49 protein-coding genes are annotated in these 57,671 nt (G+C 45.8%); 24 read left to right on the forward strand and 25 right to left on the reverse strand.

Annotated elements, in window-relative coordinates:
* Positions 1 to 1,160 precede the first annotated feature (1,160 nt).
* Entirely contained in the window at positions 1,161 to 2,819 is a 1,659-nt protein-coding gene (locus QUB16_RS10820) for an NB-ARC domain-containing protein (RefSeq protein WP_333315943.1), read from the reverse strand.
* 342 nt (positions 2,820 to 3,161) lie between these two features.
* Between QUB16_RS10820 and QUB16_RS10825 the strand changes: the two genes are divergently transcribed.
* Entirely contained in the window at positions 3,162 to 7,250 is a 4,089-nt protein-coding gene (locus QUB16_RS10825; RefSeq protein ID WP_333315944.1) for a hypothetical protein, read from the forward strand.
* A gap of 56 nt (positions 7,251 to 7,306) precedes the next feature.
* Here QUB16_RS10825 and QUB16_RS10830 read toward each other — a convergent pair whose 3' ends face one another.
* Positions 7,307 to 7,642 carry a DUF5615 family PIN-like protein gene (locus QUB16_RS10830; RefSeq protein ID WP_333315945.1) on the reverse strand — a complete coding sequence of 112 codons (336 nt, stop codon included), beginning with the start codon at positions 7,640 to 7,642 and terminating at the stop codon, positions 7,307 to 7,309.
* Positions 7,626 to 7,949: a DUF433 domain-containing protein gene (locus tag QUB16_RS10835; protein ID WP_333155411.1), complete on the reverse strand. Its 324-nt coding sequence runs from the start codon at positions 7,947 to 7,949 to the stop codon at positions 7,626 to 7,628. The genes QUB16_RS10830 and QUB16_RS10835 overlap by 17 nt, the downstream gene beginning before the upstream one ends.
* A 275-nt stretch (positions 7,950 to 8,224) precedes the next feature.
* On the opposite strand from QUB16_RS10835, the gene QUB16_RS10840 reads away from it, so the two are divergent.
* The 6 genes from QUB16_RS10840 to QUB16_RS10865 all read left to right on the forward strand — a co-directional run bounded on the left by QUB16_RS10840 (position 8,225) and on the right by QUB16_RS10865 (position 10,162).
* Positions 8,225 to 8,530 (forward strand): hypothetical protein, encoded by a 306-nt coding sequence (locus QUB16_RS10840; protein ID WP_333315946.1) that lies wholly within the window; start codon positions 8,225 to 8,227, stop codon positions 8,528 to 8,530.
* 16 nt (positions 8,531 to 8,546) lie between these two features.
* Complete coding sequence (locus tag QUB16_RS10845) at positions 8,547 to 8,957, forward strand: hypothetical protein (RefSeq protein ID WP_333315947.1); 411 nt, start codon at positions 8,547 to 8,549, stop codon at positions 8,955 to 8,957.
* A complete protein-coding gene (locus tag QUB16_RS10850; RefSeq protein WP_333057507.1) occupies positions 8,957 to 9,253 on the forward strand; it encodes a hypothetical protein in 297 nt (98 codons plus the stop codon). Before QUB16_RS10845 ends, QUB16_RS10850 begins: the two co-directional genes overlap by 1 nt.
* A 213-nt stretch (positions 9,254 to 9,466) precedes the next feature.
* Positions 9,467 to 9,649 carry a hypothetical protein gene (locus QUB16_RS10855; protein WP_333138223.1) on the forward strand — a complete coding sequence of 61 codons (183 nt, stop codon included), beginning with the start codon at positions 9,467 to 9,469 and terminating at the stop codon, positions 9,647 to 9,649.
* A gap of 40 nt (positions 9,650 to 9,689) precedes the next feature.
* Positions 9,690 to 9,893, forward strand: a complete 204-nt coding sequence (locus tag QUB16_RS10860) for a hypothetical protein (RefSeq protein ID WP_333155416.1) — start codon at positions 9,690 to 9,692, stop codon at positions 9,891 to 9,893.
* 23 nt (positions 9,894 to 9,916) lie between these two features.
* Positions 9,917 to 10,162 (forward strand): type II toxin-antitoxin system RelE/ParE family toxin, encoded by a 246-nt coding sequence (locus tag QUB16_RS10865; protein WP_333315948.1) that lies wholly within the window; start codon positions 9,917 to 9,919, stop codon positions 10,160 to 10,162.
* Between the two features lie 89 nt (positions 10,163 to 10,251).
* On the opposite strand, the gene QUB16_RS10870 is transcribed toward QUB16_RS10865, so the two are convergent.
* The gene (locus QUB16_RS10870) at positions 10,252 to 10,503 is read right to left on the reverse strand and encodes a DUF2281 domain-containing protein (protein WP_333315949.1); all 252 of its coding nucleotides are present in this window, start codon (positions 10,501 to 10,503) and stop codon (positions 10,252 to 10,254) included.
* 188 nt (positions 10,504 to 10,691) lie between these two features.
* Here QUB16_RS10870 and QUB16_RS10875 point away from each other — a divergent pair, with 188 nt between their 5' ends.
* The gene (locus QUB16_RS10875) at positions 10,692 to 11,165 is read left to right on the forward strand and encodes a type II toxin-antitoxin system VapC family toxin (protein WP_333315950.1); all 474 of its coding nucleotides are present in this window, start codon (positions 10,692 to 10,694) and stop codon (positions 11,163 to 11,165) included.
* 4 nt (positions 11,166 to 11,169) lie between these two features.
* Positions 11,170 to 11,349: a hypothetical protein gene (locus tag QUB16_RS10880; RefSeq protein ID WP_333315951.1), complete on the forward strand. Its 180-nt coding sequence runs from the start codon at positions 11,170 to 11,172 to the stop codon at positions 11,347 to 11,349.
* Positions 11,350 to 11,400: 51 nt separating this feature from the next.
* Here the strand turns inward: QUB16_RS10880 and QUB16_RS10885 are convergent, their stop codons facing one another.
* On the reverse strand, positions 11,401 to 12,417 hold the full coding sequence (locus QUB16_RS10885; RefSeq protein WP_333315952.1) for an adenosine kinase: 1,017 nt from the start codon (positions 12,415 to 12,417) through the stop codon (positions 11,401 to 11,403).
* 152 nt (positions 12,418 to 12,569) lie between these two features.
* Here QUB16_RS10885 and QUB16_RS10890 point away from each other — a divergent pair, with 152 nt between their 5' ends.
* The 4 genes from QUB16_RS10890 to QUB16_RS10905 all read left to right on the forward strand — a co-directional run bounded on the left by QUB16_RS10890 (position 12,570) and on the right by QUB16_RS10905 (position 15,995).
* Complete coding sequence (locus tag QUB16_RS10890; protein ID WP_333315953.1) at positions 12,570 to 14,129, forward strand: AAA family ATPase; 1,560 nt, start codon at positions 12,570 to 12,572, stop codon at positions 14,127 to 14,129.
* Between the two features lie 86 nt (positions 14,130 to 14,215).
* Entirely contained in the window at positions 14,216 to 14,542 is a 327-nt protein-coding gene (locus tag QUB16_RS10895) for a hypothetical protein (RefSeq protein ID WP_333315954.1), read from the forward strand.
* 141 nt (positions 14,543 to 14,683) lie between these two features.
* Positions 14,684 to 15,478: a YdcF family protein gene (locus QUB16_RS10900; protein ID WP_333315955.1), complete on the forward strand. Its 795-nt coding sequence runs from the start codon at positions 14,684 to 14,686 to the stop codon at positions 15,476 to 15,478.
* A 283-nt stretch (positions 15,479 to 15,761) separates the two neighbouring features.
* A complete protein-coding gene (locus QUB16_RS10905; RefSeq protein ID WP_333035767.1) occupies positions 15,762 to 15,995 on the forward strand; it encodes a hypothetical protein in 234 nt (77 codons plus the stop codon).
* 291 nt (positions 15,996 to 16,286) lie between these two features.
* On the opposite strand, the gene QUB16_RS10910 is transcribed toward QUB16_RS10905, so the two are convergent.
* From QUB16_RS10910 to QUB16_RS10935, 6 genes are all read right to left on the reverse strand, one after another.
* On the reverse strand, positions 16,287 to 16,520 hold the full coding sequence (locus QUB16_RS10910) for a ferredoxin-thioredoxin reductase variable chain (RefSeq protein WP_333057518.1): 234 nt from the start codon (positions 16,518 to 16,520) through the stop codon (positions 16,287 to 16,289).
* Positions 16,521 to 17,048: 528 nt separating this feature from the next.
* Positions 17,049 to 19,844 carry a DUF3536 domain-containing protein gene (locus QUB16_RS10915; RefSeq protein ID WP_333315956.1) on the reverse strand — a complete coding sequence of 932 codons (2,796 nt, stop codon included), beginning with the start codon at positions 19,842 to 19,844 and terminating at the stop codon, positions 17,049 to 17,051.
* Positions 19,845 to 19,903: 59 nt separating this feature from the next.
* The gene (locus QUB16_RS10920) at positions 19,904 to 20,170 is read right to left on the reverse strand and encodes a hypothetical protein (RefSeq protein WP_333315957.1); all 267 of its coding nucleotides are present in this window, start codon (positions 20,168 to 20,170) and stop codon (positions 19,904 to 19,906) included.
* 227 nt (positions 20,171 to 20,397) lie between these two features.
* Positions 20,398 to 21,597, reverse strand: a complete 1,200-nt coding sequence (locus QUB16_RS10925; protein WP_333315958.1) for an FAD-dependent monooxygenase — start codon at positions 21,595 to 21,597, stop codon at positions 20,398 to 20,400.
* Positions 21,598 to 21,751: 154 nt separating this feature from the next.
* Entirely contained in the window at positions 21,752 to 22,348 is a 597-nt protein-coding gene (locus QUB16_RS10930; RefSeq protein ID WP_333315959.1) for a Uma2 family endonuclease, read from the reverse strand.
* A gap of 419 nt (positions 22,349 to 22,767) precedes the next feature.
* A complete protein-coding gene (locus QUB16_RS10935; RefSeq protein WP_333315960.1) occupies positions 22,768 to 23,184 on the reverse strand; it encodes a VOC family protein in 417 nt (138 codons plus the stop codon).
* Between the two features lie 507 nt (positions 23,185 to 23,691).
* Here QUB16_RS10935 and cax point away from each other — a divergent pair.
* Together cax and QUB16_RS10945 are read left to right on the forward strand one after the other, a co-directional pair.
* On the forward strand, positions 23,692 to 24,813 hold the full coding sequence (gene cax / locus QUB16_RS10940; protein ID WP_333315961.1) for a calcium/proton exchanger: 1,122 nt from the start codon (positions 23,692 to 23,694) through the stop codon (positions 24,811 to 24,813).
* 1,154 nt (positions 24,814 to 25,967) lie between these two features.
* Positions 25,968 to 28,037, forward strand: coding sequence for a serine/threonine-protein kinase (locus tag QUB16_RS10945; RefSeq protein WP_333315962.1), 2,070 nt, complete (start codon positions 25,968 to 25,970; stop codon positions 28,035 to 28,037).
* Positions 28,038 to 28,249: 212 nt separating this feature from the next.
* On the opposite strand, the gene QUB16_RS10950 is transcribed toward QUB16_RS10945, so the two are convergent.
* The 3 genes from QUB16_RS10950 to QUB16_RS10960 all read right to left on the reverse strand — a co-directional run bounded on the left by QUB16_RS10950 (position 28,250) and on the right by QUB16_RS10960 (position 31,545).
* Positions 28,250 to 28,801, reverse strand: coding sequence for a GUN4 domain-containing protein (locus QUB16_RS10950; RefSeq protein ID WP_333315963.1), 552 nt, complete (start codon positions 28,799 to 28,801; stop codon positions 28,250 to 28,252).
* 178 nt (positions 28,802 to 28,979) lie between these two features.
* Positions 28,980 to 30,680 carry a calcium-binding protein gene (locus QUB16_RS10955; protein WP_333315964.1) on the reverse strand — a complete coding sequence of 567 codons (1,701 nt, stop codon included), beginning with the start codon at positions 30,678 to 30,680 and terminating at the stop codon, positions 28,980 to 28,982.
* 226 nt (positions 30,681 to 30,906) lie between these two features.
* Positions 30,907 to 31,545, reverse strand: a complete 639-nt coding sequence (locus QUB16_RS10960) for a transaldolase family protein (RefSeq protein WP_333315965.1) — start codon at positions 31,543 to 31,545, stop codon at positions 30,907 to 30,909.
* Between the two features lie 437 nt (positions 31,546 to 31,982).
* Here QUB16_RS10960 and QUB16_RS10965 point away from each other — a divergent pair, with 437 nt between their 5' ends.
* Positions 31,983 to 32,210, forward strand: a complete 228-nt coding sequence (locus QUB16_RS10965) for a hypothetical protein (protein ID WP_333315966.1) — start codon at positions 31,983 to 31,985, stop codon at positions 32,208 to 32,210.
* A 305-nt stretch (positions 32,211 to 32,515) separates the two neighbouring features.
* Here QUB16_RS10965 and QUB16_RS10970 read toward each other — a convergent pair whose 3' ends face one another.
* Positions 32,516 to 33,184 carry an ElyC/SanA/YdcF family protein gene (locus tag QUB16_RS10970; RefSeq protein WP_333315967.1) on the reverse strand — a complete coding sequence of 223 codons (669 nt, stop codon included), beginning with the start codon at positions 33,182 to 33,184 and terminating at the stop codon, positions 32,516 to 32,518.
* Between the two features lie 99 nt (positions 33,185 to 33,283).
* Here QUB16_RS10970 and QUB16_RS10975 point away from each other — a divergent pair, with 99 nt between their 5' ends.
* From QUB16_RS10975 to QUB16_RS10985, 3 genes are all read left to right on the forward strand, one after another.
* Positions 33,284 to 33,955 (forward strand): aminotransferase class IV, encoded by a 672-nt coding sequence (locus QUB16_RS10975; protein ID WP_333315968.1) that lies wholly within the window; start codon positions 33,284 to 33,286, stop codon positions 33,953 to 33,955.
* Positions 33,956 to 34,059: 104 nt separating this feature from the next.
* A complete protein-coding gene (locus QUB16_RS10980; protein ID WP_333315969.1) occupies positions 34,060 to 35,511 on the forward strand; it encodes an anthranilate synthase component I in 1,452 nt (483 codons plus the stop codon).
* A gap of 133 nt (positions 35,512 to 35,644) precedes the next feature.
* Positions 35,645 to 36,205, forward strand: coding sequence for a hypothetical protein (locus QUB16_RS10985; RefSeq protein WP_333138179.1), 561 nt, complete (start codon positions 35,645 to 35,647; stop codon positions 36,203 to 36,205).
* 144 nt (positions 36,206 to 36,349) lie between these two features.
* Here the strand turns inward: QUB16_RS10985 and QUB16_RS10990 are convergent, their stop codons facing one another.
* On the reverse strand, positions 36,350 to 37,510 hold the full coding sequence (locus QUB16_RS10990) for a quinone-dependent dihydroorotate dehydrogenase (protein ID WP_333316007.1): 1,161 nt from the start codon (positions 37,508 to 37,510) through the stop codon (positions 36,350 to 36,352).
* 230 nt (positions 37,511 to 37,740) lie between these two features.
* Between QUB16_RS10990 and QUB16_RS10995 the strand changes: the two genes are divergently transcribed.
* Positions 37,741 to 40,662: a GAF domain-containing protein gene (locus QUB16_RS10995; RefSeq protein ID WP_333315970.1), complete on the forward strand. Its 2,922-nt coding sequence runs from the start codon at positions 37,741 to 37,743 to the stop codon at positions 40,660 to 40,662.
* A gap of 56 nt (positions 40,663 to 40,718) precedes the next feature.
* Here the strand turns inward: QUB16_RS10995 and QUB16_RS11000 are convergent, their stop codons facing one another.
* The 4 genes from QUB16_RS11000 to QUB16_RS11015 form a co-directional block, all read right to left on the reverse strand.
* Positions 40,719 to 40,937, reverse strand: a complete 219-nt coding sequence (locus QUB16_RS11000) for a hypothetical protein (protein ID WP_333315971.1) — start codon at positions 40,935 to 40,937, stop codon at positions 40,719 to 40,721.
* On the reverse strand, positions 40,934 to 41,905 hold the full coding sequence (locus tag QUB16_RS11005) for an IS110 family transposase (protein ID WP_333315972.1): 972 nt from the start codon (positions 41,903 to 41,905) through the stop codon (positions 40,934 to 40,936). The genes QUB16_RS11000 and QUB16_RS11005 overlap by 4 nt, the downstream gene beginning before the upstream one ends.
* A 266-nt stretch (positions 41,906 to 42,171) precedes the next feature.
* The gene (locus QUB16_RS11010; RefSeq protein ID WP_333315973.1) at positions 42,172 to 42,366 is read right to left on the reverse strand and encodes a hypothetical protein; all 195 of its coding nucleotides are present in this window, start codon (positions 42,364 to 42,366) and stop codon (positions 42,172 to 42,174) included.
* Positions 42,367 to 42,725: 359 nt separating this feature from the next.
* Positions 42,726 to 43,199, reverse strand: a complete 474-nt coding sequence (locus QUB16_RS11015) for an ABA4-like family protein (RefSeq protein WP_333315974.1) — start codon at positions 43,197 to 43,199, stop codon at positions 42,726 to 42,728.
* Between the two features lie 178 nt (positions 43,200 to 43,377).
* Here QUB16_RS11015 and QUB16_RS11020 point away from each other — a divergent pair, with 178 nt between their 5' ends.
* Complete coding sequence (locus QUB16_RS11020) at positions 43,378 to 44,388, forward strand: leucine-rich repeat domain-containing protein (RefSeq protein ID WP_333315975.1); 1,011 nt, start codon at positions 43,378 to 43,380, stop codon at positions 44,386 to 44,388.
* 911 nt (positions 44,389 to 45,299) lie between these two features.
* Here QUB16_RS11020 and QUB16_RS11025 read toward each other — a convergent pair.
* Positions 45,300 to 46,799 (reverse strand): NAD(P)/FAD-dependent oxidoreductase, encoded by a 1,500-nt coding sequence (locus QUB16_RS11025; RefSeq protein ID WP_333315976.1) that lies wholly within the window; start codon positions 46,797 to 46,799, stop codon positions 45,300 to 45,302.
* 70 nt (positions 46,800 to 46,869) lie between these two features.
* On the opposite strand from QUB16_RS11025, the gene QUB16_RS11030 reads away from it, so the two are divergent.
* From QUB16_RS11030 to QUB16_RS11040, 3 genes are all read left to right on the forward strand, one after another.
* A complete protein-coding gene (locus QUB16_RS11030) occupies positions 46,870 to 48,561 on the forward strand; it encodes a hypothetical protein (protein ID WP_333315977.1) in 1,692 nt (563 codons plus the stop codon).
* A gap of 182 nt (positions 48,562 to 48,743) precedes the next feature.
* Entirely contained in the window at positions 48,744 to 49,739 is a 996-nt protein-coding gene (locus QUB16_RS11035) for a pentapeptide repeat-containing protein (protein WP_333315978.1), read from the forward strand.
* A gap of 87 nt (positions 49,740 to 49,826) precedes the next feature.
* Positions 49,827 to 51,161 (forward strand): serine/threonine-protein kinase, encoded by a 1,335-nt coding sequence (locus tag QUB16_RS11040; protein ID WP_333315979.1) that lies wholly within the window; start codon positions 49,827 to 49,829, stop codon positions 51,159 to 51,161.
* A 358-nt stretch (positions 51,162 to 51,519) separates the two neighbouring features.
* Here the strand turns inward: QUB16_RS11040 and QUB16_RS11045 are convergent, their stop codons facing one another.
* The 4 genes from QUB16_RS11045 to trpA all read right to left on the reverse strand — a co-directional run bounded on the left by QUB16_RS11045 (position 51,520) and on the right by trpA (position 57,525).
* Positions 51,520 to 53,937: an ATP-binding protein gene (locus tag QUB16_RS11045; RefSeq protein ID WP_333315980.1), complete on the reverse strand. Its 2,418-nt coding sequence runs from the start codon at positions 53,935 to 53,937 to the stop codon at positions 51,520 to 51,522.
* Positions 53,938 to 54,189: 252 nt separating this feature from the next.
* Complete coding sequence (locus QUB16_RS11050) at positions 54,190 to 54,399, reverse strand: hypothetical protein (protein WP_333315981.1); 210 nt, start codon at positions 54,397 to 54,399, stop codon at positions 54,190 to 54,192.
* 790 nt (positions 54,400 to 55,189) lie between these two features.
* Positions 55,190 to 55,837, reverse strand: a complete 648-nt coding sequence (locus QUB16_RS11055; RefSeq protein ID WP_333315982.1) for a DUF6658 family protein — start codon at positions 55,835 to 55,837, stop codon at positions 55,190 to 55,192.
* Positions 55,838 to 56,727: 890 nt separating this feature from the next.
* Positions 56,728 to 57,525: a tryptophan synthase subunit alpha gene (gene trpA, locus QUB16_RS11060; RefSeq protein ID WP_333104691.1), complete on the reverse strand. Its 798-nt coding sequence runs from the start codon at positions 57,523 to 57,525 to the stop codon at positions 56,728 to 56,730.
* Positions 57,526 to 57,671 lie beyond the last annotated feature (146 nt).

Below are 57,671 nucleotides of genomic sequence, written 5' to 3' on the forward strand. Positions count from 1 at the left end.
TGAAAGTCGGCTCGATCGAATCCATGACGTGGCGATCTACTGACTCCTTTAAGATACAAGGGGCGGGTTCACCAACAGATTTAACGGGTATAGACAGGTTAAATAAACCCGCCCTCCAGGTTTTTCTAGTTATTTTGAAAGAGGTAGATTGGGATTGATGGTGGCGCGGGGGCGGGTTTATGAGATTGTGGGTTTTTGGCAATTATTTTCGGTGAACCCGCCCCTACAGAGTTATTGAAAATGGTGCAATATATCAGTTTAATATTACATTATGCACCATTTTCATACATCCTGTAGGGGCGGGTTCACCAACAGATTTAACGGTGCAGACAGGTTAAATAAACCCGCCCTCCAGGTTTTTATCGTTATTTTGAAAGAGGTAGATTGCGATTGATGGTGGCGCGGGGGCGGGTTTATGAGATTGTGGGTTTTTGGCAATTATTGTCGGTGAACCCGCCCATACAAAGTTATTAAGAATAGTGCAATATATCAGTTTAATATTACATTATGCACCATTTTCATACATCCTGTAGGGGCGGGTTCACCAACAGATTTAACGGTGCAGACAGGTTAAATAAACCCGCCCTCCAGGTTTTTCTAGTTATTTTGAAAGAGGTAGATTGCGATTGATGGTGGCGCGGGGGCGGGTTTATGAGATTGTGGGTTTTTGGCAATTATTGTCGGTGAACCCGCCCATACAAAGTTATTAAGAATAGTGCAATATATCAGTTTAATATTACATTATGCACCATTTTCATACATCCTGTAGGGGCGGGTTCACCAACAGATTTAACGGTGCAGACAGGTTAAATAAACCCGCCCTCCAGGTTTTTCTAGTTATTTTGAAAGAGGTAGATTGGGATTGATGGTGGCGCGGGGGCGGGTTTATAATATTGTCGGTTTTTGGCAATTATTGTCGGTGAACCCGCCCCTACAGAGTTATTGAAAATGGTGCAATATATAGCTCACATTTTGCACCATTTTTCTGCCTCCTGTAGGGGCGGGTTCACCAACAGATTTAACGGTGCAGACAGGTTAAATAAACTCGTCCTCCAGGTTCTTATAGTTATTTTAAAAGAGGTAGATTGGGATTGATGGTGGCGCGGGGGCGGGTTTATGAGATTGTGGGTTTTTAGCAATTATTGTCGGTGAACCCGCCCCTACAGAGTTATGTTTTTTACTTCCGTTAACAATGGCAACGGTAGATTTTCACATACTAACTCTGCACAATTCCACTGACGCAAATACTCATATACTTCAGAAATAATCGCATTTGCTGCATCTAAATCTCCTGCTTGAGAAGCATGATAGTGCGATCCGATTAGGGGCTTAATATCCTCGATATCTTGCCATTCCGATTTTGGTTTGAGGGGAATGCTAATATAATAACTATAGGCTTGGCTGTGGGCGGTACGGAGATTTTCAGGATTTTGATTTAGCAGGTACTCGCCCTTTTCTCGGACTAGGGGATGCAAGTGATAGGATTTGAGGTGGCGATCGTAATATAGCAATTGCCTGCGCTTCAGTGCCTGAATAATATTTTCTTTAAGTTCATACTTGCTAACTTCTGGCATTTGAGCGCTAATCCCGGCCAAAGATAGCGGATATTCTGAGGTTTGATAGACAGAAATTCGGCTGAGACAAGTTTGCTCGCTGTCGCCCAGACGCGCTATCATTTCATCGATCGCGCTTTCAATATCTCGAATCAGCAACCAGTCTCTCTGGTGCAGAAAAATCCCGACATTTCCCTGAAACTCGGTATCATCTCGAATCAAGGCGGCTACGAGTTGTAGGGCTTTGGGATGTCCTGAATAGCGATCGCACATTGCGGCTAATTCTTGTGGATTCGCAGTCAGATTAAAAGATTGCAATAGGGCAACTGCGGCATCTCGATCCAATCCGTTTAGCTGGATTTCGCGGGTGACTGTTGACGGCAATTCGGCTAAGCTTTCGCGACTGGTGAAAATAATTTTGCTTTGATGTTCTGTTTCTAATAGTTGTTTGAATAACCAAGCATATTCTGCACAATCGTCTGCGAAATAACCAGCGGCTTTGGCTTCTCCTGTTTTCAAAAGTGTGTCGGCGCGATCGAAAACGAGCAAGCAAGGTTTTTCTCTGAGGATTTTGAGCAGATTTTCAGTTTTTTTGAAATAGTCATTTTGAGCATTGACGGCTGCGGTAATGTCGCCGTTGGAGAGGGTGAATAGCAGGGAGTCAATTGTGCGATCGAAGGGGGGTGCTTTGCCTGTTGCAGATTGCAAGGATTGCCAAGCGGCGCAGGTGAAGGGGGTTTTTTCTGTGTGGATTTGGCGAATTAGTTGGCTGACGAGGGTGGTTTTGCCGATGCCTGGTAATCCGACAATTGAGATGGCGGTGATATCTGAGTTAACGATCGTAGTTTTTAAGATATCCAGTTCTTTTGTGCGCTGTACCCAATTTCTGACGGGGGGTAAGTTTTCTGGGATGGGGAAAGTGCGATCGTTTTCACTGTCTTGGGGGATATCTGCGATCGCGGCTGCAAAAAGAGGTTCAGTTTTTATATTTTTGTAGCCTTCAGCAATGTATTCCCAGTTTTCTATTTCTACAGCTTTGCAAATATTGATAAAGTTTTCTCGTCTAATTCCTTTTCTGCTCCAAAAACGCTTTAAGGTGGCTTTTGAAACTAAAGCGGCAAGACACCAAGCATCCTCAGTTTTATTCCATTCGAGATTGCGTCGCACCATATCAATAATTTTCAATCCTTCTTCGGATGCTCTGAGCAAACCTGCCATTGTTACTCCCATACCATAACTTTGCCGCAATGGAATTATAGCTTGCATCGGAGAGCCGAAAGATGAGCCAAAAGAGCTGAATGAGCCAAATGAGCCTTTTTTGTTGAGCCAAAAAGTGAGCCGTTAAGCCTATACAGATTCAGGATTGCGAAGTATTGTGAAGGGATGAGTTCGGCTTGTGGCTACAGGATCTATTGAGTTTTAGGGTGCACGGCGATGAGGGCGATCGAGGCTGCGGATTGTCTGAGGGCGATCGTAATGTAAAGTTTTATTACAAAAAGCGGGCAAAACGCATAAAAAAATTGCAACTGCCCTGAGAGATATATAGGAAGGCTTGCAAGGCAGGCTTGGCTGGTTTTGACGCAACTATATTTGTGAGGAGATGGGATTATGACGGAATCTATAATTGCTACGCAAGATGGAAAAGTAGGAACAGTTGATGGAACATCAGGAAATTTTTCACAAATAGCAACAAGTAACCTAAATTTCTCTGACATTGCCTTATCTAATAGCGGTGAGCTTTTCGGAATTACGATTGGCAATTTATATAAAATCGATCAAAATTTAGGCTCTGCTTCACTTGTTGGCAACTTTGGTTTAGGTTTTTCTGCTGGGTTGAATGCTTTAGAATTTGCCAACAATATACTTTATGGTGCTGGTGGTTCTAATTTGTACACCATTAATAGCAGTACCGGCGAAGCAACTGTAGTCGCCAACTTGGGGTCAGACTTTGAGAGTAGTGGTGACTTAGTATTTGATGCTACTAATAATCAATTTTTGGCCACCTCAAACGGCTCAACAAACGATAGCTTGTTTTCCGTATCCCTGACAGGTCAAGCAACGAAAATAGGTGATATTGGCTTTACAAATGTTTTTGGTCTGTCATTTGAAAATGGCAATCTGATCGGTTTCACGGAAGATCGAAAGCGAATTACTATCAATTCCACAACGGGAACAGGTACACTGGATAAAAATTTAACGGGTGTTAGCGATCTAATTGGGGGAGCATCGTCTATTCCATCTGCAACACCGACTCCGACTCCAACACCAACTCCCCCAACTCCGACTCCAACACCAACTCCCCCAACTCCGACTCCACCGACTCCGACTCCAACACCAACTCCCCTAACTCCGACTCCGACTCCAACTCCGACTCCGACTCCAACACCCCCAATTTCAACTCCCCCAACTCCGACTCCGGTAGCAACTCCAACTCCCCTAACTCCGACTCCGACTCCAACTCCAACACCCCCAATTTCAACTCCCCCAACTCCGACTCCGGTACCAACTCCAACTCCGACTTCAACTTTACCTCCGAGTCAAATTCCCAAACCCGATTCTAGTAATGAAGTGGATCTAGATCCGCTAAAACTCAAAGTAATTAACGGTCAATTCACATACAACGAAAAAACCAAGCGCTACGAAGCATCCGGTACTATCCAAATCGGGCGCAAAGATGGGCAATTCCCATTAATCGTAGTCCATCAAGGGAAAGTGGAGTATGACCAGTTTACTGTCAATGTTGATGGCATAACTTCTTCTCTTATTGGCCCCAATAGTATCAAAACAGATCCTCTGTTTAAGGGCAAGTTGGATATCGATGTTAAAACTGCAACTGCTTCTTCAATAGAAGAAGATAATAAGTTCGCTAATCAATTTAAAATGGCGGGACTCGATATTGAATTCAACAGCTTAAGTTTGAACTCAAATGCGATTGCTTTGGGAGCTTTGTTTAAGCTGCCTTCAAATGCGGGGGGAGCTAGTGTGGTTTTGAACAAACCAGATGCCTTATTGATAACTCCCAATGAGGTCAAACTAGGTGCTAGCCGGAAGTTATCTTTGCCGAATATCGGTAATAATTTTTTACTAGCCGATCTGTTTCAGGTTAATGCATCAAATTTATCATTAGAATATGTGGCACCTGAAGATAAGTTAAAGTTACAAGGTAAGTTATCATTGCAACAGTTTGCCAATTTATCTGACACTAAACCGACTGCTCTTACCTTAGATTTGTCAGGAGAAGATAATTTTATTGAAATAAAGAATGGCAATACAGAAGTCAAAGGGGAACTTTCTTTCAAAAACTTAAAGCTCATTCCTTATGTCTTGGAAATAACTAAGGGCAAAATTACCACTAACACAGCTAATCAAGACGTAAGAGGTGAAGCAAATATCTTGTTCCTTCCAGCAAGCAATAAGGAACTGATTGCAGGATTAGGTTTCAAAAGCCAACCACCTCCTACGGTATTGAGCTTTGCGACTATCGGAGTAGACAACCTCAACCAACCCTTTGGGACTACTGGCTTATTTCTTCAGCGAGTATCAGGGAGGTATGAGCTTGCCAAATCCAATCCCAATGTTCAGGAGTTTACAGCAGGAGTTGGGCTGACCGGTGGACCTGAGATACCAGTCACACTACCTCCTGGTTTAGGCGGTAGCTTTGAGGGTTCCCTTGTTAACATTGATGCTGATTTGACATTTAGTCGCGATGGTCTTACAGGAAAAGGCAAGCTAACGCTTATTGATGATGATGATGATAGAGTAGCCTCGATCGAAGGTACTAACACACTTAACTGGAACACAGGATTTTACGAAGTAACAGGAAACCTCTCAGCAATAGATGGTGCGATTAAAGCGCAAACTAATGTCAAACTCACTTCTAACTTGGACTTCACCCTGAATGGAAACGGTAGCCTCTCTGTCCCTAACTTTTTCCCCTTAATTGGGGGTAAGCAATTCAGTTCTGGTGATTTCCTGTTCAAGTTTACGAACAATGGAAATCAGTCTGATGACTTTGCGGCTGGTTGGGTTACAAAGATCGAGAAACCATTTGGTATAGAAACCAAAGTGACAGCGGGATTCAGAGTTTTCTTTGATGGTAAAACAGAATGGCTTACAAGGGAGTTGCCTAAAACTAGCAGTTTTACGATTGCCCCAGGCACAAAGTGGCTAGTTATGGGTGCTGATTGGGAAAATGCCAATAGCAATGTCCCTGTTCAAGTTAAAGCACCAAATGGCACTATCTTCAATGAGTCAGACTTCGCTGCTACTGGCAAGATTGCAATTGCTAATGAGTTTACGGACTCCACAACCAAGTCTGTTATTGTACTTAACCCGGAACCGGGAATTTGGGATCTCAAACTGGCTAATCCTAATGGTTTAGGTAATGTACAGTACAAAGCTTTCCGGGATTCCGAAGCTCCTACGATTCAGGTTGCATCCCCATCTAAAGATGTCAGCGGGCAAAACGTCACCATCAATTACAACGCTATAGACTCTGACTCCACTGCCAAAGTTAGCCTGTTCTACGACACTGACAACCAAGGTTTCGATGGCATCCTAATCAAAGATGGCATTGATGCAAAAGACGGTGCAGGTAACTTCGTCTGGAACACTCAAGGCATTGCCACTGGCGATTACTACGTCTATGCAATGGCGATGGATGAAAATAATGCACCTGTTTTCAGCTACTCACCGACACCGATTAAAGTGACAGAATCAGCAGATTTATCGGTCACTAAAACAGCCGATCGCGATACAGCAATACCCGGAACCAACCTCACCTACACCGTTGCAGTCACCAACAACGGCACTGATAACGCTAAGGGCGCAATCCTCACCGAAACCTTGCCAGAGGGTGCTAAATTCGTCTCCGCTAATATCACCCCCACCAAACAGTCAGGAAATGAACTGACTTTTGACCTCGGCGATGTACCCAAAGGTCAAATTTCAACTGTTAGCATTACCGTCACCGCGCCGACAACTGGAAACATCACCAGTACCTCTAGCATAACGAGTAAAACATTCGACCCCGATATCTCCAATGATGTCGATTTCGCCAGCACTACAGTCACAAATGACGGTACTGAATCGGCGACAGATAATAGTCTACCAACACCAACACCAACACCACCTCGTCCTCCACTGCGTCAAGTTTTAGGAACTCCTGAAAACGACAATCTAGTTGGTATTGATGCAGCAGATAGCATGGCTGGTTTCGCAGGCGATGACACCCTTGCCGGAGTTGGCGGAGATGACATCATCTACGGCAATAAAGGCAATGATATCCTGACGGGTGACAGCGGAAATGACAATATCTTTGGCGGTCGAGGCAATGATTTGATCTTAGGCGGTACAGACAACGATCGCCTCAAAGGGAACGAAGGCGATGACACCCTCAGCGGCGATTTAGGTCGAGATATCTTAATCGGCGGCCCCGGCAGCGATACCTTTGTCCTGCCCAAAAATGCGGCCGTAACTGGCGATTTCCTGCCAGATGCTATCTTAGATTTCCAACTAGGTGCAGATAAAATTGGACTGACAGAAGGATTAACAGAATCTAACTTACTTCTGAACTTGGAACAAGGCAATACCATCATCAAAATTGCAGGTTCCAATCAAATTTTAGGTCTGGTTGTCGGCGTATCTCCGAGTCAGCTAAGCGGTAGTTTTGTCTCCATCAATCTGCCAGTGATTTAGGATAATCGGATTAGTGCGATCGCCCTTACGACAAAAAGTGCGATCGCCCTTCGCCATCACAAATACTCTACCATTCCGACCATATCTTCCGGTGTGTAAATTTCATATAGCAAAATCAACATTTCTATTACTTGTCCGATCGAACGACTCCCCTGTTTAAAATAAGCCACACCAGGATGATCCTTGCTCATACCAGCCATAACTAGAAAATCTCGATCCTGAGTGACAAGCACTCGCTGCTGTTGTCGAATAAACAACCACTGCTGCTCATCCATCTTAGTCCTTAATCCTGCTTCTACCGTTGTCGTCACATCAATACCATAGAGACGTAACGCCCTAGCAATGTCCCGATCGATATGCTCATCTAAATGAAACCTAATTCGCAGACTCACCCTTTAATTCCTTTATTTTTGCTTGTAACCTACCTGGATTTTGACGCATAAATTCATCCACAAAAGCATCATCTTCTGCCATTTCTCTGTCAATTGCTTGGCGATGATCGTAATAATAAGCCATAGCGTCATAAACTGCTGCTACAAGCAGATCGTACTTAGTGGCAATTTCTAAAAGAGAATAACCCATTTTTAGGTGCATCACCATCACGTCTTGTACGGCGATTCTCGTCCCAGCAATCCGGGGTTTCCCGCCTCGTACTCCCGGTGTCATTTCAATGTGTTCTACGCTTACTGTTGTTACCATGATTTTTTATTAGGTATGATTCAAAAATACTATCATTATAGCCCAAATAGATATTTTTACAAGCTCGATCGTTTGGGATTTTGAATAATAGCGATCGTCCTTTATTCCCTCCTCATCCATCCGTGTTCATCTGCGGTAAAAAAAGTGCGATCGCCCTTACGACAAAAAGTGCGATCGCCCTTAAAATCAGAATAGACAAACAACATCTAATTTGTTATAATTGAGTGAAACTCTATCCTACGGAGTTTTACCTAACTTTATAATAGCTGAAAGATATGTTTGGGACTCTGAAAAACTTAATCAGCACAGATTCACAAGGACACCTCAGTTTAAAGCTCGAACCCAAATCAACAGAATATCGCGTTCTTGTCAACGAAGCCGGACAAATTTTATTAGACCCAATAACCAACATACCCGATCGCGAACAGTGGTTGTGGCAAAACCCCCAAGCATTAGCCGCCGTTAAGTGTGGCCTCGCACAAGCAGCTAAAGGTGAAGTACACGATTTGGGTGACTTTTCTGAATATGCCGATCGCGATTTAAGCGTGATAAACGATCATAAAATTAAATCACAGCAGTGAAAGCTAACTCGCATAAATGACCGACGAAACTCGACGAGAAATAGCGAGACGACTAGCTAGAGAACTAGCATCAAGGACAATCATCTCACCCATAACACCCGGACAAGGCTTTCAAACCTTTGGTGAATTTAAAAGAACGATGGGGGTGGCAGGAACGGGCTTAGCGTGGCATCATATAGTTGGGCAAACAACATCAAATTTACAGAGATTCGGGGCAGAAGCAATACAGAATACAGGCAATCTCGTCCGGCTAGAACACGGTACTGGGTCAATTCATCAGGAAATTACCAATTTCTACAACTCCGTCCAACCTGAATTAACAGGTACGAATACTCTAACCGTGAGAGGGTGGCTCAGCACTCAATCTTTTGCAGAACAACAAGACTTTGGCATTAGAGTTATTATAGCTTTCGGAGGAACAGTTTAATGCTGACTCTAGATATCCAATCAATCCTCAATTCTATTCCCAATGAAATTAGCTGGCAAGACATCGTACAGTTTGAAAATCTAGACGCTCGTGTTAGCATTGCTAATGACCTTTGTGCTAACATTATTGGTGTCAATGAAAGTACGATCGAATTGTGTCCTAATGAAAATCCTCCCGCTCGTTTAGAACAACTGGTTTGGTGGTGGGTTGTGCGTCCAGATTTAGGAGCGGCGATTGCCAAAGAAGCTCCTCAAGAACTCAAAAATATTATCAGTCAATACATTCTGCAAAATTGACAAAAACCAGCGCTCGTCTGTGGTTCAAAAAAGTACGCGCGTGCGAAGCTATCCCGAAGGGAATCGCCCTTAACACCAAAAGTACGCGCGTGCGAAGCTATCCCGAAGGGAATCGCCCTTAAAATTAGAATAGACAAACAACATCTAATTTGTTATAATTGAGTAAAACTCTACCCTTGAGAGTTTTACCAAACTTTATAATAGCTGAAAGATATGTTTTGGATTCTGAAAAACTTAATCAGCACAGATCCACAAGGACACCTCAGTTTAAACCTCGAACCCAAGTCAACAGAGTATCGCGTTCTCGTCAACGAAGCCGGACAAATTTTATTAGACCCAATAACCAACATACCCGATCGCACTTCATCTGGTTCTGAGATATCGCTGTTAAAATAGAAGCATCATTCCCTCATAACTCATCTCACCATAAAAGTGTATGAAAATAGAAGACTATCCACTGGCTAAAGAATTGATATTCGATGCCGAAGGCAACATTAGTCAAGTTATTCTAGATTATACCGACTATCAGTATTTCCTAGAAGCGATCGAAGATAAAGGACTTCTCCAGGCTATGCGCGAAGTAAAAAATGAAAACCCGTTAAATTTAGAGCAAGCACTTGCAGAACTGGAAACAGAATGAAAGTCTAATATCTACCCAGTTTTTTGAAAGATTTAAAAGCTCTTAAAAGTACGCCTGTGTTTGAGCAAATCAAGGATTTTGCTTTTGCGGAAATTCCCAATAGTAATGATTTACAAACAAGTGTTAACTTAAAAAGATTGAAAGGTGATGATAATGCGTATCGGCTTCGGGTTGGAGACTATCGAATAGGTTTTTATTTTGATGGCGAAACTGTTACTTTTGCCAAGGTGCTTCACCGGAAAGATATTTATCGCTACTTTCCACCATAAAGCTGTTTTTACTATAGCAGAATGTTTTGGGCAACTTGTCCTTGTCCTTTGAAATAGTAAATTAATGTATTTGTATCCAAAATGTACATCTAAAAGCTCTCCCGCAAGATGTCTTCCCCCGACTCGGCACGAATCTCTTCCAGAGTAGGAAAGTCTTCAGCCCATGTTCCAGCTAGGGAATAAACCAATTCTGTCCAAGGAGTTAAAGAATCTACTGTGTCGGTGGATTGGTTCTCATTCAGGTACTTGGCACGAATAAACTCAGCGAAAGTGAGAATTTCGCTAGCTTGGTTTTCGGGAAGGGTTTTGACGATCGCGTAAATCTGTTCAATGATAGTCATAATCTGGTGAGAAATAAACTGTCGTTAAATTTTATTTAAGCAATAGCGATCGGCTTTTTCGTGTCAGTTTTCATCTGGGGTTCAAAAAGTGCGATCGCCCTTAATTCAAAAAGTGCGATCGCCCTTAAAATCGGAATAGACAAACAACATGGTATGGTTAAAATGAAATTTGCGATCATCCATTAGGTATGAGTGAAACAGTCTACATCGAAACCAGTATTTTGGGCTACCTCACCGCTAGAGCCACCAAAAACCTGATTATAGCTGCAAACATTGAGGTAACACGAGATTGGTGGGAATTTCGGCGAAGCAACTTCAGGCTCTACATCTCACAAGTTGTTTTGGACGAAATAGCAGAAGGTGACTCAGAGATTGCGACTCAACGTTTGGAGATACTTCGCGACTTTCCATTGCTGGAACTCAATCAAGCTGTACGAGACTTAGCAGGACAATTTCTCACACGAAGCAATCTTCCGCCTAAAGCTGCTGCTGATGCGGTTCATATTGCGACAGCTACCGTTTACGATTTAGATTACCTGCTAACATGGAACTGTAAGCATATCGCTAACGCTCAACTTCAGAGAAAACTTGCAGAAATTAGTTTGGATTTTGGATACCAATTACCGATCATTTGTACGCCTTACGAACTACTAGGAGGTTGAATTTATGTGGCAAGATGAGATCGTGGATAAAATTCACCAAATTCGCGAACAACACGCTAAGTCATTCAATTACGACTTGGATGCTATGTTTGCCGATTGGCAGAAAAAGCAGGCTAAAAGTGGAAGACAAATTATCTCAAAATCACTCAATCCACGCACTCAGCCAACCTCTATTTGTGGTTAAAAAAAGAGCGATCGCCCTTACGACAAAAAGTGCGATCGCCCCTTTCAATTCCTAACCAGAAATCACCTCACTCAAAAGATGAGCCTGAGAACCCTCAAGCCGCGGCCCATGAATCTGCACCACCCTAGAAGCCAAGAAATTGCCCCAGCGAGCCGCTTGTGCAGAACTTAAACCGTTAGTAATTCCAAACAAAACACCCCCCGCAAAAGCATCCCCAGCACCCACAGTATCGATCGCCTTTACCGGAAATCCAGCCACATCAACAATCTGTTTGTTCTCCACCACCATGCAGCCTTTATCCCCATTAGTGATAAAAGCCAAATCAGAAATCTCGCTCATTTTCCGAGCGCACTCTTCCAGAGATTCCTCCTTAAAAAAGCTCCGAACTTCATCAGCATTGCAAAAAATTACATCGCAATATTCCGAAACCACCTTGTGAAAATCATCAGCAAATCGATCGACTAAAAAGCCATCCGAAAAAGTAAAAGCCACCTTCACACCCAGACGCTTAGACTGTTCCATCGTCTCAATGCTAGCCTTTCTAGGGTCTGGAGCATCCCAAAGATAACCCTCAACATAACTGTACTTGCAGTGAGCCAGTCGATCGACATCAATATCAGTCGTCGCCAGAGTAGTAGAAACCCCCAGATTAGTACACATCGTGCGTTCCGCATCCGGCGTAGTCAGCACAACACAAGTACCCGTAGGCCCGTTCGACTCAGCAGCAGGATGCACGTTAAAATCAATCCCCGCCGCCAGCAAATCTTGCCGATAAAATTCGCCGTTAGTATCCTTAGCAACCTTCCCCGAATAATACGCTTTACCGCCGCTCTGAGCCAAACCAATCATCGTATTTGCCGCCGAACCGCCCGATCGCATTTGCAGCGAATTGTGCTCTAAATCGTGCAAAATCCCACCCTGCGTTTCTGAATTCATCAGCGTCATCCCGCCGCGATTCAGCCCGTGGCCGAGTACAAATTCATCTTCCACCAATGCTAGGATGTCTACAAGGGCATTGCCTACGCCAAACACATCCACGGAACCAGATTCTTGATTATTTTCTGTCATCGCTGCTTTTTTTTACACTAACTATCAACTCTATAATAAATCGGATTAAAGTCAACATCCCCACTCCCAATCTAAAGTCCCCAACTTAAAATCTAAAATTCACAATCCAAAATCCGCAATCTAAAATCTAAAATCCAAAATCTAAAATCGCTATGACTTGTCTCCCACCTCTGATTCAGCAAATGTTGCAGCCCGGGTTTTACCCGCACGGGGTGACTGAACCAGTGCAGCTAATTCAGACTCATGCTTCCTTCGTCCTGCTGACAGGAGATTATACTTACAAAATCAAGAAACCAGTCAATTTTGGCTTTTTAGACTATTCAACATTGGAGAAAAGGCAGCATTTTTGCACCCAAGAATTGCTGATGAACCGACGCACTGCACCGGAAATTTATCTAGAAGTTTTGCCAATTGTTAAAACGGGCGATTCTTTTCACTTGGGCACCAGCTTACCTGCTATGAATTCAGCCGAAATTGCTGTAGAATACGTGCTGAAAATGCGCGAGTTTCCTCAAGATTCGCTGTTGCTTAGTTTGTTGGAACGCGGACTGTTGACAGAGCAAATTATGGCAGAATTAGGGGGGGAAGTTGCCAACTTTCACAGCACGGCAATTAGTAATAGCTACATTCGCAGATTTGGCGAAGTCAGCCAGATTCGGACAGCAATAGACAACAATTACCTCATTTCCCAAAAATATATCGGCGGGCCGCAGACTCAGGCACAATTTCAGGAAACTAAAGATTATACAGATGGGTTTTTTGAGGAAAATCAAGAGTTATTTAATATCCGAATTGCCAATAATAAAATTCGCGAGTGCCACGGAGATTTGCACTTGCGGAATATAGCATTCTGGCCAGATAAAATATTGCTATTCGACTGCATTGAATTTAACGAGCCTTTTCGCTTTGTTGATGTCATGTACGATGTCGCTTTTACAGTAATGGATTTGGAATCGCGGGGGCGCAGAGACTTGGGTAATGCTTTTCTCAATACTTACATCGAAAAAACCGGGGATTGGGAAGGACTGCAAATGTTGCCTCTGTATTTAAGCCGTCAAGCTTATGTTAGAGCGAAAGTAACTTCGTTAATGTTGGACGATTCCGCTATTTCAACTCCCCAAAAAGCAGAGATTTTACGGACAGCCGCTCATTACTATAAACTGGCTTGGCAATACACAAAACCGCACCGGGGAAAGTTAACTTTGATGTCGGGTTTGTCGGGTTCTGGCAAGAGTACAGCGGCTCGATATTTGGCTCGCCGCACTGGGGCAGTTCACATTCGATCCGATGCTGTTCGCAAACATTTAGGCGGAATTCCTTTAAATGAACGCGGGGGGCAAGATTTGTACTCGGATGAAATGACGGCACAGACTTATGGTAGATTGTTAGAGTTGGGGATAATTTTGGCTGACCGAGGTTGGGATGTGATTTTAGATGCAAAGTTCGATCGCCAAAACTTGAGAAGCGATGCGATTAATCAGGCTCAATCCCACGGCTTGCCCCTGCAAATCATTTACTGCACCGCACCAATTGAAGTATTGCGAGAACGACTGCAACACCGCCGGGGCGATATTGCCGACGCGACGGCAGAAATATTGAGTTCGCAGCAAGCAGCTTTTGAACCTTTGACAGAATTAGAGCAAATTTCTGTAAACATTGTAGATACCCTGCAAGACTTAGAGGTACAATTAAACTTGATTGGTGGGGAGTAGTTCCAGTTCGATCGCCCTTGCCAATTTGATTGTCTGCTAATATTGTAAATATCTTTCTGTTTTATTACAAAAAAAAGTTGCAGCTCATGCCAAAATTTACCGGAGACTCCAAGGGGTTTAACCCCGCGCTGATATGGTTTGTGTTGTTTACCGTTGGGTTTCGCTTAGTAGGATCTACTCTGCCCCTGAGTCTGGGCTTTGGTGTCATCGGTGGCGTGGCAGCAGGTTTAATTGTAGCTTGGTGGCACAACGAATTACTACTCAACCCGAATATGCGTTCCAAGGATAAAACCTCGGATGCTATCCTCAATAAAGAAGTAGTGGAAACGGAGAGCAAACTATATAGCAAAACCTCTAGGCGTGAAGCTCCTACATTGTTAGACTGGTTGTCTGGGCCAGAGGATCGTCGCTAGCTTTAGTCATTAGTCATTAGTCATTAGTCATTAGTCATTAGTCATTAGTCATTAGTTAACATTCACTAATGCCCTTCGTCCCAATACCCAATACTTCGGCTACAAGATCGTAGAAGTTCCCAAGGCCCAATTCCCAATTGAATGTTTGTATTTCTATCGAAACTCCTGCCGCTGTTTATTTATCCTTTGGGGTTGAGTTGCCTCTTAATGATGGCGGCTTTAATCACACTTTGGAAGCGTCCGAAATGGGCGGCGGCGCCAATAGCTGCGGCTCTAATTATTTTACTCCTCGGAAGTAGCGGTTGGGTTTCAAAATCGTTAGTTCGATCGCTCGAATGGCAAAACTTACCAACCGCCGAACTCCCCCAAGCTGAAGCGATTATCGTCTTGGGCGGCGGTGTCAAAGCAGCTTTACCTCCCCGTCCTTGGGTAGAATTCGCGGAAGCGGGCGATCGCATAATCTACGGTTCCCGACTTTACCGGCAAGGCAAAAGTCCCCTGTTAATTCTCAGCGGCGGTAGAGTAGATTGGAAAGGCGGCGGGGCTCCCGAATCGGCAGACATGGCAGAAATTGCCCAAACAATGGGTGTACCGGCATCAGCAATTCTGCAAGACCCCGATTCACACAACACTTATCAAAATGCCGTCAACGTGCGGAAAATTTTAGATGCTAAAGGCATAAAAGGGCCGGTTTTGCTAGTGACATCGGCGATGCACATGACTCGATCGCTCTTAATTTTCCAGCGTCAGGGAATAAAAGCAATTGCCGCACCAACAGACTTTCAGATCACACAGCAGGATATCGCAGCATCCCAAAGCAATTGGCAAGCAGTCGCCTTGGATTTATTGCCGGACACCTATCAGTTAAACCAGTCAACTAAAGCTTTGAAAGAATACATTGGCTTAATCGTTTATCGTCTGCGGGGATGGCTTTAACAGAATTTTATATTTGGGATTTGGGATTTTAGATTGAAGAATTTAAACAAATATCAAATCCGGTTGCATCCCAATTATAGGGGCGGGGCGGGTTTATATAATTTGTCTATACTTATCAAATATCTGGGCGAACCCGCCCCTACAAAACTTCATATGAGAAAATTCTGCATCAAACGGATAGGATCTAAAATTTAAAATCTAAAATCTAAAATCCAAAATTGATTGAGTGTGTTAGCTTAAAGTCATTACAGCCAATATTAGCCACCGTCGCCCCCAAACAATCATGCTGCCCCACGAGTTGCAAAACATTGCCCCAGAACCGACTCCCGCGGCCGAAATTTTTCAGAGACACCAAATTGTCCGCGAGTTTTACGACGAAATTAAGTACCGTCAAGAACTAGAACTTCACTGCCAGTGGTATTACGCTACAGCCAAGCAGCATCAGCAGGAATTGCAGAAAATGCAGGGAGATTGGAATATTTTAGGTTGGTTCAGCCGCAGACGGTCGAAAAATTAAGGAGTGAAAACAAAAAATGGTTTGTAGTAAGGACTTTAGTCCCGTCGATCGACTAAAAGCCACAGAAAAAACTTAACTCCTAACTACAAACTCTACAACAGTTATATGACCCCCGCCCAAAAACGGATAATTGCTTTCCGACAGGAGTCGCGATTATCACAAAATTTTAGATATTAGTTTAAGCTTCCAGATTCATCTGTGGAGTAAATCTAAAATCTAAAATCTAAAATCTAAAATCGACTGACCGGATTTGATATTGTCTTTTGGCTCCGGCTTCAACTTTTGAGACAGCTAGACTTCCGAAGATATCAATTCGACCTCATCCTCTTTGAAGTGAGCTCGAAATTTTTTGTCAAATTGTACTAGAACCGGCCAATTAGCACTGACAGGTCTGCCGTGCCATTCGTGAACGATCGCCACGACTTCTCCTTCCATACCCTTAATATCAAATGGTTGACTGCGATTTTCAGGATGGTGGTAGACAACAACAGAGTTTTTAATGCAAACGCGATCGCCAACTTTCATAGACTTATATTTAGTGTTCTCTCTTCAAAACTCTGCAAAGCCTACGGGTGCTTAACACTGGTACGCTTTGCCGACAGTCTTCTTATCTTCCCACATAAGTAGAGCGAAAACTTAAACAAAATTGGCGGTTCTCTGTCGGTGCTTCGATCGCCCGCCGCGCTACCGGGAAGTCGCAAGACCGATCGATTCTCGGTTGAACCCGTAGGCCCGATCGGCATTTCAAGCTCGATCGGGCGGATTCTCAAGGGCGGGAATTGATGCAGGCTAATCAGGAAACTATTTACGTGAACAAACCTGACGGTCTACTGAGTACAGTTAGACCGCAGGCTTCTTTTTCCTTTTTTTTCTCATGCTTTTTATAGTGAGGTAGTTCCACCCCCACTTGCTAATATAGTATCAGAGTATTTCCCGATCGTATTGGGGTATAAAAGAATAATTGTCGGTTTCGGTACCGAAACCCGACGAGCCTTTCATCCCAAGGAGTAATTCCCAACGGGGTACGGGGCCCAGCGCTCTGATTAATCCCCTCTAAATATACGGAGGGACTTCCCGGCGGGTAGTTAACTGATTTAACCAACACTCAACATCAACAGCCAAGGTTTGACCCAACTCCAGCAACTGCCGGATTGAAGACAAGTCCCAGCCGGCGCCGGAACCTGCAATCCCCAAGGCAACTGCAGCGACCACACTCTCGCCCTCGGAGGCATCTTGCAGTTGCAGCCAGCCCAAACACAGAGGCACAATTTGACTGTACAGAGAATCGAAATACAGTTCCTGCGATCGATCCAGACACAAACCCAAACTCAGCCGATCGCCCACCGCAATCAAACGCTCGATCGTGCGGATATCAGCTTCCAACTTGACAGGCGAGCGATCCTCCGGGCCCGATCCTGCTTGCAGCAGCGCGTCTAGCGATCGCCAAACCATCTTTTCCAAAATTTCCTTGACTTCGGGAACGTTCAACCGACAGCGGAGATGGCCGGCTTCAGTGGCGATCGCCTCAATTTCGGCCAGCAGCGGTTCCACATCCTCCGTTTCCACTTCCAGGGCCTTGGCCGCCGTCAAACAGCGGTGTCCCAAAGCCACCTCAGCAGCCACCTGCAACTCTACCGGCACCGGCAACTCGTCGCGGTGGAAAGCCATCATCACCCCGTAATTTTCGCGGTAAACCTGAGTGTAAAGCTGATCCAACCGAGTCAAATTTTCCTGACTCAGCAACTGCACGATCCGGTGGCGTTCCTCAGCAAATAAATCCCGCAAGCTAAAGGACTGATCCCCAAACAGCCGCACCATTTCCAGAATCGCGTGGGCCGCCGAAGCTTCTTGCATAACTCCAAACAACCGCTCTTTCAGCATAGTGTAAGACCGGCGGCTGCCAAAAGGCTGAATGCAGCAGTGGAAGTCCCAGCCGCCGAGGTGGAACGCAGCAAACACATAAACCTCTGTTTCCCGCGTAATTTCCGAGGTTAACTGCAATTGACCCACAGCCAGAGTCATCGAGCCCATGCGCTGAATTTGGAAATCTTCCTGCAGGGCCTGATAGCAGTAAACTCGCTGTTCGCGGGGATATTTGGCAAACAGAGAACTGATCGCGTAGTGGGCTGCCACTTGTCGGAGACTAATTTGGGCTGTCACCACGAGTTTGCGGTAAACTTCGGCCCCTGTTTTGAAATAGTCAACGTTGCTGGGTACGAAGGCTAGTCGATCGACAAAATCCTTTTCTAGCTGGACGCCGGTAACTTCGCCCGCCAATTCCAGCGCCCGGGCCGCGTAGCGCAGAATTTGCACGCCTTCTGGCCGCGAAATTTCTTCAAAAAACCAGCCGCAGCTAGTGAACATTAACAGGGTGTGGCGCTGCATTTCCAGCAGCCGCAGGGCGTCCACCTGTTCTCCGGCATCGAGGGGGCGCACTTGATGGCGTTGGAGGAAACTGTCAACATTAGTGGGAGATCGATCCCGGATGACCTCAATATATTCATCTCTGGCTTTCCAGGGATCGCACAACAGCTTGCGCCCCGCTTCTTCGTAAATCGGAATCAGTCGATCGCGCAGCCAATTGAGAGTATCCCGCAGAGGGCGGCGCCATTTTTGGTTCCACTCGCCGCCGCCACCGCAGCCGCAATCTTCTTGCCAGCGATCGACCCCGTGAGAGCAACTCCAGGCCGTCACCGGTTTGAGTTCCACTTCCCAAGCGCTGGGATTTTGACTTAAATAATGAGCAAAATTCGTCACCGTCCAGCCGCGGCGGGGAAACTCTTCTGTGAAGGCGTAGGCGAGGCATTTTTCGGTACTGTGTTTGTGGTGGCCGAAAGTTTCGCCGTCCGTCGCCACGCAGATTAATTGAGCCGGTCGGTGGTCTCCCCGCACTGCTTGACCCAAGCGCCCCACCAAGTGGTGGCTGCTGCTGAGAACGTCGTTGAAGCCCATATCCCGCGAGATCGGGCCATCGTAGAAAAAGATATCGATGTAGGGAGTGTTAGCAGGTGGCGCTGCAGAATTTTGGGAGTGCTGGCGGCCAAAATAGTGAGTGCTCAGCGGCGAGAGTTGGTGGTCAGCCATCAACCGCATTTCTGGTTTCAAATAGCAGCGGTACGGGCGAGTCGGATCGATTTGACCCCCGCCGACTTCGTGCCATTCGGAATTTTCCGCTGGTTCCCCTTCGTGGTTTTGCCCGATTAGCGGGCGGCAGCGTTCGGCTTGGGAGGGGGCTAAGACAATGAAGCGGATGCCTTCAGCGACTAAAACTTCGAGGGTGGCGTAGTCTACGGCGGTTTCGGCGAGCCACATTCCTTCGGGATCGCGATTGAATCGGGATCGGAAATCTGCGATCCCCCAGCGAATTTGGGTGTATTTGTCTCGCTCGTTAGCCAGCGGCATGATGATGTGATTGTATACTTGGGCGATCGCGTTGCCGTGACCGTTGAGCCGCTGACAGCTTTTGCGATCGGCTTCCAGAATCCGCTGGTAGACTTCCGCGTCGTAGCGTTCCAGCCAGCTCATCAGGGTCGGCCCGATGTTGAAGCTCATATACTCGTAGTTGTTGACGATCCCCGCGACTTCGCCGCGATCGTTGAGTATGCGGGCAAAGGCGTTGGGGCGGTAGCACTCGATGTCAATGCGTTCGTTCCAGTCGTGGGCTGGAGAGGCGCTGGCTTGGCGTTCGATCGCGTCCAGGTAAGGGTTTTCCCGGGGTGGCTGGTAAAAGTGACCGTGAACCGTCACGCACACCCCAGTTGCTGCAGCCACGCTGGTTTGGGTTGCAGCCGTTACGGTTGGCGAAGACAAAGGCAGCACATCGGATTGAGTAGTAGAAATCGAAACCATGCGATCGAATCCTCAAGTAGTTAAAGACAATAAAACCAGCCTAATTAGAAACTGAAACCTTACGCAGCAAGAGTTACAGCTAGGCATCTGTTAGGACTAAATTTGGCTGACAAGTTTTGATACATTTGTAGTATTGCGAGCAAAGCATTCGTTCCAAGATGCCAACCGTCGATCCCTGGGTTTTTTGCCAATGCTTTGCTGTTGAAAGAGTTAAAAAAGGTAGCTTTTGCTGCTTTTTGGCACTTGCGACCCATTTCGGGTTCGTGCTTGCAGCGCTGCTCATTGAGAGTTTGATTTACCTTGCTGGATTGTAAAGTCTTATTCATTAAATAGCAAGTTTTCGCCGGAAAAATTTAAAATTTGGCGATCGACCGAGGGCGGTTGTGCGGATAAATTTAACACAAGAGCGAGACTATTTTGCAGGCAACGCTTTTGCTGAGGGGTCTGCTGTACCTCGTTGCTGTACTGTTGCTGTCCTCCTCCCGAAAGTTAATCGGTCTTTTGATAGTTGTCGAGCGCCTACAATTACCTCCTAAGTTTTAATTTCCTCTTTTCACACGACCAATTTTACCTCTGTTACTCCTTGGCGCAATTCATACTGTCCTTTCACCCAAAATTGTTGAATGTTTTTACCCAGGAATGGAGCAAGTTGCATCATCAATAAACGCAATAATCCATTTGTTCGCAGTTGTTCGCCTTTCCACGCTTCTTGTGCTTGAAGTTGTTGGGCGCGAATAATTTCGGGTTCGCGTTCGGCCTGAATCCGGGATAATGCTAAGTCAAGAGCCTCGTAATTAGCCCCTGCTTTCAATAAAGGTACAAGGTGATTGGCCGCAACAATTACATCGCGCAAAGCCAAGTTAATTCCTTGAGCGCGAACCGGAGACATGGGATGTGCAGCATCCCCCAAAAGTATGATTCCTGGTCGATGCCAGTGCGGACAGCGACCAACCACAACAGATAATCGCATCGGAGATTCGATCGTATCGGCACAGTTGCGGAAATGTTCTGCCATCCACGCAGGAGATAGCGATGCGAAAGTTTCTGCCCAGTCTGTGTGTTTCCGATCCGTTTTGTCCTCTGCCGATAGCACCCAAGCCAGATGAAGTTTTCCTGATTCTGCCCCATGAAAGACACTAAATCCGCTACCGCCATTCAGGATGGAATAAAATACATTATCCGCCACAAACCGAGGATGAGCGGCAAGTTTAAACCACAGAACATCTATACTATTCTGCTGTTTTACTAACTCTAATTCTGCACGTTGTCGTACAACCGAGTTTCTACCATCTGTACCAATCACAAGTGCAGCAGGAATCTCTCGCCCATCTCCTAGCTTTACACCCGCAATGCGATCGTTGCTGTACAGTAAATCTTTTACGGGAACACCTGGGATAAATTCAAACTCTGGATGCAACTGAGCTTCTGAAATTAGTGTTTCCAGCAAAGGCGGTTGCGATACCAGCGTACAAGGTCGATTTGACCCCATTGGCTCATCAACTCGAAATAGTTGCCGATCGCCCACAATGAACTCCCAGGCATCAATTTGTCGGTGTGGAACACCTTCGAGCATTGGGGATAAGCCCATTTGTGCGATCGCATCCAATCCGCTGGGCATCAATCCTTCACCGCGAAACACTCGATACGAATCTTTTGCAGCCTCAATCAATGTTGTGCGAATACCTCGTTTTACCAGCAGCAAAGCAAGTCCCGCACCAGTTGGCCCCGCTCCGACAATTACAACTTGTGTCATTTGGTATTTTCCATTGCTTGTTGCGGATATTGAGATGCGAACAGAGGTGGTTAAAGGATGCGCGACGCTCTATTAGACATCTCCCCTAATTATCGTGGAACAGGCATCCTGCCTGTTCAAAACCTGCTTTTTAGGAGAAGTCTCTTAATCCCAGCTATTTCTGGAGTGCCTGTTGAAAAGTCTTAACTGCATCAACATGATTCACCATATTGATGCAGCGTAACAACAAATCCAGATCGATTCCTTTCACTTCCTCACTACTAGAAACCTTTTCATAGTGAAGCGCATCGCCCTCTCCCCGCAGGTGATAAACCTCTAACAATCCATCTTCCCAGAACCACACTTCCTTTATCTTCAGCCGCTTGTATGCCTCCAGTTGGTTGATGCCACCACTGGAAAACACGACCTCGATCGCCAAATCGGGTAGCCTGCGACCAGGAGCAAGTTTATAAGATTTATCGGCCTCTCGCTTGACTTTACCCGTTTCACTTTCCAGAGTCATTGAGCCAGTTGGAGTAAAGTCAAACCCCGCCATCAGCAGGTAAAGCTCCAACAATGCACCAATTCTTTCTTTAACGGTTTCGTGGGGTTCTCCAGGCATTAGTTTAATCTCCAAAACTCCATCCAGGAAAGAAAGTCGATATCCTGGACGGTCTAACAATTGCTCAACTGCTTTGAACTCTCTCCAAGTGAGTCCCTCAAACAGAAGGGGTGATTCTTTTCTGGGTGGTGCGATGATTGCTGCAGTCATCAAAATTGCTGGGTTAGAAACCCCGTCCTTCCAGGACGGCTTTACATTAAATCAAAACCCCTTTCGGAGCGGAGGGGTATGGTTGCCCCTCCATTGGAGATATGGTTGTCTCCATCCCATTTTTGGGTAACGTTAGCTTGTCGGTCAAAGTTTTAAGAGCTTGCGCGGGCCCAAAGCACTGTAAAGCGTGACCTTAGAACTGTTTAACCTTGAGCGATAGAGCCCAAAACTAGCTACGCATTCTCCGGTATCGTGACTCAACAAACATAGTCCGCTTGCGGACTTAGGCTGGTCAGAACGGCTTGTTAGATTTCTCTTCCAAGCCTCATGCCTTTAGGCTGAGGTTCCTGACTTGATTCTCCAGTCTATTTCCCGATGAGAAACGAGCGGGTTTGGAGGGCGATTTGTTTATTATAACTTTAAGTAGCTTTCTCCACTGTAAATCCGATTTCTTGCCCGTAGGATAGTTCCAGCGTGTGACCGTCCGGGTCTCGCAAAAAAGCCCAGTAGCCGATCGGATATCCAGCTTCTTTTGCTTCCTCAAGCAGCAGGCCTTCTTGACGTGCTTTGTCGCAGAGTTCGTCCATATATTCGCGGCTTTTGCAACCTACTCCGAGGTGTGCCCAGGGAGACAGAACGGGATGTACGGAGTCTGTTTGAATTAGCACAATTACAAAAGGGCGACTGCGGTCCGAAAGCCAGACCACAGCAACACCAGTTTCTGCATCGATGCGGCGGTGAACGACCTGCATTCCAGCATACTTGGAGTAGAATTCGATAGTGCGATCGACATCGGAAACGGGCAGTGCGATGTGTGTGAGACCGATATCACTCATATGTTATGTTGCTTTAGTCATATTAGGCTTAACATCAATAATTGCAACTTCCAATATCATAATCTTAATAATACCAATTCACTATGAAGATACACTAAATGAGGCTGATGTCTTTCTGGTTGGAACTATATTTTTAACGTTATATTAAATGCAGCTTCATAGTGAATTGGTAGTATTATGTATAGCTATACTTGCAGAAGGGCAATATTTAAAGATTATATCACTGAACGAATATCTGAAAAAACGATCGCGCAGAAATAGTCAACTTTGCTCTCAAGACAATGCGGAACCTGATGCGATCGATCGGGTAGAATACAAAAATCTATTGAGCCGATCGGCTAAACAAATCGCTCTCTTAGTTTGTCACATCCGTGAAAGCCGCAATGCAGCGATAGAGCCCCATCCTCCACCCCCAGCTTTAAGCAAACACCCAAATCCCTCACCCTCACCCTTTTTTTCATTTGGTCACAGGCTATGATTGACGGTTGGCAGCTTTTGAGAATCTAAATGCTAAACACAAATACAATTATTTCCAGCCTGCTGTTATTTATCCCAGTTTCCATCGCCGGACACTTTCTCGGCTGGGAATCCTCCACAATCTTCATCACCTCGGCTTTAGCCATCATCCCCCTAGCCGCCTGGATGGGGACGGCCACCGAAGAAATCGCCGTCGTCCTCGGTGCCAATTTGGGGGGTTTGCTGAACGCTACCTTCGGAAATGCCACGGAACTGATTATCGGCATCGTCGCCCTCAACGCCGGACTAATAGATGTTGTCAAGGCCAGCATCACCGGTTCAATTATGAGCAACCTGCTGCTGGTGATGGGATTGGCGATGCTGCTGGGCGGCTTGCGCTACAAAGAACAAGATTTTCAGCCGACAGTCGCCCGGTTGAATGCTTCAGCGATGAACTTAGCCGTAATTGCCATTTTGGTGCCAACTGCAGTTAATGCCACCTCTATTGGCATCCCTGCGGCAACTATGCAGAACCTCTCTAGCGCTGTTGCTGTAGTGCTGATTGTCGTCTACGTGCTGACGCTGCTGTTTTCGATGAAAACCCACAGTTATCTGTACGATGTAGGGGTGGCAGAAATAGAAATGCTGGAAGATTTAGCCGAAAATAACTTAGCACCAGACAGTCCTGACCACAAAGTCAATCTGCCGCTGTGGATTGGGGTGCTGTTGGCCTGTACCCTGATGGTAGCTGTCGAGTCAGAACTGTTGGTGGGTACTCTCGAAGAAGCGACGGCGCGTTTGGGGCTGACATCACTGTTTACCGGGGTGATTTTAGTGCCGATTATTGGCAATGCGGCCGAACATACGACGGCGGTGACGGTGGCGATGAAAAATAAAATGGATTTGTCGGTTTCTGTGGCCGTGGGTTCGAGTTTGCAAATTGCTTTGTTTGTTGCCCCGGTGTTGGTTTTGGCAGGTTTTGTCTTGGGCAAACCGATGGACTTGAATTTCAACCCGTTTGAACTTGTAGCAGTTGCGGTGTCGGTGCTGATCGCAAATTCTATCAGTTCTGACGGCAATTCTAACTGGCTCGAAGGTACTTTGCTGTTGGCAGCTTATACGGTTTTGGCGCTGGCGTTCTACTTCCATCCGGTAATTGAGGGACTTGTTTAAAACGCTTTCTTATCGGGAAGGAAGAGGGAAGAGGGAAGAGGGAAGAAGGCAGATTTTTTCACTCCCTCACTCCCCCACTCTCCCACTCTCCCACTCTCCCCCTCGCCCACTCTCCCCCTCGCCCACTCTCACTTATTTCTGGGAGAATGGTGGTTGCGATCGTACAATTGAAATGTGGCAGCTCTCTAGTTATTAGTTCTGGTGTGTTTGTACATTATGTGCTCTCATCAGGGATTTGTGACCTCGATCGGCTGTGACAAACAACAAAACCTTTGGCCTCAACCCGATCGTTAGAGCGCAGTGCCCCCGGTTCTACAAAAACACGGGATGCTGAAGTCAAGCCAGACTAAAGCCTCCCTTGACTTCAGAAACGCTGCAAGATTTCAATCAAGGGTGCTCATGAGTCTTTTACTAGGTGTGCTACGATCGTCATAAGTTGAAAATTGAGTCTGACTAGACAACGTAAAACATCGTACTCTTATTGTTGAGTACGTCGTTTCACAAACACGGTGTTGCCGTCTAGGAAAACTCATATTTGAACAAAAACCGCACTAGATAAAGAGGAGTAATCAAATACGGTATGCCATACCGAAATTAACGATTTTAGAGAAGACACCTCTAATGCGGATCGAGTAATCTTGTCAAGGCAAGTAACGCAACCTGAATCAAAAATCTCACTCACCAAGAGTGCACAGAGGTTAATCTAATCGCTTAATACTTGATTAAACTTCCTCCGAGCTACTTATGACCAGCATATTGACAGAGGCGCAGTTGTGTGCAAAATTCTCAGAATAATGCCCAAAATCTGCAGGAAAAATTTTCTGGAAGACTAAACGACGGTGGATTTAAAACTGACCAGCCTATAAAAAGGTCGAACGGGATACCACGATTCGTTAAATTGGTTGAAAATAATGGTTAAACAATGGCTAAAAGCTTCCACAATAATAAATAGTTGTACAGACTTCAAAAATAGGGTGCTGCTCCACCCGAATTTACGCCTGTGGACAAGTAAGAGCCGACTCTCTTGGCAGAAGCAGGAATCAGACCCTCTAGAAAATACTTCTAGTTGAATGGTGAAGCTTAGATAAGTTTAGCCAAGTTTTGTAGAGCAGTGTCAAAGTAAAACTTGATAGAGCAACCTCAATCAGGGTTATGTGGCTTCTGTGAGTTATTGCCTCAATCCCAAATGCCCGAATCCCTCCGATCCAGCCAACTCTGGCAAATCCGCGTGTATCCACTGCGGGTCAGAACTTTTGTTGCAAGGTCGATATCGGCTAGTCGCGCCTCTCGGAGGCGGCGGCTTTGGCAGAACATTTGAAGTGGACGACAACGGCGCCCGAAGAGTGCTCAAAGTCCTGCTCAAAGAACATCCCAAAGCTGTAGAACTGTTTAAGCAAGAAGCCGACGTATTGGTCAGGCTCAGACATCCAGGTATTCCAAAAGTCGATCGCGACGGTTATTTTATATTTACGCCAGCTAACAGCACAGAGGTTTTTCACTGTCTGGTGATGGAGAAAATTGCTGGGGCCAATTTGCAAGACTGGCTGAAACACCGGGGCCGCCCCATCAGTCAAGAACAAGCTGTGAACTGGCTCAAACAACTGTCGGAAATTTTAGACCAAGTTCACCGCCTCAACTATTTCCATCGGGATATCAAGCCGCACAATATTATGTGCAAGCCAAACGGGCAGTTAGTGCTGATTGACTTCGGGACTGCTCGGGAAGTGTCGGCGACTTATTTCGCTAAGGTGGGCCAGGGGCAAAATGTGACTGGTATTGTTTCCCCCGGCTACACGCCGCCGGAACAAACTAATGGCAAGGCTGTTCCGCAGTCGGATTTTTTTGCTCTGGGGCGCACTTTTGTTTATTTGCTGACTGGAAAGCCGCCGACTGCGTTTCCAGAGAACCCGCGCACGGGCAGATTAATGTGGCGCAAAGGAGCTCCTCATGTTTCCGACGCCGTGGCTAATGTAATCGATTATCTGATGGCGCCTTTTCCGGGCAATCGACCTCAAAGTCCCCAGATGGTTTTGCAGTGCTTGGAGGAAATTAATCTCGACGGCGGGGAAACTCAGTTGCCCACTCAGTTGCCGACGACGGGGCAAACTAAAATTCGCGCAACTGCCGGGGAGGCGGGGGCGAAGAAGCAGACTTCTGTAAACCGCCTCAGACCTCTGAATTCGGGATTGAACAAGACCGAGAAAGATGTTTTTGATTGGAAAAAGAAGTTGCTGGCGGGCACGGCTGTTTTGATGGTGAGTATTGGCGCGTCTCAAATTTACGGTTCGCTGCGTTACGGGGTGTTTCCAGCAAACCCGGTGTGGCTGCTTTCTACTTTACCTAGCACTCATTTTTTGCAAAGAAGTCTGGATAATGTCGGGAGTGTAAATGCGATCGCCCTGTCCCCGGACGGTCAAACTTTGGTGAGCGCAAGCTTTGGGACGATTAGAATTTGGAATGTGAGGACGGGACGCCTGGTGCGGACTCTCAATTCGGTGCATTCTAAAAAATCGGTCAACACGCTGGCGGTGAGCCCGAACAGCTCGATTTTGGCCAGCGGCGGCGGCGACAAGAATGTGATTCTCTGGGATTTGAAGACGGGGCGACGGATGCGGACGATTGCGGCTCACACAGCCGCCGTCAACGCGATCGCTTTTAGCAGGGACGGTCAAACTCTCGCTAGCGGCAGCGATGACAAAACTATTCGCTTGTGGAACGTCAGAACCGGCAGCAGGTTGCGGACTTTGAGCGGCCACGCCGGAGGAGTAAACGCGATCGCTTTGAGCCGGGACGGTAAAACTCTCGCTAGCGGCAGCCAGGACAAGACTGTGCGTTTGTGGAATCTCGGTACCGGAGAAGTCAGAAGAATTATCACAGGTCACGGGGGCCCGGTTAATGCTGTGGCTTTTAGCCCGAACGGGCAAATTGTGGCTACTGCTAGCACCGACAATACGATCCGTTTGTCGAACGTGCAAGACGGGAAGCGCACCCGCACTTTTAAAGGGCATGCGAGCTGGGTGAGGACGATCGCCTTTAGCGCGGACAGCCGCACTTTGATCAGCGGGGGCGGAGATATTATAGTTTGGGATTTGAAGACGGGAAAAGAAAGAAGCAGTATTTCGGGTCACAGTCAGTTTGTGAGTTCTGTTGCTATTTCCAGAGATAGCAAGACTTTTGTGAGCGGCAGTCCCGATCGCACGATTAAGATTTGGCGAATGCCATAGTTCTACTATTTTAGATTTTAGATTTTAGATTGAAGAGTCGAGGCGAGCTAGAAATCCCATCCCGACTCCGACGTGGAAGTCTGGGCCTTGCCCGCCCTACAACTGTTATACCATTTCTCTAAAATCCTGCAACACTCTTCGACCCCCCCTAGCCCCCCCGCTGCATTGCGGGGGGAACAAGAATACTGTTGCATTCTTTTTTAAAATTGGTATTACTTGCCGCAATTGGCAAAAGTAGAAAACAGGTTAAATTCTGTAACCCTCCACGCTTGCCATGTCTGCGCGCCCGCAAAAAGACTGTACCTAGTTATGCTTTTATCGCTGTCAACATAACTTTGCCAACTTAATGAAGCAACAGTTGGATACTGGGCTGGAAACTCCCCTGGTATAGGACTTACTTGCGAGCTCATGTTCCATCCTACTTGCTTGCTAAAATCTTGAATTTGACCTTCGCAAGTGCGACAGTTAGAACCGCCGACTTTCTGCCAAATCTCTAACTGTGGAGTCAATCCATATTTGCCGTTGCTCGATTGCATCCACATTTGATCGATCGCGCGGAGGTTCGGACAAGACAGATTGGCGGGGTTGTTGCGGATCAGAGAGACTGTTTCTTGATCTGCTTCGTACCATTTTTTGGCTTCTAATAAGGATTGAAGTTTGCTAAATTCGCTGTTGCTTTCTTGTGAATTAGCGGTAAATGCTGGTTGCAAAACTGCCAGAAATGTGCCTATTAATGCGAGTGATTGTTTGCCAAGTTTAATCATGTTCCCTGAGTAAAAGTGATTTAACAAAGGACAGTTTACCATCTATAGACCGTGTTTGCTTGCCTCTCCAATCAGATTCAAACCCCCTAAATTACTCTTAAAAAATGGGACTTTGACGCTCATTCTCCCCCCTTATTAAGGGGGGCCGGGGGGGATCTCCGGGGAAAGAAAACACGCCCTAGACCGAGATGAAATCTTCAGAGCCGATGAAATTGGGAGCAACGCCTGTCAAAGCAGCTAAAACTTCACCGCTGCTGGCTACTGTAATTAATGTGCCGTTAGTTCCAGGGGAAATTGATAGCTGTCCGAAGGTCAAGCCATTGATTAATTGCACGGTATCTTGAGAGTTGGTGAAATCAGAGATTGTATCAACTCCCAATCCCGCACCTAAAACAAATACATCGTTGCCCGCGCCGCCGACGAGAATATCGTTTCCTAAACCGCCGTTGAGAGTGTCAAAACCTTTGCCGCCAGACAGGTTGTCGCTGCCGCCTCCCCCGACAAGGATATCGTTGCTTCGCAAACCCGTAAGTGCGTCATCGCCGTCTAAACCGTTGATATTATCGCTGCCGGGAGTGCCTATCAGGTTGTCGTTGCCGTTCGTGCCGTTGATGGCGTTTGGAGAGTTATTGATGCCGCCTGAAGCGTTGCCGGTGTCAGAAACGAAGATGTCGGTGGTGTTGTTGGTATCTCCCGGCACGAGGTTGGCGGCGTTAGAATCAAACGTCACTTTCTGCCCGTTGGCCGAGATGGAGGTAGAGAAGGAGATGTCGTTCCCCTGATTGCCTGCTGAGTCAACTGAGACGCGGGTGGTTGTGTTGGCGCGCGTGTCGCGCACGAAGATGTCGCGACTACCGTTAGTGTCACCAGGCACGAGGTTGGCGGCAGCAGAATTAAACGCCACAAACCGCCCGTCGTCGGAAATAGAGGCAATCGCGAAGGAATTGTTGTTCGCCTGATTACCTGCTGAGTCAACAGAGACGCGGGTAGTGGTATTGGTTGACAAGTCCCGCACAAAGATGTCGGTGTTATTGTTAGTGTCTCCCGGTACTAGGTTGGCTGCTATAGACGAAAACGCCACAAACCGCCCGTCTGCCGAGATGGAGGGGAACCCGGACAACCCGTTCCCCTGATTGCCTGCTGAGTCAACAGAGGCGCGGGTGATGGTATTGGTTAATAAGTCGCGCACGAAGATGTCGGTGCTACTGTTAGTGTCTCCCGGCACGAGGTTGGTGGCATCAGACGAAAACGCCACAAACCTCCCGTCACCGGAGATGGAGGTAGAGATGGAATTGTTGTTCCCCTGATTGCCTGCTGAATCTACAGAGACGCGGGTGGTGGTGTTGGTTGACAAATCGCGCACGAAGATGTCGTCCCTAATGTTGGTATCCCCCGGCACGAGGTTGGATGCTGTCGATACAAACGCCACAAACCGCCCGTCTGCCGAGATGGAGGGCTTGCTCAAGGGGGGGTTGGAGATACCATTCCCCTGATTGCCTGCTGAGTCAACAGAGACACGGGTGGTGGTGTTGGAGCGCGTGTCGCGCACGAAAATATCTCGGCTGCCATTAGTGTCTCCCGCTACTAGGTTGGCTGCATCAGATGCAAACACCACAAACCGCCCGTCGCCGGAGATGGAGGGAACGTAGGATTCGCCGTTCCCCGGATTGCCTGCTGAATCCACAGAGACGCGCGTGGTGGTGTTCGTTAATAAGTCGCGCACGAAGATGTCGAGGCTAGCGTTACTGTCTCCCGGCACGAGATTGGGGGCACGAGATGCAAACGCCACAAACCTCCCGTCACCGGAGATGGAGGGATCGCCGGAGCCATTGTTCCCCTGATTGCCTGCTGAGTCAACTGAGACGCGAGTAATGGTCATAAGCCCTGATATTTAAGAGTACAAGTTTGGATATCCCTGCGGTTGATGGAAATTATTCAATAAGCAGCTCTCAAAGTCAATTCATAAAAGTCATAACTTTGAGTTCATAAAAGCCATATTTATCAACAAATGTTACCAACACTCGACAAAATAGCCAAACTCATATGCAGTCAGCGAGCGAATGATACTTGCTCCAGAATTAAGGAAGTTTTCTGTATGGCCAAATCTAATAACTAATTCCCCGCCCGTTTTTGGCAAATTCCTCAACAGTTTGCTGCGATAATTCGTGGACTGTCAATGCCTGCAACAGGTCAAAAGGCAATGTCAAATGATGTGCGCCAGCTAATAAAGTCTTTACCGCTTCTTCCGGCGATTTAATGCTAGCTGCCAAAATCTCCGTATTAGTTCTCTGCAACACATTTGCCATATCCCGCACTAAGGCAAAACCGTCTCCCAACAATCTGGTGGCGCGATTCACGTAGGCGATCGCATATTTTGCCCCCGCTTCTGCTGAGACAACTGCTTGTGAGGCGCTGTATATCGCCGTCACCGCGCAAGGAATTTCCGGTGACAAATGCGCGACTGCTTGGAAACCCGCAGCCGTTGCGGGAACTTTCAACACTGTTTGCTGTCCAATTAATTCAAAAGCCGCTTTTCCTTCTGCTACCATGCCATCAACATCAGATGCCATTAGCTGATAATACACTTCCCCAGGAATCAGTTGTGCCAGTTGTTTAAGGGTTTGCTCAGGAGGTAACTCGCTTTTTGCCAAAAGTGTCGGATTAGTAGTAATTCCCGCTATCCATCCGAACTTGCTCGCCCGTGCGGCTTCCGCTACAATTGCAGTATCAACATAAATGGCCATCGGCTCTACACCTTCAGTTTGTTAATAATTTCCAGACACTTGCTTTCAGATTGAGATAAATCCGAGCAAAATTAATTGTTAAGCTTTAACAATATCAGAATCTCGGAAATATTACTGTTAAGTAAATATAACAATTCAGTGATGTGCATCATCGGTAGTAGTGCGTGATTTTTGAATTTAACAGGACTTAGGCTCAGAAATCCCGTTTATTACAAAAAATTGGTGGAGGACGACCTATCTGTGAATAAATCAGCTTTATGAGGAAAATTGGCTAAGTGCTATTTAAGATAGCTAACAACTGAAATCAAAACTTTTAAGTCAGTTGGTAACTGCGATTGTCGGATAAGGAAAACTTGACTCGCCAAATCCCGGATACAAAGAAATTACATTTGTATTAAGGGTTATGTATGCAATAACTCCAGGATGTGACTCAGAAAATGACAGAAGAAAAAAATCAGCAGCCACAAGTCAGCCTTGAGACATCTTCTGAACAACCTCAGTTGGAACAGTCAGCAGAAACCGCTGAAGAATTATCGATAAATCTTAAGTCTGAAACTCTGGCTCAATCAGTTGAAAATAACGCCGAAGACCGTTTGAAGGCTCTAGGCCGCTTAATGATGGTGAGCCTAACTTGGTCGCTGGCGGGGCTTTCCAAACGCGAGTAAGTTATGGAACACTACCGCAACGGGCAAGTTATGATTTGTGAGTTTTGTTGTAAGTTTTGTTTAACTCAAAAGTTACAACTCCCGGACTTACATGATGTCCGGTTAGTTGTAAGAAAACCTGTTTTTATTGAAGACTTTAGTTTGTGTTTTAAGGACTAAAGTCTTCAACAGATCACTCATATCATGTCCGAGCGATTAACCATAATATCCTGGTCGGGGCGGGTTTTTGAGATTGTCCTTTGTTGGCAGGTATTGTTGGTGAACCCGCCCCTACAAAAATCACGATCGCTCGACCGGACATGATATCATAACTTTTCTTTAATTCCTTCAAACGGCCCCAAAAAAGTCGGTTCGGGACGGGTAACGCGCACTTCCCAAAGTGCTTTGATGACTGCCAAAAATTCGCGAAAACTGTAGCGAATCATGCCCTTTTGGGGAAATTTGCCCCAATCCGGCGTTCCTAAGCCGATCGCCTCTATTCCCAACCGGCGACAGGTATAAACAGCGCGGGCTAAGTGAAATTTTTGGGTAACTAAAACAGCCTGCGTTATGCCAAAAATCTCTTTCGCCCGGTAGCAACTTTCATAGGTGCTAAATCCGGCATAATCGAGAACGATATTATTAATCGGTACGCCCTGGGCTTCGGCGTAGTCCTGCATTGCTTGGACTTCGTTGTAATCGACGGTGCTATTGTCTCCTGTCATCAAAAGTTTGTCCACTCGCCCCGCTTTGTACAAATCGACGGCTGCTTGCACTCGATCGGCTAACATGGGGCTTGGAGTGCCGTCTTCCCAAAGTCCGGCACCAAAAACTATAGCAATGGGTTCAGCAGGCACGTTAGCTATATCGCTGTGGCGGTAGTTGCGGGTAACAAATCGGACGTAGTAGTTGAGGGCTAGGGGTGTGAGCACTGAGGTTAATATTAACAGCCCGATGGCAAAGCGCCATTGAAATATAAAGGATTTAGGCAACATAAATTCAAGTTAACTTCCTATATAATTACACGAACAGGCATCTGCGCGGGTGTAAAAATTGTCTAGTTACCTAATTTACATTATTATATTGAAAAAAATATGATTCACCAACAGCCCAACTTTGAATTGCTGGAATCATTTTTATGGGAACCCAAAAACGGCTATTTTTTGCTAGACAGACATCTTCAAAGATTAGAGCGATCGGCTGATTATTTTAATTTCCCTCTATCGCTAACAGAAACAAGCAAAGCTTTACAAGCATTAAGTATGACTTGCCGATCAGTCAAACACAAAATACGGTTAACAATATCTTGTGATGGTAAAATAACATTACAAGCTCAGACACTAGATAGCGGTATCTTAAAAATCGGTGCATCTGTGGGAATTGCCCGCCAACCGATCGACTCTCAAAACCCATTTCTTTACCACAAGACAACTTACCGATTGCCTTATACAATGGCTTTGGAGTCGCAGCCCCAATATCAGGATGTCTTTCTGTGGAATCAAGATGGAGTGATCACCGAATCCACGATCGCCAATATCGCGATCGATACACCCGCAGGTCTAATCACACCTCCCCTCAAGTGCGGTTTATTACCGGGGACGTTTCGTTGTCAACTTTTAGAGGAGGGAAAAATCAGAGAAGAATTAATTACCTTAGATGATTTGCGCCGTACCGAAACTCTATTTCTCATTAACTCCGTTAGGGGTTGGATGCGCCTCAAAAAAGAAGCAAGCCGAGATGTTTGGAAAGTTGTCAGTAATTACTGAGATAACGCTTTCAATAGATTTTAGGAGGGTGCGAACTGTGCACCTTACTACAGAATTGACATTTTGCGTAATTCCTGAAAGTGTTAACCAGAGTGCAATCTATTATGAAAAAAATACAACCTTGGCATTGGCGACAGCTTCCCCTAAATCAGCGCAGCGGATCGGAGATTTTTCAAATTTTATTTCTCGGTAAAACCGCCGACAGTGCAAGCTCTATATCGGATTGTTCCCCCCGCGATATGGCTGTTCTGCTAGAAAGTCCAGTTACATCTTCTACTAACTTAGCACGATATTCTATTTGTGCAGGTTCTCCCCGGATAATTGATGGTCAATCTCAGCTATGGACACCGCCAGTAGGTGAGATTTTACCTTTTTTGCGCGCTCTTGTGGACTCTCAAAAGCAAAATTTAGCAGTGGATGTACCGCCGGAAATTCCTTTTACGGGGGGTTGGTTGGGATGGCTAGGTTATGATTTAGCATGGGAAATCGAACACCTGCCCCAACTCAATACCGATCCGCTTCCTTTCCCGGTTAGCTGTTGGTACGAACCAGAATCTTTTGCGGTTTTAGACCATCAAACGCAAATTCTCTGGTTGGCTGCGAGTCAACCTTCTCACCTCGATGTTATGCAGCATCAATTAGAGCAAACTAAGCCAGAAATAATCGAGAATAATTTACCGGAAAATTATCAACAAAATTCGGCTACTCCTATTTTCCAATTATCTCAGAGTGAGTATAAAGAAATAGTGCGAAAAGCTCAGAAGTATATTCATGCGGGCGATATTTTTCAGGCTAATTTATCTTTGCGGTTTGAAGCCAGTACAGATTGCAGTAGTTGGTCAATTTACCGCGCTTTGCAACGGATCAATCCTTCGCCTTTTGCAAGTTATTGGCAAACTCCGTGGGGGGCGATAGTTAGTTGTTCGCCGGAAAGACTGGTTCAATTATTAGGAAAAAAAGTGGATACTAGACCGATCGCGGGAACGAGACGGCGAGGTTTAACCTGCATTGAAGATGAGCAGTTAGCACAGGAATTAATAGAAAATATCAAAGAAAGAGCCGAACATATTATGTTAGTTGACTTAGAGCGCAACGATATCGGGAGGGTGTGTGAATGGGGCTCGGTAAAAGTTAACGAATTTCTGACCATTGAACGCTACAGTCACGTGATGCACCTCGTCAGTAATGTTATCGGTACATTAAGAGGAGATTGCGACGCGATCGACTTAATTCGAGGGGTATTTCCGGGCGGTACGATTACAGGTTGTCCGAAAGTGCGCTGTCTGGAAATTATCGAAGAATTGGAACCAGTGAAGCGCAATTTATTTTACGGTTCCTGCGGTTATTTGGACTGGCGCGGCAACCTGGATTTAAATATTTTGATTCGCACCCTTTTATATGCACCAAAAAGTGACGGTACGACGGGGGGAGTTGTTTGGGGACAAGTGGGTGCGGGGATTGTTGCTGATAGCGATCCAGAAAGGGAATGGCAGGAGTCGCTGCATAAAGCTCAAGCTCAAGTTAATGCTTTGAAATTAGCAGAAATATTTGATTAGATGCGTCTTAGCTCAATCGAGTTGTTAAGATTGTTGAAGATTTAGATTGCAGATTTACTTTTGATGTAATACTGAGTGAAATAAATCGAAAACAAAAGATTTCTTGTAGTATTAATGTTAGGGAACTGTTGGTATGGTGTTGCCTGATAGTTTTTTTAGCGATCGCACTGTGAGTCAAATTCTGGGTGAACTCATGGATATTAGACGAGACTGCCAAAGCTGGTTAGCTGTTGGAGAAGCTCACTATCACGATCGCAAAGGAAAAGCAGAAGCAATTAACAAAGCCCCTGAATGGCTGATTCCTGTGTATCATCCTCAACGAGGCACAATCAACTGCTATAAAGACTGTCTAAACATCAGCAAGTTGTATGAAGCTGGCTGGACATATATAGACGGTAAATTGATAGTTGCAGTTTATTCAACCGTTGACCTTTGTCGAGGCTATCCGGTAGATATTTCCTTACTTGAAAACTACTTGCCTCCCCTGCAAAAATACGGTGTTCCTATGATGATTTTTCCCTTCAAGCGAGAGATAATTCTCCAGCAAAAAATCATCTATGAAACGGAATCTGCCTACGGAACGAAAAGCCAGCTTGTTGATGTCGCTCAAGTTCAAGATATGATACCTAGGGCGTGGTACGATCGAGATTATAAAGTTTTGATCAAATACAGCGATCGGCTAGTGCCTTTATAATCAAATTTCAAGAGTTAATCAGATGCTAAAAGTTGCGGCGATTATTTCCGGGAGTGGATGGCTGCTCAATGCACTGATCGAAGAATGCAACAAGGGTAATATTGATGGGGCATCCTGCCCAAGACTTGCTTCTCACTCCTATGTCTATTGATTGTCCGAACCTACTGCCTCAGAAATCGAATTAAATCCGCGTTCTTCTAACTTTTGCAACAACCCTTGTAGAATCCGGCGCACCATCCAAGGCCCTTCGTAAACCCAACCAGTGTAGACTTGAATTAAACTCGCACCGGCGGCTATTTTTTCCCAAGCATCTTCGGCGGTGAAAATGCCGCCAACTCCAATTATGGGTAATTCGCCTTTTGTATATTGCCAGATAAATCGGATTACTTCTGTCGATCGCTCCCGCACAGGAAGCCCGCTAATTCCCCCGGCTTCTTCGGCGATTGGTTGGCCTGTTTCTGGCAATATTTGTGTTTTCAATCCGTCGCGGCGGATGGTGGTATTGGTGGCGATAATTCCTGCTAGTTGGTAGGTTTTTGCTAAGTCGAGGATTGATACGAGATCCTCGGACTCCAAATCCGGCGCAATCTTGACTAAAATTGGCTTGATTCCCTGATTTTCTTGTTGCAACATTTCCAAAATTGTGGTAAGCCCAGCAGCATCTTGGAGCGATCGCAATCCCGGCGTATTCGGAGACGAAACGTTGACTACAAAATAGTCGCCCCAATCTTTCAGCAGCTTAAAACTCTCCAAATAGTCGGCTGCTGCCTGCTCTAACGGTGTTACCTTAGATTTACCGAGATTGATGCCCAAGGGGAACGGAGACTGAGGCATGGGGCGCTGGGCATCGAGTGGGGACTTTTTCTGTGCTGCCTGAAACCGGGCTGCCATTGCCGCGGCTCCTTGATTGTTAAATCCCATGCGGTTGAGGGCTGCACTGTCCTCCGTCAAGCGAAACAAGCGAGGTTGGGGGTTTCCCGGCTGTGGTTGACAAGTGACAGTGCCGAGTTCGGCAAAGCCAAAGCCAAAATTTGCCCAAATGTCAGCAGCTACGCCGTTTTTATCAAATCCGGCGGCCAAGCCGACAGGATTGTTAAAGCTCAGTCCCCACAAAGATTGTTCGAGGCGAGAATCTTGGACTCCCAAAGATTTCTGCAATCGGGAGAGCATTTGGCTGGTTGCAGGGTTTGACTGGGTTCTGGCTGCAAGTTCGAGAAGTTGGAGAGTGCGGTTGTGCAGCCACTCGGCATCGGTTTTCAATACGGAAAACAACAGCGGGCGTACACTTGATTGATAAATATCCAAGGATTTGTACTGGGGCAATTTACAAATTAGAAAGGAGAAGAGAAATAAAAATATTCACGAGCAGGCAGTGAAGGTGAGGTTGTTACTTCAACTTCGATCGACTTTATCCAATGTTTGAGATTGAAGGATAAGTTAGACGATTATATTATAAGTTGACTCTTGGGCATTTTAATTTTTTGAATTTTTAAGCTAGTAATTTTAAATTAGACAAGGTGCGGGGAAGCTTGGAAATGGGGCAGCAGCAAAGACCAAAGGATTTAGACGAACAAATCGCGACCCTAGAGCGCGTTCTCCTGACTCTCCGAGAAGAGGAGAATGTTGAAGTGCTACTTTCAACCACACTCGGTTACTTGCAAGCGGAATTTGACTGGCCGTTGATTTGGATCGGGTTGTACGATCGACAGGCCCACAGATTGTTCGGGAAAGGCGGCATAACTCCTAACGGCGACCTGTCTTTTCTCAAACAGCGGTTTGCCCTCAGCCCTGGGGATTTGCTCGAACAAGTGGTGATTCAGCTCCGCCCGGTGGGAGTTCCGGATTTGCGATCGGAAAACCGAGCCGGAGAATGGCGCAAAGCAGCTCAAACTTTCAATATTCAAGGCACGACTCTGTTTCCGCTGCGCTACAAAGACCGCTGCTACGGCGTGATTTTGCTCGGCACTGAGGTATGGGGAGCGTCGCCAAAGTCGGGGGAAAAAACGCAGTTGGCGATCGTATTTGGAGCGCTGGCAACTGCTCTTTACCAAATAGAAAAAGACTGGCAGCGACAACAAGTTAAACACCCAGATGAGTCTCTTTTAGCGCTGATTTCGCAGTTGGGGGAATTGCGATCGCTCGACCAATACTTGCAAGCGGTGGTCGAACAAACTCATGAATTTATCGAGCCGACACGCACCAATGTTTATTGGTTCGAGCGAGAGCGACGCTATTTTTGGCGCCGAGTCAGCAACCGCGAAGTTACTCCGGGTTTGGGCGGGCCGGGCCGACCGGCTTCGGGCATCACCGTCCAAGACTTGGGCGAATTTTATCAGGCTTTGGGCCGGGAAGAAATGGTTTGGATCGGTGAATCTCAAAGTTCTCTGAAAACTGAGCTGACGGGGCGGTTGATGCAGCAAATCCGCGCTCGCTCTCTGTTGGCTGCGCCGATTGTTTCGGAAGGGGAATTGTTGGGATTTTTGGCAGTCGAAGCCGGCGAGCCCCGGATTTGGCAAGACAATGAAAAGCATTACCTGCGGGGAGTGGCGCAGTTAGTGGCTCTGACGGCTCCTATGTCGGAGATGGAGGAGAAAATTCAACAAACTGAGATCGATCGAGATTTAACTGCCGGAATAGCTCACGCCATCTACAGCGATGCTGACTGGGAGGCGACTTTGAAACATACCGCCGAACAGTTGTGCGGGCGGCTCAAATGCGAATACTTTTTGCTGCTGCTGTACGGCGAAGAACAAAATCGCTTTGAAATTGTCTGCCAACATTTGCCCCGCAATCGCAGGCCAGTGCCGTCGCCACTCAACGCCCTCGATGTGGCTGACGTGGGGCTGTTGCAAGAAAGTGCACCTCTAGCTATTGAAAATTGGGAGGAAGACGGGCGGTTGGGCGCTTGGCGGGAAGTGTTGGGGGAAGCTGGGGTGCGATCGCTTTTGGCATCGAACACTAGGGCGAAAAAGGCAGAGGGAGAAAACCCCAATCTAAAATCGAAAATCGCCAATCGCAAATCGATCGAGGGTTTGCTGGTTGTCGGGCACAGTGCAACTCGCACTTGGAGGCGATCCGAGCAAGAATTAGTTCGGCTAGTGGGCGAACAACTCGGATTGATCCTGCACTCGTGGCAGCAGAGTTCGGCAATCGACAAATATCAGCAATTTGAGCGATCGATCAAATCGGGTTTGGCGGTTTTGCACCATTCTCCTGATGAGCAATCTGAGCAAGAGATATCTGCTGCTTCACCGCCGATGTTCCCAGAGTTGCCGCTACAAAAGCTCGATCGTAACTTTGCTCAACACGTTTCCCAGACAATTTCCTGTCCTTTAGTAGCCGTAATTACTTGGAATCCCGGTGATCAGGAAGGTTCCATCGTGGCGACGGTAGCTGCCAATCCCGTATTTGCCCTCAATCCCGAGGCGGTGATTCCTGTCCAAACAGATGCTTTGATCCAACAAACCCTGGCTGCTAACTGCGTGGTGCAACAGAGCACGAGCCAACTGCCACTGGCGACAAAGCGGTGGCTCCGCAGTCCGGGAATTGGCGAGATTATGACGGTGGCGCTGCGGACGGCCCCAGAACACGCTCCGGTGGGCATTGTGGTGGCTGCAGACGCTCCGGGCCGCCAGTGGTCGGAGTTGTCGGTGAGTTTACTCAGCTCGATGGCGTCTCAGTTGGCTTGGTGGCGCAGGTATTTGGCGGTGCAATCTGCCGCCGAGTCGCAGCGATTGGATCTGGAGTTGCTCAACTGGTACAAACAGCGCCGTTTTGAGGAGTTTTACCGCACTGTGGGAGCGGGGGTGAAGGAGTTGGGGGAGTTGAGTCAGTCGATTTTGCAGTCGGTGAAGGAGCAAAAGGATGCTCTGAAAATTTTGCGCTACCAACAGGTTTTGCGGCAAATTGGCAATGCTTTGGGGTCAACTCATTTGCTGCTGAAACAGGAACATTGGCGGCTGCACTTCGCCCAAGATGCGGTAGCTGTGAGCGCTTGGCTGAGGCGATCGCTCGATCGAACGGCCTCCCTGGTCAAACAGTCGAAAGTCTTGCTGGATGTGCACAGAGAAACTGCTGTGTCGATGCCTGCAGGTCAGACTTTGAGCGTTCGCGGGGACTGTATCAAGCTGGATTTGATCCTGTGCGAATTGCTGGCGACGGCTTGCAGGCGCTCTGCTGCTGGCGCCAAGATTGAGATTCGCTCTCAGTTGTTGGGGGAAGATTTGTTAGAATTGTCTGTGATCGATAGCGGCGCGTGCGATCGACAGTTAATTGTTGCCTTCAACGGCGGTTCCGAACCCGATATATTAGCGGTTTCTAGTTCCCATAGGTCGATCGTGCAAAATCTCTTAATTTGTCAGCGAGCAGTAGACTTAATGGGGGGAAACTTTTCTATAGAAATGTTAGAAAACAATTTAATTGTCGCTCGTTTAGTGTTGCCCCTAGCCAATTCTTAATATTGCCAAATATTGTAAAAGTTCCAAGCTGCGATCGAGGATTGTAGGGGCTGGTTTCACCAACAATAATTGCCTAAAACCCATAATTTCATAAACCCGCCCCCACCCAAGGCTAAACCGCCATCTACCTCGCTGCGATCGAGGATTGTAGGGGCGGGTTTCACCAACAATAATTGCCTACAACCAATAATCTCATAAACCCGCCCCCACCCAACGGTAAACCGGCATCTACCTCGCTGCGATCGAGGATTGTAGATACTGTCTTGACCTGTCAAGGGGTCGCGAGTAAATAATTGGGGTCGAAAGGCTTTTGGGACTTTAAAATCCCAAAAGCCAAATGCACCAACTTCCGCATCAAAGCACCAATTACCTGCATCTTGACCTTTCCACGACCCAATAATCGCTCACTCATAGCTTTGAGTAACGGATTGTGACGCATCGCTACTACCGCTGGCATATACAATGCTTTTCGCATTCGGACGTTTCCGGTACAAGACAAACGAGTTTTGCCCTTAACCGAAGTCCCCGAACTCCGTTCGCTCGGTGTTAAACCAGCATAGGCTGCTAATTGACGAGCATTGTCGTAATCAGAAACATCACCAATTTCAGCTAATAATATAGAAGCTGTTAAATCGCCAATGCCCGGAATTGAGGTCAACAGTTCGCGCTGTTGTTTTAAGTGTGGGTGTTGGTTAAAATGGTCACTAATCAGTTTTTTGATTAGTTGTTGTTGCTGTTTGAGATAGTCCAAATGTTCCTGGGTAAGGGCAGCAACTGTTGGCGTAGCTGTCTCCAAACGGTTTTGTTCGCTCGTCATCATTTCTGTGACTGATTCGAGTCGCCGTAACAATGCTTGTAATTCCTTAACTTCGGGTGCGGTAGGTGTCCATAATGATGGTTTCATTGCCGCACAAAAACGGGCAATCAATGCTGCATCTACGGAGTCTGTTTTAGTTCTCAGAAGTTCGCTTTTGGCAAACCCTTTAATACGAGCCGGATTGACAATACTTACCTGAAAGCCAACCCCATAAAGGAATTCGGCTAAGGCTTCGCCGTAAATGCTAGTGGCTTCCATGCAAGCATGGAGTTCGACTACACTTTGTTGTTTGAGCCAGTTATGTAAACTCTCAAAACCTTGAGTATTGTTCGTAAACTTTTTGGGTTTAGTTGCACGAATTTCGGTCAGTAATGAGACATAAAAGTCTTTTTTACTGATGTCTATGCCTAAGACTGTTGGTGCCATTATTTGCTCCCGATGTACTCCGATTTATGAAAGAACGTGACAGGCAATAATTAACTAACCTTGTGAATGCAGGCTTTCCCGACAATGCCGAGAGCCTAAGATACTGTCCAGCTTGGTGCGCCTGTCATCAGTAATGGGAGCTTATCTACACAACAGACTTGTTTAGTCTAAGGGGCGGGCCAACTTCACCGATTTCTGATGTCCTTGAACAACACTTTCTGCTGTTACAGAACCCTTTGTATGAAACTTTCCTAGTTTCTTTAGATTCACTTTGCTAGCCATCGCCCACTTATCGGTACGATCACCTGAGTGTCGGTTCGATCGCCTGAGTGTCGGTTCGATCGCCTGAGTGTCGGTTCGATCGCCTGACTATCGGTATGATCGCCTGAGTGTCGGTTCGATCGCCTGAGTGTCGGTTTGATCGACTGATTGTCGGTTTGATCGACTGATTGTCGGCTCAATCGCCTGATTGTCGGTATGATCGAATCAATGACGTGGCGATCGGCTAGCTCACTCTTTTAAGATACAAGGGGCGGGTTTCACCAACAATAATTGCCTACAACCAATAATCTCATAAACCCGCCCCCACCCAACGCTAAATCGCCATCTACCTCGCTGCGATCGAGGATTGTAGGGGCGGGTTTCACCAACAATAATTGCCTACAACCAATAATCTCATAAACCCGCCCCCACCCAACGGTAAACCGCCATCTACCTCTTGCAAAATACAAGGAGCGGGTTTAGCTACGATCTATATTGTTATTGATATCTTGCGCCCTTCTTAGGAACGAACGGGCCACAGAGCCCGTTCCACAATACATCAATTTTCTTGTGGGTGGGCCCCAGATCCCGCCCCTGAAAGACTTTCAGAACTGGGGAAAAACTTTTGAGTAATCCAAGCAGTTACAATATGAGAAAGCAATCCCATCGGCCCAGCAAAAAAACACAAAGCCAAAGAATGAACCGTCCAAACTCCTGTCCGCTGTCCTTCCCAATAAATCCAGCGCCCGACAAACAAGTCCATCACTAAAAAATGTATCCATCCCGTAGCCGCCGCCGTTTCCTCCCCCAGAAACTTAGCAATATCTGCTAACTTGGGATTCGACAAAGCAGCCGCATTTTCCGCAGTCAGACTGCTACCAAACAAATATATGTACAAAACGGCGAGCACTGCAAACGGAATAAAGGAATTCATCACTTTTCGGGTAATTCCCCAGTTTGGTAATAAAATCATAATTGCCCAGAAAGGCACAACGAACAGATTACCGGCATTAAAAATTAGTTCTGGTGTCATAGTTGGCTCTTGGCTCCTGCGAAGGCAATGCAATTAAGGATGTTAAGATTACTTTACACAATTTTTGCTGAAATTTCTCAAAACCCGAAAAAAATCTCATTCACAAATGGAATAGAATTGCTATACTTATCTAAAATTTCAAATTTCGCATCTAAAATCGATTAAGGCAGCACAGCCCATGACCACATATAATAACTTTTCCGAGTGGTGCAAGCAGAAAGAAAATCTATCGAGCAGCGCCAAACATACCGCAGACATACTGTTGCAAATATCAGAGACTTCCGAGTGCGATCGAGCTAACGAACTGCTTTCTAATACAACAGAACTTAACCTCAAAAATCTTCAAATTACCGATATCAGCCCCCTCTCATCTTTCACTCAACTTACTAATCTCATCCTCGGCAGTAATCAAATATCTGACATCGCTCCCCTGCAATCTTTAACTAACCTGAAAACTCTGGTTATAGATGTCAATCAAATATCAGATATCCGTCCGCTTTCATCTCTAACAAATCTGAGTATACTCGTTCTCGATACCAATCAAATCTCAGACATCAGTCCCCTAGCAGGTCTAACTAATCTTACCGCACTTGTCTTGTTTGACAACAAAATTTCCGACATCACTCCGGTGAAAAATTTAACTAACTTAAATGCGCTGATTCTCTACAACAATCAAATTTCCGATCTCGCTCCTCTGGCAAATTTAACTGAACTCCAGACACTCTACCTTTACAATAATAAAATATCGGAGATCACCCCGCTGGCTTCCTTGAAAAATCTCAAAACGCTGTTTCTCTTCGGAAATGAAATATCTGACCTCACTCCGCTGGAATCTCTAACAAACTTAAATAAATTGGTTTTATTCCAAAATAAAATATCAGATATTACTCCTTTGACATCGCTCACTAATTTAATTGAACTCAACCTCGGTAACAATCAAATATCAGACATCAGTCCGCTGAAATCGTTAACTAATTTGACTGAACTTTATCTGTTCAACAATCCGATTTCGGATAGCAGCGCGCTGCAAGCTTTAAATAACTTATTTTTACTTGACTTGTACAACAATCAAATCTCTGATATCAGTTCCCTGCAATCTTTGCAAAAGTTAACTACACTCGACTTGCGCGGGAATCCCATTGTTAATAAAATTTGCCCTGTTAATCCTGAATCTATATGCCGGTTTTAATTCTTAAGGGCGAGATAGCGGTTTATAAGGAATACCCTGAAAACCCCGTGACTTCAGTCCGGGGATGAAAGGGCGTTGCAGGATTTATCCTGCCTGTTCTCTTTACCTCAGTCATGAACCCAAAATCCAATCTTTTTAATTCAAAAAACTTCCTTAAAAAGCTTTGGACAAAACGGGACAGTATGGTAAACTGAAACAGTCAGGGTTAAACTCCCTTGCCATCGTGAAACAGGACATGAGACACACTTTTAGGCATAAACTGGGGGACAAAGTGCGGCGAAAACACTATAAACAGTCGAAACCGAAAATGTAGGTTTCAATCCAGCAAATAAACTTTTTCACGCTCGAATTGTTAAGTAGGGTAGGGCATACCCAAACTCTAGGGAAATATCCTAGTACGCTTTTGGAGATAGACCCGCTGGGATGCTTCTGAATTAGGCTCGTCAATTGGTGGTATCCCCACGGTTGAAAGGTTTAAGTATTGCCGTAAGGACAGAAAATTTTAAGGTCAGTCGCTGAATTAAGAATCCCCTCGGCTTCAGCCAGGGGAGTGTCAAAGAGTATAATGTTTAAGGTCAATATCAGGAGAAAGTGATGAGCGGACACGATGCTTTGATGTTAGGATTGCTGCTGTTGCCAGGTTTGGCTTTGTCGATCGCAATTATGGGCGCTTTTGCCGCTGGTGGATAATCAGTTTTGGCAGCAGGCAGATTTTGTAAAAAGTAGTTTTTTCCTCGTTTTCCTCGTTCCCTGGCTCTGGCTGGGAACGCATTTCACTATTGCTCTGCCTCCTGTTTTTTTGCCAGCGAGGCAAAGCCTCTGGATCTCGGTTCCCCGCCAGAGGCAGGGAACCAGTTAATCCGTTACATCCGTTACATCCGTTACAGAATCCGTTGCCGAACTTCCTTCGCTTACAAAAATTGTGCTGTCACATCCGAATTTACCAAAGTATTCGCGCACAAAATACCCGATGCTGCGACGGCGGGGACGCCAATTCCCGGCATGGTGCTGTCTCCCACGCGATACAAGCCTTTGACTGGTGTTTGCGGCCCCGGAAATGTGCCTTTTCCGGCGGCAATTGCAGGCCCGTAAGTTCCTTGATATCGATGCAAAAATCGGGCGTGGGTTAGCGGTGTGCCGATCGACTCTAAGACTATTCGCGATCGCAAATCCGGTATAATTCTTTCTAAAGCTTGAAACAGAGATTGCGATCGCTCTTGCTTTTTCTGCTGATACAATTCGCCATATTCCCAACCTTCGTAAGGTTCCAATGTATAAGCGTGAACGGCGTGATGTCCGGGCGGCGCGAGAGTTGCATCCCACACTGTAGGAATCGAAATCATGCAAGTATTTCCGGGTACTGTAATGTCAATCTTGCTGTCGTGAACGACGACGTGGTGGCCGGTCAAACCTTCGAGTCCTTCGGCTTTAATTCCTAAATGCAGGTGCATGAAACTGTCTACTGCTGGCATCGACAAGGCGGTTTTTCGGTAGCTTTCCGGCAAATCTTCAGGGCGCAGTAATTTTGTATAAGTATCCCAGATTGTCGCATTTGAAATGACAATTGGGGCGCGGATAATTTCGCCATTTTTCAAGCGAACGCCGGTGGTTTTGCCGGATTCAACTAATATTTGCTCGACGGGAGTTCCCAGGCGCAACTTTCCTCCCCAGCGCTGCAAGCCTCTGACTAAAGCATCGACGATCGCACCGCTGCCACCTACAGGATATTCGATCGCACAGCGCGATCGTTCGCCAATCATAAAAGCTATTTCCGGCGCGACAGTTCCGTGCGCTTTCAAACCCGACAGCAAAAAGCACTCCAAATCTATCAAACGCCGCACCCAAGGATCGCGCACCTCCCGATCCATCAAGGAACCTGCAGAACCCGCGATCGCACCTACTAGCGGCAACAGCTTCACCAAAGCAGGCGAGTACCGAGACAGCAAAACAGGTATCAACTGCCAGTCGGATCTCAGCGCTAAAGCCGGAATTCCACGCAAAGCTTCATACAAAACTAATAAGTTTTGTTGAAATTGCTGTAATTCTACTGCACCTTGGGGTGCGAATTTAGCTACAGCATCTAAGTAACTTCTCGCATCAGCATAAATCGGTAAACTTCCCTCTGGAAAATGGTAATGCCCCAGCGGATCGTAGGAAATTGCTGCGATCGATTCCTCCAAAACATCAAAAACTTGCCGCAAAGGATTGAACGACCGGGGGTCAGTCAAACCGCAATAAAAAGAAGGCCCCGAATCAAAGTGAAATCCCCGGCGCGAAAAGCTGTGGGCTGCCCCGCCCGCTATTGTGTGGCTCTCGCAGACGAGCACCCGCTTGCCGTAACGAGCTAGCATCGAGCCGGCGACTAAGCCCCCAATACCGCTGCCAATTACGATCGCATCAAAGTCTTGCATTTATCAAATGTGGTATAATTGTATTATTTCTTGCTGAGTGTTGACAGGGTAGTTTTATGGGAGGAAAACTATGAAAGCTTTATCTATTTTAGATGAAGTTGTTCGCGAATTAGAACAAGACGTGAATCTTTCGCGCATTAAAAAAATAATATTTTTTGCTTGTAAAGATTTCTGGGAAAACGACCCCGCCCAACTCGCCAGCGCCGATGTACGAATTTTAATTGAAGAACTGTGCGCCAAATACAGCCGATTAGAAGATATTGAAGCTGTTTTAAATAGTATAGTCTCTAAGGTTAACAAAAAAACCGAGTATGCTTTAGTAGCAGACCTCATAGTCTGTCAACTTAGCAGGCTGTATGAATTTGAAGACTTCACCAAATTAGAAATAAACATATCTAGTTTTGGCGGTCAGGAAGCACCCGCATTTGAAGAGCACTTTAGTTCGGAAATACCCAGCAGCGAAGAAAGGGCAAGAAACCCCGGCCCTTTATTTGATGTCCGACAAAAAATATTGCAGCAAACAAATCCGCTGAGGGCGAAAATCCTAATTTTTTCTAGTCTTTATCACGAGTTCACTTTTAGCGATCGCGACTGGCTACTGCTGAAAACTCAAGAACTTGACAATCTACTGCGACAACTGTTTAATGTCTGTGGCAGCCTAGCCGAACTGGAATCTCAGTTGTACAGAACTGCTAGCAATCTCGACAACAGAGATGAAAACGACCAAGCTGCGAGCGTAATCATCAAAGCGATGAATCCTTGTTACGCCAAAATGCAACAGGAAGAACTCCATGAAGCCGAATCTTCGCCTAGTGAAGATTACGATCAGACACATTTAAACAACAGTGTTTATGAAGAGAGCGAGCTGGTGGAAAGGCGCACCGATTATTTTGATCCAGGCGAGATTACTCACATCCTTCAACCTGCTCCACCTCACTATCATTATGACCCCCAAAAGAGTTACTTAGTGCCGGACACGGCAGAAAATGTACCGTTTAAAGAACCCGAAAGCAGCAATAATTATGCTACCGAGTTCAGACAGGAAATGGTAGAAACATTCCCAGTTGCAGAAAGGTCGAGTATTATCGAAACTTTAGAACCGGCGGCTCCTGTTATTATAAATATTAGCGATTCCATCAAACGCAAGTTGGAATTGGAAGAAGAAATGACAGAATTAGTCAGTCAAAGTGCTAACTCCGCAACGGCGCAAATAGAAAATATATTCACCCAGTTAGAAGCTGCTTTGAACGGAAAGTTTTCTACGGGAAGTGCCGAGGAGCGTTTGTACTGGAAATATAAAAATCTCAGAGAGTATGTAGGAAAAGTTCAGAAGTTTGCCGATAAATTGCTGGAAATTTTGAGCGAATTGGAGTTAAAAGAAAGGGGGCAATCTCCTTCTGAAATCGCCGAAAACCGGGGGGACAATATTTCCGAAATCCCGCCGGACCACTCTAGCCATAAAGCAAATCAGTATCAGCTTCTGGAAATGGCAAAACAAGGCAAACCAAAGGCGATCGCCCAATTGATCAATCAATTGCTACAGCCTAAAGGAATTGCTGCTACAGTAGGATTTAAAGACGGTTGGCTCCATGTGATTCTGGAGTCTGCTGAAGTACCAAACCAACAGGCTACAGCTACATACATTCACAAAAAACTGTGTACTTTAAAATCAAAATATCTTACTCATGTGAAAATTCACGGGCGACAGTTAGGCAACAAAACAGTCTTGTGGACTCAAGAATTTGTCAATCCAACTCATTAAATGCCCCGACTCAAGTCTGGGGTGACACAAACTAAGTCCGCTTGCGTCAACTGAAATTCAAGAAATTTCATCAAATTTATCAGACTCTAGTCTGGCGCTACAAAAACTAAGTTCGCCTGCGCGAACAGAAATTTAAGCAGCCTAGAAATAGCAGATTGTACCTAATTACCAACAAAAAAAATATGAATGCCAGCGAAATTTTAAGGCGATATACATCAGGAGAACTAGATTTTCAAGGTATGAATCTCAGAGGGGTATACCTGAGCGGGGCCGATTTAATTGGCGTCAATTTAAGTAATGCTGACCTTTGGGGTGCAAACTTAGCGATGTCGTACCTGAGCAGAATTAACCTTCAGCGCGCAAATTTAACTAATGCAAAGCTGTGCGGTGCTAACTTAAATCAAGCAAACTTGAGCGGAGCAAATTTGTCGGATGCAGACTTCCACGGAGCTACTTTGCAAGGTGCAGACTTTCGCAAAGCCAACATCTCTTTGGCAGTTTTTATTGATGCAAATTTGAGCGATGCAGATATGCGAGGTGTGAATTTGCAAGGTGCAGATTTGCGCGGTGCGTGCTTGCGGGGTGCAAATTTGCGGAAGGAGGTGCGGATTTTTGAGGGTGCAAATTTGCGGGGTACAAATTTGCAAGGTGCAGATTTGCGGGGCGTCAATTTGCAAGGTGCAGATTTGACTAAAGCTAATCTCAGTCACGCGAATTTGACAGAAGCATCTCTGGGGGAAGCAAATCTGACTCAGGCGAATTTGAGCGAAGCTATTTTACATGGCATATTTTTGACTGAAGCAACTTTGGTAGAAACAAATTTTTCCTGGGCTGTAATGACAAATGCTAAGTTGGAAAGAGCTGTGTTAATTGATGCTGAATTTGCTGGCGCTAACTTGCGGGGTGCATTTCTTCCTGATGTTAAGTTGAGCAATGCTAATTTAGTTATGGCTGACTTGAGTCGAGCTAATTTGGTGAGGGCTGATTTGAGTCGAGCTAATTTGAATCAGGCAAATTTGAGTGAAGCTGATCTGACTGATGCTTACCTGGCTAGAACAGATTTTCGGGAGGCAATTTTGCACCGCACAAATTTGATTAGGGCCGATTTGAGCACTGCTAATTTAACGGGTGCTCAGTGGCGCGGTACAATTATGCCGAATGGAGAAATCCACGGATAATTACTTGTACTAGCAATTTAACGCTGTCGGCAAAATAGTTAATTTAATAGTTAAGGCAATTTTTTTCAATAAAAAAATATCAAGGCTGTGTTAAATCCCGGAAAACTTTTACAAGAACGTTATCAATTGCAACAGCGTTTAGGACGCACAGCGGCCGGTCATCAAACTTGGCTAGCAGTAGATTTAGAGTTTCAAGAACAGGTGACACTGAAAATGTTAGCTTTTAGCCCGGAAATGCAGTGGGAAGAACTGAAGCTTTTTGAAAGAGAAGCACAAGTTTTGCAGGCGCTAAATCATCCCCGCATTCCTTGCTATCGAGATTATTTTTCCCTGGAACGGGAAGCCGGAGCAGGATTGCCTTGGTTTGGATTAGTGCAAGATTATATTCCGGGATTTTCACTTCAGGAATTTTTAGAAAATGGTCAGCATTTTTCCGAAAAACAAGTACGAAAAATTGCCACTGAAGTGCTAGAAATTTTAATTTATTTGCATGAATTGAGTCCCCCGGTTTTGCACCGAGATATTAAGCCGAGTAATTTAATTTTGGGGGAATATCAGCAGGTTTATCTAGTAGATTTTGGTGCGGTACAAGCTCAAGCGGCGGTGACAGGCGTAACGTTTACAGTTGTAGGAACCAGTGGCTATGCACCCTTAGAACAGTTTTGGGGCCGGGCGGTGGCGGCTTCTGATTTGTATGCTTTGGGAGCTACTTTAATTCATTTGTTAACGGGCGCGACTCCTGCGGATTTACCACAGAAAGATTCTCGGATTCAGTTTAGCGATCGCGTGAGTGTCAATCCCAGTTTGGTAAGCTGGATTGAGAAGATGACGGAAATCGGGTTAGAAAAGCGTTTCAGCAAGGCTAGAGACGCTTTAGCAGCTTTGAAATCGGGAAACATACAAGGCGCTAATCTTCAAATAGCGACTGTTCGGAAAATTGCTAAACCGCTTCACAGTCACATTCAAGTTAGCAAATCAGCGACGGAGTTACACATTAAAATTCCGGCTGTCTTAGTCAGAAAGCCTTTATTATCTGCTTATCTAGGAACAGTAATGCTAATGACATTCATCCCGACAATTATTCCCTTTTTAACAGGAAAATTGAGCATAGGGGTAGTAATTTCGGTACTTATAATAGGTTTATTAGTTAAGGTTATTTTTGAGAGAAAGCAAGTTAAATTTAATCGCAAATTTTTTAAAATAACACATCAGGTATTGGGGTGTAAATACTTACAAGAAACAGGAGAAATATCAGAAATCTTGGGTGCTTTCATTCACAATAACTCTCTTTCGGGAAATCAAATCAAGATTCGTGCCGGTAACGATATGGGAACTTACTTTTATGTTTTAGCAACAAATTTGACAGAGGTTGAGGCGGCTTGGTTAGCGCAAGAAATTCAAGATTGGTTAAATTTAAGATAAATTTTTGTAGGGCGAAGCCTTGGGGATTAATTTTTTTTGTATAATAGACATCTCCCAACTAAAAATGGGTGACGCGCTCACTTATAGGGCAATACGCTTGGGTTAAAACTATTTATTGCTCGGAGATCCCCCTAAATCCCCCTGATTGTTGGGGGACGCAAGAGTAAGTTCTTGTCCCACCCCCTACTCCCCTTTTTAAGGGGGGCGCCAGGGTGATCGAGCTTAACTGAACCGTATTGACTTATAGGGTGTCTAAAATACAACTTTAAAAGAGTTATGCCAAGGCTTTCAAAAAAATACCCGAATTAAAGTCACTATATCTTATTACGCGATCGCCCAAAAAACATTAAATTTTAATTCAAATTTCTCCCTTCACAGGCAAAACGATCGCAAACTCAGTGCCAACTCCAAGCTCTCCCTTCACCTCGATGCTGCCGCCATGTTTCTCTACCGCAATCTGGTGGACAATTGTCAACCCCAATCCCGTTCCTTTGCCGACACCTTTCGTCGTGAACAAATGGTCGAATATCTGCTGTTTAATTTCCTCTTTGATTCCGGTGCCGTTATCAGCAATTTTAATTTTAATGTACCCTTCGCTGACTAGATCCGTGGAAATCGTGATGCGGTTGGGATTGGCGGTAATTTCGCTAAAAGTGCGTCCTATATTTGACTCTTCTAAGGCATCGATCGCATTGGCAAGCAGGTTCATGAAAACTTGATTCAATTGACCGGGAAAACATTCGATTTTAGGGAGATTGCCGTATTTAGTTATCACTTCTATTTGCGGGCGGTGTTCGTTTGCTTTGAGACGGTGTTTCAAAATTAAAATAGCGCTATCAATGCCTTCGTGAATATTAAAAGGAACTTTGTAGTCTTTGTCGCCTCGGGAGAAGGTACGCAAACTGTTGCTGATGCTGCAAATGCGATCGCACCCGAGTTGCATTGAATCAATCATCTTCGGTAAATCTTCCAAAAGATAATCGAGGTCTATCTCTTCGGCGTGGTCGGCTATTTCCGATTGCGAGGCACCGGAGCGATACAATTCTAAGTGTTCGATAACATCTTCCAAACTTCTTTTACCTTCGCTTAAATTGCCCGAAATAAACCCAATCGGATTGTTAATTTCGTGGGCGACTCCGGCGACTAAATTACCCAAAGCCGACATTTTCTCACTTTGCACGATTTGCAGTTGTGCTTGTTGTAAATTTTTTAGAGTTTGTTCGAGCTGTTGATTTTGCTCTTGCAAAAGTTCTGCGGCTCGCTTGCGCTCAGTGGCATCCACACCCAAACCAATAATCCCGATCGTCTCGCCCTGGGAATTTTTTAACTGCACTTTCGTGACTTCTAAATAGTGCAGTTTGCCGTCAACAAGTCTGAGAGTTTCGCTGGAGTAATGCGGCGAATCTTGGGCAAGGCAGGCCGCATCTGAAACCAGACAGCCCGCTGCATTCTCCCCCAGTAGATCTTTATAATGATCGACAGCTAGGAAATCGCTCAGGGGCACGCCCACATCTTCACAAAATGTCTTGTTGAAAAACTGTACTTTACCACTGGGATTAACCATCCAAATCCAAATCGGAGCGACATCAAGAATTGCTTGCAGCATTTGTTTCTGATCTGCAAGCTGAGATTCGGTTCGGCTAATTTTTACTAGCGATCGCTCTAATTGTTGGTTGTAATCCTGATATTTTTTATAAAGCAGAGCATTTTGCAAACATATGGCTGCCTGGGAAGACAGTAGATTGAGAAGTTGCAGGCGATCGCGGGTAAAAACTCTTGGGGTTAAGCGATTTTCCAGATACAAAATGCCGACTAAGTTGCCTCGATCGAGAATCGGCCAACACAACAGGCTCTGCGGTTGGTATTTGAGGATGTAGGAGTCGGAATCCCAATCACGTTGTTGAGCGAGATCCCGAACAATCACAGGTTTCAATAAATTTTTAACGCAGTCAACAATTGTGAGGGGCAAGATATCGCTGTTTTCATCGAGTTTTGCCGATGATAAGTCGATCGCCCACTCGACTCCCGAATTGTCTAGCGTGCTTGTAGCCGCGATTTCCCATTGATTGCCGTTTGGCAAAATCAGCGCCCCTTTGTTAGCTGCTGTATTTTTCATCGCCAGTTGCATCAGTTTGGCAATCAGTCGAGCGAGTTCTCTTTCACTAGAGAGCCCTTGACAAGCTTTTAGCAGTGTTGAAAAATTCCCGAAATCTGAGACGCTCGCCGAAACAGACGGAGGAATGGATGGATGAATGGATGGATGAAGCGATTGATTTTGCCCAGCAGGTGTGGGAAAATTTGCTAATGGATTTGCAGGGAGTTTTGCGGGTTCTAAAATCGGTTTTAATAATTGATGATAACGTTTTTCTAAGTCATCAATTTTGGCTCTATCTCCCCAGCGGACATAGCAATCATAGGCATCTATCATGTAGATTCTGGCAATTTTTTCTCTTCCCAACGACAGGTAAAACTTAGCAGCGAGTTCGCAGCCAAGAGCTTCTTCATTGACATATTCGTGAGCTTTAGCTCCGGTAATAGCTCGATCGTAAAGTTCCATTGCTTCTGCTGTCTGTCCCAAAACGCCGAGCAATTCTGCCTCAACCAGATCGAACTTGTGTTGGTAATTGATCGGCGTATGGTGGGCGAATTCTTTGAGTTTTTTCTGACTAGCCCCAACGCGATTAAGGATTTGTTGGCGCTCCGCCGGTGTGGCATCTGCATAGATTGCCAAATCTGCCAGCGCATCATAAAAGTCGTGCATCATCGTTAATAGCATCAAAACAGAATTCCCAAGATAAGGTTTGCCTCCATTTCCCCTGTCGATTTGCTACGGATTACGGCTCGAATATATCCCGAATCCGTAGCCTCTTTTTCCTAAAATTTATACACCTCCATCTGGAAGATAACAGCCAAGATTAATTGAAAGATTAAAAGGTTTAATGTATTTGTAAATAATCGGTCTGCGTTTCAGTTCGTCGAGAATGTCTGTTCGGTTGAGGACTATTTCTCCCGATGCAATTAACGATCGCTAATGCAACTTTTTGGGATTTGGGCAGCACCGCGTCCCGGAAATCCTCCGCCACAACGAGGTAGGTTGGAGAATTTTAGGGGCGGGTTGTCGGTCTTTCTCGCGCACGAACCGATCGATAGCCGATCGAGAATCTGTGTACGAGTGCGCGATCGGGCGATATCCCGGCATTAGCGCAGTCAAATCTACTGCATTTATTATTGCGTCCATATCGGCTGGCCTCAACCCAGACATTAACTTGACAAAACTTAGTGTATCTATCTTAGGGCATAAATACCATAATTTTCCACCGATCGATCCCAAATTCCAATTATCTGTTAATGAACAACATTTTATACTTGGGCGATCGGGATTAAAGCTTTTTACTTAGGTATAAGTTTCTGCTGTTAATCTCAAATGGGATTCAATAAACGCGAAATACCGTATAAACACCGCAGTATCCTGTCTTGAAAAATACAATGGGTAATTAATTGAATTTAATATAGCGCGATCGACCAAATTTCCGCGAAGCCGATCAAAAACTTACTACCTTAAAAAGTCCAAATATACTCTATAGAAATTATAAAAAATCCGTCGTAAAAGCAGTGGCATTCCAGTCCCCCGAATTTATCCGTGGGGTCAATGCTTCAATTCTTTAATCTAAAATCTAAAATCTAAAATCTAAAATCTAAAATCGATTGACCGAAAGCATCCAGGATACAAGCCCCCGGATTCACCCGTCCAGAAATAAAAAACCTGTATCCGATAAACTTGCCCCCTAATTTATCCGTGGGGTCAATGCTTCAATTCTTTAATCTAAAATCTAAAATCTAAAATCTAAAATCGATTGACTTTACCTACATTCCGACAGGGGTTAAAACCCCTGTCGGAATGTAGCTTCCCGAGAAGGAAACAGCGTTATTTGAGATTAGTCGTCTGTCGCTCTTTTTGCCGCTCGTTGAGGTCAGTCAATATCTAGATTCACTTTCTAGCAAATATTGTCTGAGGCATCTTGAGTATTCTATCTTGCATCTCGTGCTGCATCATTGATATTTTCTTGGCCGCCGCTGGTACCATATCTCAGAGACTCAGTACCCTCTGATACTCTTTCTTTGGCTCCCTGGGTGGCTTCTTTAACAATTTCTTTTGCTCCCTGCAAGCCTTCGCGGGTGTTTTCTTTAAGATTAGCAAAGCCTTGTTTGGTTTTGTCGCCAAAGTCATCAGCTTTGCGCTGGGCGGTGCGAGCATCTTCCTTCACCTTTTGGCCAATTTGGTCGAGTTTTTCAGGCGCGTCATCCGCTACCCGCCGCACATTTTCGCCTACATTGTTGCTAGATTTCGTCTCAATGCGTTGCTGCGCTTGATCTTTTAGAAGCTGAGCTTTTGCTTCTGTGGATGTCATCTTTTTGTTTCTAGGATCGACATCGGGGTAGTCGTTCATGCCACCCTTGAATTCGGACGTTACAGCCCCGGTCGGTACTTCTTCTCTAATTTTGTCGGCTGTTTTTCCTACCCTCGCATCAGCTTTTCCTGCCATCACATCCGTTTTTCCTGCCGCCACACCAGGGCCGCTGCAGGCCGTACTCACTAATACTAAAATGCCAGCCAGAAACACTGTTAAAATTTGTACAGCTCGAATTTTTTTCAGAAATGCAGTTAGTCTCTTCATAAAAATGCTCGGTAAGTGGGAAACAAGCGTGGCTTGAGCCCTGAGAGGGAAACGACGCGGCGGTTTCAACCGCTTTGAATCGCCTTTCGGGGTTGGAGAGGTATGGTTGCCCCTCTGATGGAGATATGGTTGTCTCCTTTCTCCCTTGCGGGGAAATGTTCGCCTCGACCTGGTTATAAAGGCTTGTTAGACCTGCAACACTGTTTCAGTGACTTTAAAACTGTTTAATTGCAGATGACAGAGCGGAAAACTGGCGGATCATTCGCCGGTGTCGTGACCTAAATAACGTCTCCGCCATGCGGGGGGTCTGGTCAGAACAGCTTGCAATTTCTTACAAGCTCAGTAGCACTTAGCCCTGAGTTCCTGACAAAAATGCTCCTTTCTATTGTGAGATGCTGAAATGCCTGGTGGTTCTGTAGATGGCTAGCCTTACCAAATTAGGCACTTAAACACTTTTTTTAGTATACGAATAGAAACAGGAGCTTTTCATCTATCTCAAGTTAGATTTCTCAAGTTATAGTAGAAGGAAGAAGGAACAATGAAGAAGGAAGAAATAAGAAGGAAGAAGGCTCTTCGGCTTGGCGAGCGGATAGAAATCACCAATCAGGAAGAAGGAATGGACAATCCTCAATCTTTTACCCATTATTAAAAGTCGCAGCACGCCGTGCCGGACACGGCAATGCCCTTTACCTACATGGCTGTTTGCTTCTCTGTGCGCGCACTACGTTGAGATGTTTTGCGTTTTTTTAAGTTCAAAAAAAACCTTCCGGTCAGGAACCAGAAGGCAGTGGATGTATGATCTCAAGTACAACAAGGTCTTTAATCGCAATTGTCGTGGCCTATCCCGATCGCACACATCTGTCTAATGGCTGAAAGTATGTGCACACTTACTAAGCATTTTGAATCGCTGTTTTTAAACTTTTGCAGAATTCGCCGATCGCCTCTAAACCCTGTTCTGGAGTTCCTTCGGCCAAGCGTTTGACAAAAGCACTGCCAACAATCGCAGCATCTGCACCCCATTCTTTCACTTGGCGAGCGTGTTCGGGTTTCGATATACCAAACCCGACGCCGATGGGTTTGTCGGTGACGGCGCGAAGTTCTTGCAGCAACTCTTTTGCTCTCGTTTCTAAGCCTTCGCGTACTCCCGTAACCCCCGTCACGCTGACTAAGTAAATAAATCCTTGAGACTGACGAGCGATCGCTTCTATACGACTTTTGGGACTTGTCGGAGCAACTAATAATGTTAGTTCAATCCCTAATTTGTTGGCAGGTTGGATGAGACTGTCGGCTTCTTCTAAGGGCAAGTCTGGTACAACCAATCCCTGAACTCCAGCACTTTTGATTTGCTGCAAGAACGTTTCTATACCTCGGTACAAAATCGGGTTGTAGTATGTGAAGAGAATGATGGGCGATCGCAAATTCGGACTAACTTTCGCTACCATTTCCAGCACCGAATCTAACCGCGTTCCCCGCTGTAGAGCCCTTGTAGCAGCAGCTTGAATCACCGGCCCGTCAGCTAGCGGGTCAGAATAGGGAACGCCAAGCTCGATCGCGTCTGCACCGTTGTCATCCAAAATTTGCAGTGCTTTAGCCGTTGTCTCCAAGTCTGGGTCGCCAGCAGTAATAAAAGGAATCAATGCACATTGGTGGTTCTTGCGTAACGTTTCAAAACAATTAGAAATAGTCATTAGTTATTAGTCATCAGTCATTGGGCATTGGGCATTGGGCATTGGGCATTGGGCAAACAGGGCATTGGCCAAACAGGGCATTGGTCATTGGTCAGTTGTCAGTTGTTATTAGTCATTAGTCATTGGTCATTGGTCATTAGTCAGGG

The organism is Microcoleus sp. D3_18a_C4 (assembly GCF_036702415.1).
In the GTDB taxonomy this organism is placed as follows: domain Bacteria; phylum Cyanobacteriota; class Cyanobacteriia; order Cyanobacteriales; family Microcoleaceae; genus Microcoleus.

What these genes read in the sequence shown, in the direction of transcription:
- QUB16_RS10985 (WP_333138179.1), top strand. Translation starts at nt 35,645, where the DNA reads ATGGTGTTGCCTGATAGTTTTTTTAGCGATCGCACTGTGAGTCAAATT.
- QUB16_RS11015 (WP_333315974.1), bottom strand. Translation starts at nt 43,199, where the DNA reads ATGACACCAGAACTAATTTTTAATGCCGGTAATCTGTTCGTTGTGCCT.
- QUB16_RS11025 (WP_333315976.1), bottom strand. Translation starts at nt 46,799, where the DNA reads ATGCAAGACTTTGATGCGATCGTAATTGGCAGCGGTATTGGGGGCTTA.
- QUB16_RS10825 (WP_333315944.1), top strand. Translation starts at nt 3,162, where the DNA reads ATGACGGAATCTATAATTGCTACGCAAGATGGAAAAGTAGGAACAGTT.
- QUB16_RS11020 (WP_333315975.1), top strand. Translation starts at nt 43,378, where the DNA reads ATGACCACATATAATAACTTTTCCGAGTGGTGCAAGCAGAAAGAAAAT.
- QUB16_RS11055 (WP_333315982.1), bottom strand. Translation starts at nt 55,837, where the DNA reads ATGAAGAGACTAACTGCATTTCTGAAAAAAATTCGAGCTGTACAAATT.
- QUB16_RS11045 (WP_333315980.1), bottom strand. Translation starts at nt 53,937, where the DNA reads ATGCTATTAACGATGATGCACGACTTTTATGATGCGCTGGCAGATTTG.
- QUB16_RS10860 (WP_333155416.1), top strand. Translation starts at nt 9,690, where the DNA reads ATGAAAATAGAAGACTATCCACTGGCTAAAGAATTGATATTCGATGCC.
- QUB16_RS10835 (WP_333155411.1), bottom strand. Translation starts at nt 7,949, where the DNA reads ATGGTAACAACAGTAAGCGTAGAACACATTGAAATGACACCGGGAGTA.
- QUB16_RS10930 (WP_333315959.1), bottom strand. Translation starts at nt 22,348, where the DNA reads ATGACTGCAGCAATCATCGCACCACCCAGAAAAGAATCACCCCTTCTG.
- cax (WP_333315961.1), top strand. Translation starts at nt 23,692, where the DNA reads ATGCTAAACACAAATACAATTATTTCCAGCCTGCTGTTATTTATCCCA.
- trpA (WP_333104691.1), bottom strand. Translation starts at nt 57,525, where the DNA reads ATGACTATTTCTAATTGTTTTGAAACGTTACGCAAGAACCACCAATGT.
- QUB16_RS10855 (WP_333138223.1), top strand. Translation starts at nt 9,467, where the DNA reads ATGTTTTGGATTCTGAAAAACTTAATCAGCACAGATCCACAAGGACAC.
- QUB16_RS10965 (WP_333315966.1), top strand. Translation starts at nt 31,983, where the DNA reads ATGACAGAAGAAAAAAATCAGCAGCCACAAGTCAGCCTTGAGACATCT.
- QUB16_RS10950 (WP_333315963.1), bottom strand. Translation starts at nt 28,801, where the DNA reads ATGATTAAACTTGGCAAACAATCACTCGCATTAATAGGCACATTTCTG.
- QUB16_RS11030 (WP_333315977.1), top strand. Translation starts at nt 46,870, where the DNA reads ATGAAAGCTTTATCTATTTTAGATGAAGTTGTTCGCGAATTAGAACAA.
- QUB16_RS10960 (WP_333315965.1), bottom strand. Translation starts at nt 31,545, where the DNA reads ATGGCCATTTATGTTGATACTGCAATTGTAGCGGAAGCCGCACGGGCG.
- QUB16_RS10905 (WP_333035767.1), top strand. Translation starts at nt 15,762, where the DNA reads ATGCTGCCCCACGAGTTGCAAAACATTGCCCCAGAACCGACTCCCGCG.
- QUB16_RS10910 (WP_333057518.1), bottom strand. Translation starts at nt 16,520, where the DNA reads ATGAAAGTTGGCGATCGCGTTTGCATTAAAAACTCTGTTGTTGTCTAC.
- QUB16_RS10935 (WP_333315960.1), bottom strand. Translation starts at nt 23,184, where the DNA reads ATGAGTGATATCGGTCTCACACACATCGCACTGCCCGTTTCCGATGTC.
- QUB16_RS10920 (WP_333315957.1), bottom strand. Translation starts at nt 20,170, where the DNA reads ATGAATAAGACTTTACAATCCAGCAAGGTAAATCAAACTCTCAATGAG.
- QUB16_RS10880 (WP_333315951.1), top strand. Translation starts at nt 11,170, where the DNA reads ATGTGGCAAGATGAGATCGTGGATAAAATTCACCAAATTCGCGAACAA.
- QUB16_RS10980 (WP_333315969.1), top strand. Translation starts at nt 34,060, where the DNA reads ATGAAAAAAATACAACCTTGGCATTGGCGACAGCTTCCCCTAAATCAG.
- QUB16_RS10915 (WP_333315956.1), bottom strand. Translation starts at nt 19,844, where the DNA reads ATGGTTTCGATTTCTACTACTCAATCCGATGTGCTGCCTTTGTCTTCG.
- QUB16_RS10870 (WP_333315949.1), bottom strand. Translation starts at nt 10,503, where the DNA reads ATGACTATCATTGAACAGATTTACGCGATCGTCAAAACCCTTCCCGAA.
- QUB16_RS10875 (WP_333315950.1), top strand. Translation starts at nt 10,692, where the DNA reads ATGAGTGAAACAGTCTACATCGAAACCAGTATTTTGGGCTACCTCACC.
- QUB16_RS11035 (WP_333315978.1), top strand. Translation starts at nt 48,744, where the DNA reads ATGAATGCCAGCGAAATTTTAAGGCGATATACATCAGGAGAACTAGAT.
- QUB16_RS10895 (WP_333315954.1), top strand. Translation starts at nt 14,216, where the DNA reads ATGCCAAAATTTACCGGAGACTCCAAGGGGTTTAACCCCGCGCTGATA.
- QUB16_RS10925 (WP_333315958.1), bottom strand. Translation starts at nt 21,597, where the DNA reads ATGACACAAGTTGTAATTGTCGGAGCGGGGCCAACTGGTGCGGGACTT.
- QUB16_RS10820 (WP_333315943.1), bottom strand. Translation starts at nt 2,819, where the DNA reads ATGCAAGCTATAATTCCATTGCGGCAAAGTTATGGTATGGGAGTAACA.
- QUB16_RS10840 (WP_333315946.1), top strand. Translation starts at nt 8,225, where the DNA reads ATGTTTGGGACTCTGAAAAACTTAATCAGCACAGATTCACAAGGACAC.
- QUB16_RS11005 (WP_333315972.1), bottom strand. Translation starts at nt 41,905, where the DNA reads ATGGCACCAACAGTCTTAGGCATAGACATCAGTAAAAAAGACTTTTAT.
- QUB16_RS10885 (WP_333315952.1), bottom strand. Translation starts at nt 12,417, where the DNA reads ATGACAGAAAATAATCAAGAATCTGGTTCCGTGGATGTGTTTGGCGTA.
- QUB16_RS10850 (WP_333057507.1), top strand. Translation starts at nt 8,957, where the DNA reads ATGCTGACTCTAGATATCCAATCAATCCTCAATTCTATTCCCAATGAA.
- QUB16_RS11050 (WP_333315981.1), bottom strand. Translation starts at nt 54,399, where the DNA reads ATGGACGCAATAATAAATGCAGTAGATTTGACTGCGCTAATGCCGGGA.
- QUB16_RS10890 (WP_333315953.1), top strand. Translation starts at nt 12,570, where the DNA reads ATGACTTGTCTCCCACCTCTGATTCAGCAAATGTTGCAGCCCGGGTTT.
- QUB16_RS10900 (WP_333315955.1), top strand. Translation starts at nt 14,684, where the DNA reads ATGTTTGTATTTCTATCGAAACTCCTGCCGCTGTTTATTTATCCTTTG.
- QUB16_RS10995 (WP_333315970.1), top strand. Translation starts at nt 37,741, where the DNA reads ATGGGGCAGCAGCAAAGACCAAAGGATTTAGACGAACAAATCGCGACC.
- QUB16_RS10975 (WP_333315968.1), top strand. Translation starts at nt 33,284, where the DNA reads ATGATTCACCAACAGCCCAACTTTGAATTGCTGGAATCATTTTTATGG.
- QUB16_RS10955 (WP_333315964.1), bottom strand. Translation starts at nt 30,680, where the DNA reads ATGACCATTACTCGCGTCTCAGTTGACTCAGCAGGCAATCAGGGGAAC.
- QUB16_RS10970 (WP_333315967.1), bottom strand. Translation starts at nt 33,184, where the DNA reads ATGTTGCCTAAATCCTTTATATTTCAATGGCGCTTTGCCATCGGGCTG.
- QUB16_RS10845 (WP_333315947.1), top strand. Translation starts at nt 8,547, where the DNA reads ATGACCGACGAAACTCGACGAGAAATAGCGAGACGACTAGCTAGAGAA.